Origin of the sequence: Brevibacterium samyangense, assembly GCF_039529845.1 — a bacterium.
GTDB classification, from domain to species: Bacteria; Actinomycetota; Actinomycetes; order Actinomycetales; family Brevibacteriaceae; genus Brevibacterium; species Brevibacterium samyangense.
The window spans coordinates 1-47,924 of record NZ_BAAANO010000029.1; the positions used below are offsets into that span (position 1 = coordinate 1).

Sequence of the window (47,924 nt, forward strand, 5' to 3'; positions counted from 1 at the left end):
GGGGTGCCATGAGAGTGGTGGTGCTGCCTTTCTGGAAGGTTGGATCACTCTCTATGAAACACGGGACGATTCACAGATCGGGAGCGCGTTCAGCTCGCGCGCTGGGTCAGCTGCCGGTACCGGGTGGGTGTGAGCCCGATGTACTTGCGGAACTGCTTGGCGGCGTGTCCGCGGCTGCGCCAGCCGACCTGTCGCATCGCGGTCTCGATCGGCAGATCGGTCTCCCTCAGAGACCTGGCAAGGTGCTCGGCGCGCAGCATCGTCAGATACGCCAAGGGCGTCTTGCCGTAGGCATCGGTGAACACCCGGCTGAGCTGCGAGGACGACAGATGCACCCGAGCGGCCAGAGCATCGAGGGTCCACTGCTCCGCGGGCGCCTGACGCAGCAGCTCGGCCGCCTGGCGGGCCTCGGCACGCAACGGCGCGAACCGGCGATGCCGCGGGATCGTAGGCCGAACACGAACACGCACACGCTGCGACGCCGATATCCGCACCGGCGAGACCTTCACGAACGGGGCGATCACGTGCGCGATGCTGAACCACACCGCTTGCATCCGGTAGAAATTCCGGGCGAAGCCACCCTCGATGCTCCGCTCAACCACCTCATCCAGCCACGGCATCAACATAGCCGCGCGCTCCTCCCCCAGGCGGAGTATCTGCGCCGGCTCGGAGTAGATCGTCTCGGCGAACCCCTGCGCTTCCAGCCGATCCCGCAACAACCCAGCGTGCTGCCAGAACACCTGATCGATCACATAGTCCGTATCCAGATAGATCGTGGTGACGGTGACATGCCCCTCGGGCTCAGAGCCACACAGCACGTTCGCCCCAAGAATCACCGCGTCACCGATACGGACCGGCTTCTGCCCGAACTCGCTGAACAGAATCGCCGAACCCGACCTGACAACAATCACTTTCACGCAGTCGTAGGCGAACGGGCCCACCGGCCGTTCGACAACCCGCATGCGAGCGAGAATCGGTGCAAACGGCCGGCGACCGCAGAACACCTCGGCGAGTTGCGGTGAGATGTGCTCAGACTCAGCGTTCACACAGGTTCCACCACAGAACCCGCCAAGTCTTTCCGTCATGGCAAGGTTCCTGTGATCGCTAACGCGATCCATCCACCCCCTCACGGCTCCACGGGTTCGAGCCCCACGAACTTCATCCGGTCCTCGCCGTAGAAGCATGTCTGTAGCGCAAGCGATCCACCGAGCCCGAGGAGGTCATCGGTTGTCGCCCACGTCTTTGGCGTGTGCCGGATATCCGTGACCTCGTACACCTGATCGCTGCCCTCGATCTGCACGCGTTGACCCACCTCCCACGCAAGCAGCACGTCGCCGTGGCAGTTGTTGTGCGCCGCCCACACTGGCGGAACCCCGTCGCGCTCGTACGAACTCATCTCGGTGAAGGTGCCATCGCACCCGTCCAGCTCGCGCACGCCACCGGTCGCGCCCAGGTTCACCGTGGGGAGATCGCCGAACAGGTCCTCCCGCGCCACATCAACGCTCCCTGACAGCGCGGTCTTGACCGTCCCGTAGGCGTACTCCGCCGTCTGTGGTGCCGCGAGAAGAGCCACCAACGTCACCCCACCGGCCGCAAGAAGACCAACTCCGAGCACCGCGCCGACCATGCCGCGTCTGCGTCGTGACCGACCACCCCTCCGCCTACGCGAATCCGACATGCCCTCTCCGTCCCTGCCCGCGATCGACCCTTTTGCTCGACTATCAGCCATAGTTACTATGTAACATAGTCGAGCTCTAACGCGCCAGCGTCGTAGTCGGGCGACTCCGGCCAGCGAGCCCAGGCCCTGGAGCGACTCTCGTCACTGCCAGACGGTTCGCGAACCCCGGGAAAATACCCCCTGGGGTATAGTGTCGATGTGGTGGCACATAGAGATCGCAAAGGACCAGGAAGCGCAGTCCCGCACCCGGGTGATCGTGCCCGCCGTCGAGGCGGCGCCAGCGACCGCGCCTGGACGCGGCGTTTGGCAAGGGCGACACGAAGGGCGAAGTCAGAACCCACCCGCCGAGTTTGATGTCACCGCGATCCCGCGTTGGACGCGTTCCGTCCCCGATGGCATAGGCATCACAGCTGACATCACCCACCAAGCGAGTCCGAGAACCCAACCCCCAATTTTGTCTGAAACCTTCGAGGAGGAGCCCTAATGTGCCGACCTGTGACCTGCAAGACCTGCGGCAAGACGACCTGGGCCGGATGCGGCCAGCACATCGCCGACGTCAAGGCCACCGTGCCCGCCGGGCAATGGTGCCCCGGCCACCAGAAGGAGCAGAGAGGGTCCTCCACGGGAGGGTTCTTCTCCCGCCTCTTGGGCCACTAACGCACCCCACCCGACACAACGCGACAGCACCAGCCCTGGGCGACTGCGGGGGAACACGACGCCGAGCCGCCGGACACAACCGTCCGAGCCATCCTCACGCCACGCTCGTCGACGCGGTGCACCAGTTCGCGGCCCCGGGCAGGACGCTCAATGTCGGCTGCCAAGAGGACTGCCGCCACCTGGTTCTCGGACGGCACCGATCACTGCCGACCGCACAGCTCGCCGTCCCGACAGCGCAGCTGATGCGGCTGTCGAGGGCGGCCGCCAGCCGTCCTTGAAATACGGGTGGGGGTATGGCAACCTAGAAATACCCCCTGGGGTATCTGCCGAGCGAATGGAAGGACGCGCATGCTTCTCGAACGGATCTACGACGAGGATCTGGCCCAGGCCGGGTACTTCATCGGCTGCCAGGCCAAGGGCGAGGCGGTGGTGATCGACGCCCGCCGCGACATCGCGGACTATCTGGCGCTTGCTGCCAGGCACGGCATGCGGATCGTCGCGGTCACCGAGACCCACATCCACGCCGACTACCTATCCGGGACGCGCGAGCTGGCCGCGGCCACCGGCGCGGAGGTCTACGTCTCTGGTGAGGGCGGCGCGGACTGGCAGTACGGTTTCGACGCGCACCGGCTGCATGACACCGACACGATCACGATCGGCAACATCACGATCCAGGCGCGACACACCCCCGGTCACACCCCCGAGCACCTGGTGTTCCTGGTCACCGACGGCGCCTTCGCCGACGAGCCCGGCTACCTGATCTCCGGCGACTTCGTGTTCGCCGGCGACCTGGGCCGCCCCGATCTGCTGGATGAGGCCGCCGGGGGCGTGGATACCCGTTTCGAGGGCGCCCGGCAGTTGTTCAGCAGTCTGCAGCGCGTGTTCTTGACGCTGCCCGATCACGTCCAGGTCTATCCCGGCCACGGCGCCGGCAGCGCCTGCGGCAAGGCGCTCGGTGCGCTGCCGTCGACCACTGTCGGGTACGAGCGGACCAACGCTTGGTGGAGCCGGCACCTCGCGGCCGATGACGAGCAGGGGTTCACCGACGAGCTACTGGACGGTCAGCCGGACGCACACGCCTACTTCGCCCGGATGAAGAAGCAGAACCGCGAGGGTCCCACCGTCCTCGGAGACCGCACCCCCGTTGCGGAGCTGACGATCGAGGACGTGGCCGCACGGCTGGAGCGTGACGAGATCACCTTCGTCGACACCCGCCCACCCGCTCGCGCCCATGAGGGCACGGTCGCGGGCGCGCTGAACATCCCCGACGGCCCCAAGACCGCCACCTACGCCGCCTGGGCCTACGACCCCGAGACCGACTCCCGCCCGCTCGTGGTCCTGGCCGACGACCACGACGCGGCGCAGTGGCTCGCGGACCGGCTGCTGCGGGTGGGAATCGACCAGACCGCCGGATACGTCACCACGATCGAGGGACTGCCCCACTTCGCGCCGCCGCTCCTGGACCCTGCCGACCTGGACGGCTTCGATGCCGCGCTACTGCTGGACGTGCGCCAGCGCGGCGAGTATGCCTCAGGCCACATTCCCGGCGCGACACAGCTCAGCGCCGCCCGGGTGTTGTGGCATCAGGACGAGCTTCCCGGCTCGGGGACGATCGTGACCTACTGCCAGTCGGGGATGCGCAACACCGTCGCCGCCAGCGCCCTGCGGCGCGCCGGTCACGAGGTCGTGGAGCTGGACGGCAGCTACAACGCCTGGAACACCTGGAACCAGACCCAGGCCGAGCCCGCCCAGTCCTGACCGACACCCCACCCGATCTCCGCGCGCCGTCCCCTTGTGGGAACGCGCGCGCACCAGCCGTCCTGACCGGCGCCGCCGGTGTGCCGGGCTGCCTGTTCGCGGGCATCTGGCACCGTCTCCGATCCGAAAGGAAACCCCTGCTCATGGACGATCACTCCGCTGCCCTGAAGACGATCTCTGCTGAAGAGCTCGCCCGGTGGTACGAGCTGCACGACGACCTGACCATCATCGATGTCCGCTCGCCTGCCGAGTTCGAGACCATGCACATCCACGGCTCCTACAACGTGCCGCTGCCGTTGCTGACCGAACACACCGCCGACCTGGCCGACCGCCTCGGGCACCGCGCGGTGCTGGTGTGCCAGACCGGCAACCGCGCTATCCAGGCCCAGCAGCGACTCGCCGGGATAGGCGTGCAGACCGCGACTGTGCTCACCGGCGGCGTGCCCGCATTCGAAGCAGCGGGAGGACAGGTCGTACACGGCACGGCCCGATGGAGCATCGAACGGCAAGTGCGGTTCACCGCAGGGCTGATCGTGCTGGCCAGTCTGCTGCTCGCCGAGCTTCTGTGGCCAGGTGCACGGTTCGTCGCGTACGCAATCAGCGCCGGACTCGTCGTCGCCGCACTGACGGACTCGTGCCTAATGGGCCAAGTCCTGTCCAAGATGCCGTGGAACAAGGTCAAGGCCAGTCCCACCGCCCATAGCGTGATCAGCTCCATCCCGGTCGCGCCCCAGCAGCTGTGAACCGGGTGCGCGTTCACGCATCGACCTGCCGACAGGTCACTTCGCTCGGGGCCGCGGGTGCGGCCCCGAGCACCGGGCGGGGTGAGCGACGGTGAGCGGGGCACTGATCCTCACGCTCGTGCTCGCCGCGCTGGTAGGGCTTGCCCTGGGAACGCTCGGAGGCGGCGGGTCGATCCTCACCGTCCCGCTGCTCACCTACGTCGCCGGCATGCCGCCCAAGGAGGCGATCGCTGCCTCGCTGCTGGTTGTCGGCGTCACCTCCGTCGCCAGCCTCGTCGTCCACGCCCGCGGACGCCGGGTCCGCTGGCGCACCGGGCTGATCTTCGGTGCCGCGGGCATGGTCGGCGCCTTCGTCGGAGGACTCCTCGGCGGCCAGCTCCCGGGCACGGTGCTGATGATCGCGTTCGCGCTCATGATGATCGCCACCGCGACCGCGATGGTCCTCAAACGACCCGGACGCGGCGACACCCCGTCCGCCACCGAAGACGCCGCACCTGACGGGGGTCACCGTCTGCCGCTGGTGCGGACCGTGGTCGATGGCATCGTGGTGGGACTGATCACCGGTGTCGTCGGGGCCGGCGGTGGCTTCTTGATCGTCCCGGCCCTGGTGCTGCTGGGCGGGCTCAGTATGCCGGTGGCCGTCGGGACCTCGCTGCTGGTGATCGCGATGAAGTCGTTCGCCGGGCTCGCCGGCTACCTCACCACGGTCACCCTGGACTGGCCTGTCGTCTCCGCGGTCACCACGATCGCAGTCATCGGAGCCCTCGTGGGTGCGAAGCTGTCCGGGCGCATCCCGGCCGAGTCTTTGCAGAAGGGCTTCGGTGTCTTCGTGCTGCTCGCCGGTGCCCTGGTGCTCGGGATCGAGCTGCCACCCGTCGGGACCGCCGTGGTCGCCGCCCTAGCCGTGCTGGTCACGACCGCGGTCCTGATCTGCTGGTCCACCACGATCAACTGCCCCTTCCGGCGCGGGAGACCCAGCCCGAGCTGACCTCCCAACGCCGAACACAGAACACAGACCGGAGCCTGTACCCATGAGCACCATCGATCTCACCGAAGACGCATTCTCGGCCGCCATCAGCAATCACCCCATCGTCCTGATCGACTTCTGGGCGGCCTGGTGCGGCCCGTGCCGCAGCTTCGCCCCCATCTTCGAGGCCGCCTCGGCCGAGCACACCGACATTCTGTTCGCCAAGGTCGACACCGAAGCCCAACGCTCCCTGGCCGCCGCCGCCGAGATCACCTCGATCCCCACCCTGATGGGATTCCGCGACGGCGTGCTCATCTACTCCCAGCCCGGAGCGCTTCCCGCCGCGCGGCTTCACGACCTGATTGGTAAGATCCGCGAACTCGACATGGACCACGTGCGCGAGCAGCTGCGCAGCTCAGAGTCGCGCTAGCGGGAGCCCGGCACACCAGGCAGGCCCCCGGGAGTCGGCATCTGCTCCATGCCTTCTGTGCAAGTGGGGTGGGAGAGTGTCGGCGAGACGCGTGCTGAGAGCCGACTGAGATCTCCACGCGCACACCGCTGAAGGCCCAGCCGGGGCGAGGTGATCCACATGGGCGAGCGGGAATACCCAGCCGCCCGCTTTCGTGTTCGTCACCGCCGCCCACGGCGAAGGCCGGGTCCTGGCACGCCACCTCGACATCCAAGCGGCGACTGGCATCGTGTCTGCGCTCCCTACGACACCACCGAGCTTCCCGCCCTCACGGTACATGCGTCGAGGGCATCCAGGACGATGGAGACAGCGGCTGCGTATGATGCCGCGATGACGACGGCCGCGACGGATGGATACTGCGTCGCGTGTCCGGGACCATCGCAGACGGCCTCTCATCTCCACGCCTTCCACACCCGACGTCAGGAGAGGACGGAGGCGGCCGAGCCCGCCGTCCGCGGGTAACCGCGCCGCTACCGGGCCGCGACGTGGCCGCATACATGGCAGCTTCGCTTGGTTCGAATCCGCGAGTTCACGATCGCATGGGCAGCAGGCGATACCCCCAAGGGTATATTGGGTATCGGGCAGGGAACCTGGAACTCCTGGCTTGCTCCATGCCTGCCGCCACCCATCGTGTGACCGTTCCGATCAATAGGAGTTCTCATGGCCACCAGTGATCTCGACGCCCAGCGCCGCATCCTCAACCGTCTGCGGCGCGCCCGCGGGCAACTCGACGCGGTCATCACTGCGGCTGAGCGTGGCGGCTCCTGCCGGGGCGTCGTCACCCAGCTGGCCGCGGTGTCCTCGGCTCTTGATCGTGCCGGGTTCGCGATCATCTCGACCGCGATGAAGGACTGCATCGCCGATCCCGCAGGAACCAACCGCAAGGACGACATCACCGCCGAGGAACTCGAGAAGCTGTTCCTGACCCTCGCCTGAGCGCCGCGCAGACCAGGTGACGGTCCACGCGCAGCGAGACCCGGGCGATCTCCCGTGGCCCGCTCGTTGGTCTCGTCGAGTCAGATCCGGATGTAGGCGGCGCCGTCGAGCTGGGCTTGGACGATCGTGGTCACGGCGGAGGGGACGGTCTGGACTTCGGGTCGCAGTTCGTCGGGGTCGATGCCGCGCCGTTCGAGCCCGATGTTGCAGGCGGCGACCTGGGTGTGTTCGGGCATCTCGATGGCGTCGGTCCCGGTCAGGCCCGCCAAGGCGGGGCCGTTGACGATTACCCGCACGCGCACGCCGAGGTCGGTGGCCTGGAGTCCGGCCGCGGCGTCGAGCGCGCGCTGGAGGTCGTCGGGGTCGTCGGAGACGTGCAGGATGACTTCGCGGCGGCTCTGGTCCATGTTCGTGCTTCCTCTGGCGCTGTGCTTCTGGCGTTGTTCAGCAGCCGGTCAGGGCTGCCGAGGCGTAGGGCAGGTGGACGGCCGCGCTGAGGGCGGCCAAGGCAAGCAGGTAGGTGCCGATCGCTACCGCGGGGAGGGCGCCGGCCAGGCCGGCGCTGGGGCGGACGAGCTGGCTGATGCGTTCGGGGCCCGCGGCGTGGAGTGCGACCGGGCAGGGGTGGTGCGGTAGGGCGGGTTGGGTGCGTTCGCCGAGTTTGACCAGTGCGCTCACCAGCGCGGGTGTCCCGGCTTCGCGGCGGGCCTGGTTGTCGGCGGCGATCTCCAGGTAATGCGGCATGGCGTCCGCGGCGGCGCGCACCAGGGGCACCCATCGCAGGTATGCGGCGATGGCCTCGATGACTGCGGAGATCAGGTGGTGGCGCTGACGCAGGTGCGCGTGCTCGTGGGCGAGGACGGCAGCAAGCTCGTCGTCCTCCAGCGCATGCGCGGCGCCGGTGGACAGGACGATCCCGCCGTGGCGGGCGGGGAAGTTCAGTGCGAACGGATGCTCGGTGTCGACCAGCGACAAGTGGTGTCCGTGCAGACGCGCCGGGCACGCGCCGGAGAGCAGTGCCCGTGCTGCACGCCGGGAATGGAAGCTGCGGCGGATCAGCTGACGGGTCATCCCGATCCCGAGAGCCAGGGCCAGCACGGTAGGCAGGGCCAGCAGGAGGATGGCGGGGATCATGGTCACCGACGCGTCGGCCGAGAACGGGTTAGCAGCGGTCAGACACCGCTGACAGAACTCCGCCGCACGCTCCGGCAGCAGTGCGGGGCCGGACCCGGCCCAGGCCAGTACCGGCCCGATCGCCAGCAGCGTGCCCAGCCAGACCGCGATGCCGCCGGTCACGATGAGGATCGCGACCCGGGGGACGCGCACCAGCATCGGTGCCGCGTGACGCAGCAGCCACGGGCCGAAGACCGCCAAGGCCACCAGCCCGGCGATCAACGCGACGGTGAGCATGGTCACGGTCATGAGCGACCGTCCCGGTCGCGGCGTTGCAGGTAGTCGCGCAGCAGGTCTAGGTCGTTCTCGGGCATCGAGTCCACGAACTGCAGGATCGAGGCGGCGCGGTCGCGGCTGGCGTCGAGGATCTGCTCCATCAGACCGGCGTCCCACTCACCTCGGCTGATCTTGGCGCCGTACCGGGTGGACCGGTTCTGCCGAGTGATGGTCACCAGGTGCTTGCGGTCCAGGTTGGCCAGCACCGTCGCGATGGTGGTATAGGCGGGGTCGGAGGGCAGGTGGTCGATCACTTCGCGGACGGTGGCCGGGCCATGGTCCCACAGCACGTCCATCACCCGCGCCTCCAGCGCCCCCAGGCGCAGCAGCTCACCCGAGCGGCCGTCGGCGGCGCTCATGAGGCTGCCGTGACCGGCTCGGGCCGTACCGGGCAGGCGACCTGGCCGCGCAGCCGCCACACCAGGGCAACTCCGGTCAGGATCAGGGCACCGAGCGCGAGGAACGGCTGGACCGGGGTGAACCAGGTGATCGCCCCGGAGTACCCCAACGCGAGCAGGGCGAGCTTGTTGCACACCGGGCACCCCACCGCGAACCAGGCCAGGATGCCGCCGGCCAACCCCAACCGGTTGCTGCGCCGAGCCTGCACCTCATCGCCGGAATCTGCGCTCACAGCTGCGTCTGCGGCGGTGGCCCCGTCATCGCCTGATGTCATCGCCGGCGCGCCGGCGGTAGCGCGCAGCGGGCGGACATAGGTGGCGACCAGCATGCCCGAGAGCGCCGAGGTGACCAGCCACACCGGGTAGTTCCACCACACGGGTGGGATCTCCCGACCGAAGATTGGGTTGGGGATCAGCACTGTGGCCACCCCGATCACCACCGCGACGACCACGGCGGCGATGACCGCAGCCAGCACCTGCCTGCCCGTCCACAGTCTGAGCGCCTGCCCGGCCAACTGGAAGCTCTCGCCGATGCCCTGGCGCGATCGAGTGGGAGGAGTGGTCATGCATCCCATTCTGCCACGACTCGACTACCACGCATAGTCGACTATCTGAGATAGTAGAGGCCAGTGACCGCCACACGTACAGGAGACCACTCATGCCCGCCGAGACTACGAACCGCCCGAAATCCTCGAATCGCTCTAGGTCGTCGAATCGCTCGAGGTCGTCTTGGGTCGTGCCGGCCGCGGTGCTGACGGTGGCCGCGGTGTTGATCGCGGTGATCGTATGGGTGAACTGGAGCGGCACCTCACCCGAGGACGGTGCCTCGCCGTCCGGTGAGGGGGCGCCGACCGAGGTGCAGAACCCCGAGCAGCCGGACCTGACCGAGATCGAGGCCCGCGACGAGGAGGACCTGCTGGCGGCCGGCCCGGTCGACGCACCGGTGGTGCTAGTGGTGTTCTCCGACTACCAGTGCCCGTTCTGCGCCCAATGGAGCGAGCTGACGCTGCCGTCGATGATGGAGCACGTCGAGGCCGGGGACCTGCGCATCGAGTGGCGTGACGTGAACGTGTTCGGACCCGCCTCCGAGCTGGCGGCACAGGCGTCGTATGCCGCCGCGTTGCAGGGGGCGTTCTGGGAGTACCACGACGAGCTGTTCCCCGGCGGGGAGCACCGCTCCGCGGACGAGCTGAGCGAGGACGCGCTGATCGACCTCGCTGGTGAGCTGGGTCTGGACACCGAGCAGTTCGCCACTGACCTGACCTCTGAGGAGACAGTCGAGGTGATCGCGACCAACCAGCAGTTCGGTCTCGACCTCGGGGCGAGCTCCACTCCGGCGTTCGTCCTGGGTGGGCAACCGATCATGGGGGCGCAGCCGACCGAGGTGTTCGAGGACGCCTTCCAGACCGCGCTCGATACGGCGGAGTGAGCCGGGATGGATATCGGGCTGCTAGCCGCGTTCGCCGGTGGCACGTTGGCGCTGTTGAGCCCGTGCGCAGCGCTGTTGATGCCGGCGTTCTTCGCCTCCACGATCGGTGCCGGGCCCCGGCTGCTGCTGCACGGGGCGGTGTTCTATCTCGGGCTGCTGATCGTGCTGGTCCCTGTCGGGGTCGGCGCTGGAGCGCTGGGGACGCTTTTCGCCACGCACCGGCAGGCAATCGTGCTGATCGCCTCGATCGTGCTGGTCGTCCTCGGCACGGCTCAGGCTCTCGGGTTCGGGTTCGACCCCGCCCGGCTGCTGCCCGCCGGTGCTGACCTGCACTCCCGGGCCGCGTCCAAGACTGGGATCGTCAAGACGCTGCTGCTCGGGGCGGCCAGCGGGATAGCCGGATTCTGCGCCGGCCCGATCCTGGGCGCCGTCCTCACCCTGGCCGCCGCCCGCGGCGACACCCTCGCCGCCGCTGTCCTGCTTGCGGTCTACGGCGCCGGGATGGTGCTGCCGCTGCTGCTGATCGCCGCGCTCTGGCAGCGCCTCGGTGCCCGCGGGCGTCGGATGCTACGCGGCCGCGCCTTCACCGTCCTGGGCCGGCAGCTGCACACCACCTCGGTGATCACCGGCCTGCTGATCATCGGTGTGGGCGTGCTGTTCTGGACCACCAACGGCCTGGTCGGAGCCCCCGCACTCCTCCCGCTGGACGCCCAGGCCTGGCTCCAGGAGAACACCGCAATCTTGGCCAATCCGATCCTGGACATCCTCGCCGTCCTCGGGATTACCGGGATCGTGCTGCTGGTGTGGGCCAGGCGCCGCCGTACCCGCGTCGACGCCCACGACACCCAGGCAGCCGAGCCACACCCCGAGCAGCACGTGGAGCGGGGATGAGCCCCCGCCTCCGTGCGCGCTCGCGCCTGTCCCTGCCCGGTCTGGCGATCCTGGCGATCGCCACCCTGCTCGTCGCCGGGTGCGCGGCGTCCGAACCGGAGCCCGTCCGCGAGCCGTCCGGGGTCGACGACCCCCTCCCGGTGGTCGACATCACCGGCATGCAGCTGCCGTACCCGTACGAAGAGCTGGAGATCGTGGATCCGGGCTGGGAGATTGCGCCGCAGCACGCGGACGGCGTCTACCTCTCCGCGGGCGAGCGCGACGGTGTGCTGGAGTTCACGGCCGTGGACGTGCACGGTGACGTGCTATGGGCAGCGCAACGCCCCGCGAGCTGCACCGGGTTCGCCGTCACCACCGACCAGCAGGGACGAGCCCTGGCGATCTTGAGCGATGTGCAGACCACTGCTGATGCCCTGTCCGCGACCACCGCGACTGCGTACGACCTGAACACCGGAGAGCAGGTGTGGGGGCCGGTCGAGGTGCCCGGCCCCTACCAGGGTCCCGGCCTGGTCTTCGCCGCACCCCCGGAGGGATACATGGGTGAGACCGGACCACGGGTCGCGCTCGACCCGGGCACCGGCGCTGTAGCGGCCTCCGAAGCAGACGCTGAAGGAATCCGCATCATCGGCGAGTACCACGGCACCGTCCTACTCACCCAACAGGACACTCTCATCGCCCGCGACACCACTACGGCACAAGAGCTGTGGCACATCGGACTGGCCGAGCACGGCTGGACCGCATCGTCAGTCAGCGCCGCCCTGCACGCGACGCCGGCCGACGGGCTCGCCCTCCTCTCGACCTCTGATACCACCGGTGCGCTCATCGATCTCGGAGCGGGCGTCGTGGTTAGCGAGACCGCGCAGGATGCGGCGGTGGACTCCAGCACTGAGACGCTGGTGATCCTCGACGAGGCCGGGCTGCACGCCTACGACCCCGACGACCAGCCGTTGTGGTCGCTGTCGGTCGAGGATCAGACCAGCATCGAGGCGCTCGGCGGTGTCTTGCTCTACCTCAGAGTGGACGGGTCGATCCGGGTTCACAACGTCATCACCGGTGATGTCGCCCAAGCCTACGAACCCGACGGGAATGGCCCGATCCTGGTGCCCTCGCACATCACCATCAATGGAGCCGCTCTTCTGCTCGACGGCAACCGTCCGCTCCTGGCCACCGTGTCCGAGCAACCCGTCTCCGACGAGTCGGGACCATGACGCCCGTACCCCGCGGCAGCCGATGACATCCCAGGCCCTCGCCCGCACAGCCGATCACACGGGCGACCCCACTGGTGATCCTGCACAGGCCGAACCCTCGCGCGGCGCGACGCCTCCACCAGGGCAGGCGTTGCTGCCACTGTGGGCGGCGGTGCCGGCCGCCACAGCGGCCGGGCTCGCGATGGACGCCGCGTTCCCCGCGCTCGGGTGGTGGCCGCTGGTGTTCGTCTCAGTAGCGCTGTTCCTAGCCGCTCTCATCGGTCGCAGCACGTGGGGCGCGGTCCTGGTCGGGGCAATCTTTGGCGCAGCGTTCTGGTTTCCACATGCGTCCTGGGCGACGCAGTTCCTGGGCGCACACCCGCTGAGCTGGGTTCCTTGGGTGGCGCTGGCCAGCGCGCTGACTATCTACTCGGCCGTGCTGACGGTGCCGATCGCGTGGGCCTACCGGTGGCTGCCGCGTCGGTACGAGGCCCCCGCGGTGCGGCTGCTCGCACTGCCGGCCCTGGTATCGGGAATCTGGACGGTCCGGGAGCTGATCATGGGCTCCTGGCCCTACGGTGGATTCCCCTGGGGACGCGTGGGCATGAGTCAATCAGAGAGCCCGATCGCGCCGGTGGCGTCATGGGTCGGCGTCTCCGGACTGGGATTCCTCATGGTCGCCCTGTGCGTCGCCACCATCGAAGCGCTCCGTTGGGCAGCGCACACCCGCCAGCCCAGGGACTACAACCCCAGCGCCGACGGTGCCGAGGAGTCGATAAGGTTGCCAGCGCGGTGGTCGGCACCGATCCCTGCGCTCGGGCTCGCGGCGGTGATGCTCCTGGTGCCGCAGTTCCGGACTAGTCATGCCGGCAGCATCCGGGTGGGCGCCGTGCAAGGCGATGGGCCTGCAGCCTATGTCGATGAGCACGAAGCGGGCGCGGTCCTGGACTCTCAGCTCGCCGCCTCCGCGCCCGTGGAGGAGGAGCAGGTCGATATCGTGCTCTGGCCCGAAGGAGGCGTAGACGCCGACCCGCTCGACGACGAGCCGACAGCGCAGGTGCTCAACGACGCCGCGGATCGATACGGTGCGCCGATCCTGCTCAACGCCGCCTCAGCAGAGGGTGACCTTGTCTACAACACGTCCTTCCTCTGGACCTCGACAGGGCCCGTGGCGACGCACGCCAAGCGTCATCCGGTCCCCTTCGGGGAGTATGTGCCCGACCGATGGTTCTACGGCGCTCTTGTGCCCAGCCTGGTGGGCCTCCTGCAACGCGAGTACACCGCCGGCGTCGACACGCCCGCCATCGACGTCGATGGGGTGGCCGTGGGGCTGGCGATCTGCTTCGACGTGGCATTCGACGACGTCATCCGCGAAAAGGTGCGCCGCCGCTGTGCGGCGATGAATGTTGAACCGCTCACCGAGTTCCACAAGCGTCGCACCCGCCTCGTACAGGGCGACCAGCTCGTCGACCTGCGCCGGGCTCAGAAAGGTTTGAGTCATCCCAACTGCACGCACCATCCGCCCCCGCGAGTCCAGCACAGACGGCTCCAACGGCCTCCGCTCCCGCCGATAGACCCCCCCGCGACCTGCGAGAAGCCGCGGTTTTCAAGGCCGGGCAGGGGTTCTCGAACTCTCTACGGAGGCCCACCCACGTCGCGCCCCGCCTTCCCGGTTCGAATGCCGGGAAGGCGGGGCGTTCGGTTTCCTCCCGCGAGTCCCCGCGCCCGCCTGCGATTTCCCGACACTCGTCCGAGTTGTCGACGTGGAGCGCTGTACGTGTCGGTAAGTCGGCACCGCGTCGGGAACTCGACGCAATCCACAGGGGTACTCCCGGGACCTTGTTCGTCGGCGGCGGGCGGGGATAGCGTGAATCGGCCGCACCCCGCACCCGACCATCGGAGGTCCTTCCATGCGCACCGTTCCCCTCGGTTCCACCGACATCCAGGTCCCGAACATCGTCGCCGGCATGATGCGGATCCCCGGGAAGTCGGATGAGCACATCCGTGCCCTCTACGCCGCCGCCCGCGAGAACGGCGTCACGTACTTCGACCACGCCGACCTCTACGGGTTCAACCACCCCGGCGGAGGACCCCACCTGTGCGAGGAACGCTTCGCCGGTGCGCTCCGGCTGAGCAGCGCGGAACGCGAGGAGATCGTCCTCCAGACGAAGACGAGTATCGTCGACGGGGACACGTGGCACTACGACCAGTCCTACGAGCACATCGTCGAATCCGTCGACCGCTCGCTCCGTGCCCTCGGCACCGACTACATCGACGTGCTGCTCCTGCACCGCCCCGACGCCCTCGTCGAGCCCGAGGAGGTCGCCCGTGCCTTCGACGACCTCGAGGCCGCGGGCAAGGTCCGCCACTTCGGCGTCTCCAACCACACGCCCGGCCAGATCGAGCTCCTCAGGACCGCCGTCCGCCAGAACCTCGTGGCGAACCAGCTGCAGCTCTCCCTCACCCATGCGAACCTCGTCGCCCAGGGGCTCGTCGCGAACATGAACGACGAACCCGGCGCTGTCTCCCGCGACAACGGGCTCCTCGACTACTCCCGCATCCACCGCATGACGATCCAGGCGTGGTCACCGTTCCAGCGCGGATTCGGCGGCGGCGTCCTCCTCGGAAACCCCGAGCTTCCCGAACTCAATACCGAACTCGAACGCCTCGCGGCGAAGTACGACGTCACCCCGACCGGCATCGCCACCGCCTGGATCACCCGGCACCCGGCCCACATGCAGGTCGTCCTCGGGACGACGACTCCCTCGCGCATCGCCGAGGCGGTCGCCGGCTCCGACCTCCCCCTCACCCGGCCCGAGTGGTACGGCCTCCTGCAGAAGGCCGGCCACCGCGTGCCCTGAGCCGCCGAACGTCAGCGCGGGCGGACGGTGAGACTCTGCCCCATCGTGCCGAGCGGCCCGTGCGCGTCGTGGAGGACGGAGCTCGTGAGGCCCACTCCCCCGGGACCGAAACTCACCGAGGTGTCGAAACCGAACCACGGACTCGGGCCCTCGGCCACACCGTCGCCGTCACCGTCGGCCGCACCGACGCCGTCACCATCGCCGTCGAAGCCGGCGTCCCGAGCGCCCCCACCACCGTCCCCACCGGCCTCCCCCGGCTGCCGGAACAGGTGCACCGTGAGGTCGACGTTGGGGAACATGACCTCCTCGGGCGACCGGCGGACCACCATCCCGTTGGCGATGTCGACGAGTCCCATCATGCGCGCGAGAGTGCTCACCCGCACCCCGTCGAGCAGCGCGTACGGGGTGCGGACCCAGTAGGCTCCCCGGCCCGGTGCCTCCTGGACCCGCCGCGTCTCCACCGACTCGATGAACCCGCCGGGCCACACCATCCGGGGATCGAACTCCGGGAACTCCTCGGGCACACCGAGCGGAGCGACCGGGGTCCCTTCCCATGCACGTGTGTCCCGGCTCGCCATGTGCCAGACCCGCAGGACGACCGCGTCACGGCCGTTCTGCGTCGCCACCGCCTCGGCGAGTTCGACGGTGCGACCCGGCCGCACGACCCGCACCCGCGTCGTGAACGGCTCCATCGTGAGCACCCCGAGGATGTCGACGGACAGCCGCGTCGGAACCACTGCGGCGCCTCGGCCGTGGCGGGTCTCCCGGTCCTCGTCGACGAGGTGCGTGAGCAGACCGAGGATCGGCCCGATGTGCTGTTCGTCGAGGGTCCAGGCCCCGCCGACGTGGCGGGTCGGTCGGAACTCCCGGGAATCGGTGGCGGCACCGACAGCACCGACCTCGGGACCGACGGCACCGACCCCATCGGAATCGGTGGCGCAGAAGTAGGCGTCGGGGGTCACAGGGGTCATCGTCGACCTTTCGTGCGGCGGGCAACTCCTTCTCGGAGACTACCCTGGGCTCCATGACGAACCTCTCCCTCAAGAACGCCTCCGACGTCTCCACCGCACCCGTCGTCGCCCTCGGCCTCCTCGGCGGGTACCTCACCGCCCGCGAGACCGGCATCCGCCCGCTCGGCGGGGTCGTCCTCGCCGCCGCCGGCGTCTACGCGGGCCGCACCTGGCTGAAGAAGAGCGGCCCATGGGCGACCGCCGCGCTCGGCGCCACCTACGTCCTCGGCTTCGGGCTCTCCCATCCGCTCGCGAAGAAGATCGGCGCCTGGCCGTCCGTCCTCGCGGTCACCGCGGCCGCCTCGGGCGCCTCCTATGCGCTCGTCGACCGAGCCTCGGCGGACTGACGCCCCTCCTTCGACGGATCCCCGGCGGGCTCCGCCTGCCGATCACCCGTCATCTCCCGAGGCGCCACGCCGGGCCCCTCGCCCGTCCGCACCCGCTGCCGGGCCTCACCTCAACGGAGCCCTCATCCGAGCCCGAGCACCGTCGTCGCGATCGTGAAGTAGAGGATGAGCCCCGTCACGTCGCAGAACGTCGAGATGAACGGGTTGGAAAACACCGCGGGGTCCGCACCGACGCGTTTCGCGATGATCGGCATGAGGCCGCCGACGCTCGCGGCCATCACGCACACCGACAGCAGTGTGAGGGCGGTCCTTCCCGGTGGGAGCGAGCATGCGGGGAGAGAACTGCACTCACCGCGGCAGAGCGTACCGGTGTTCGGGCCGTCCCGACCTCCCGTAGTTGAGTCTCACCTCGACGATCCCCCGGGACGCGAGCGCGACGAGGTGCCGTTGGGCCGTCGCGCGCGAGACTCCCGCGCGTTCTCCCACCTCGGCGGCGGACGCACCCCCACTGCCGAGTGCGTCGAGCATCACCTGTTCGGTCACGGACCGACTCGGTGAGGTCGGGGCGTCGGAGCCGTGCATGATCGCGAGCGCCCGGTCGATCTCCGCCTGCCGGGGTGTGTCCGTCCCGCCGAGGATGTTCCGGAACCGGCGGTACCGGTCGAGGCGGACCTCGAGCATCTGCCGGTCGAAGGGCTTCACGAGGTGGGCGAGGGCCCCGGCCCGCAGGGACCGTCGCACCGATGCGGCGTCTCCGGCCGCCGTGAGCACGAACGCGTCGACCCCGCAGGCCCGCACGAACTCGATGCCGTCGCCGTCCGGCAGGTACACGTCGACGAGGACGAGGTCCGGTGACCGGTCACGGACGGCGGCCGACGCCTCGGCGAGGGTGTGGACGGGGTCGAGCGCCGCGAAACCGGGCGCGGCGGCGACGATGTCGCGGTGGATCCCCGCGACCCGGAAGTCGTCGTCGACGACGAGCGTCCTGATCGGTGCGGTCATGCGTCCTCGCTCTCCTGTACTGCTGTGCCGGACTGTGCTGCTGTGCCGGACTGTGCTGCTGTGTGTGGCGGTGTTGCTGTGTGTGGCGGTGTGTCGTCGCCGGACTCGAGCGCCTCCGGGATCCGGGCGGCGACGACGGCACCACCGAGGTCGTCCGTGGACCTGCCGTCCGCACCGCCCGTCACCGCGGCGCCACCGGGTCCCCCGAGCTCCTCACCGCCCGGCGGCCAGCCGCGGTCGACGATCCACAGCCGACCGCCTCGGCGTTCCACGAGGGCGCGGCTGAGCCGCCACCCGATCCCGTGTCCGTGCACGGCCCCCGGTCCCGCCGCTGCTGCCACCGGTGCCGCCGCCCCGGGTCCCCGTGCGACGCCGGGTCCGTGCACGGTCGCGGCGTACCGGGCGACCTCGCTGCGCACCTCCGGATCCTCCGCAACGGACCGCGCGATCGCGAGCGAGGAGGACTCGGCCTCCGCGGACACCCGGCTCACGACCACCGCGGCGATGACGCCGGCGCACAGCACGATGACGAGGCCGACCGTCGTGAGGTGGACGAGGAGGATGCGCGTGGCGAAACGCGGACCGCGAACAGGAGGCACCGCCACACCGTACGCCACCCGCCGACCACCGAATGAGCACAATGCGCAGAACGCGCTCGGTGCGCAGATACCGGGTCAATGCGCACAACCGGTCGCCCACGTGACCGGCGCCTCTAAGGTGATCGCCGTTGCTCCCCGCACGCAGTGCCGTCCACACCGACGGCGCGTGCACCCCCGCGAACGACGACAAAGGAGTCGGACCGTGCCTCTGTCCTACACCCCCGCCGACGGGATCCTCGTCCTGCTCGGTTTCGCCATGGTCCTCACCTTCATGGCGCTCATCATGCTCCGCAGGCTCACCCCGCTCGTCGCCCTCGTCCTCGTCCCCGTCGTGTTCGGCCTCATCGCCGGCGCGGGCATGGGGATCGGCGACATGGTGATCGACGCGATCGGCTCGATGGCCCCGACCGCCGCGCTCCTCATGTTCGGGATCATGTACTTCGGCCTCATGATCGACGTCGGTCTCTTCGACCCTCTCGTCCGGTTCATCACCCGGATGCTCGGCGACGACCCGGCGAAGATCGTCCTCGGCACCGCGGTGCTCGCGGGTGTCGTCTCGCTCGACGGCGACGGGTCGACGACCTTCATCATCACGACCTCGGCGATGCTGCCGCTCTACCTGCGCATGGGCATGAGCCCGGTCGTCCTCACGTGCGTCGCCGGTCTCATGAACGGCACGATGAACATCGTGCCGCGGGGGGCGGCCCGACGGTCCGTGCCGCCACCGCGCTGGGCCTCCAGCCGACCGACGTCTTCGTCCCGATGGTGCCCTCACTCGTCGTGGGTCTCGCCGTCGCCCTCACCTTCGCGGGGTTCCTCGGCCTGGCCGAACGCAAGCGGCTCGGGAGGATCGACCGCACCCGCTTCGGCGGGGCGGCGTTCACCGACGGCGCAGTGGCGCCGGCCGGGCTCGGCTCCGACGGTGCCTCCGGGGGCCGCCGAGGCGCCTCGACCTCGGGCGAGGACGCACCTTCCGGCGGTGCCGGGCCGCGCGCGGGTGGCGGCGCCTCGGCGTCCGACTCCCCTGCCTCTGCCGGTGCGGGAACCTCCGGGGTCTCCGTGCTCGAGCGCGCGGGTGATGAGCACGAGCACCGGACCGAGGCGGACCTCGTCGATCTCACCGACACGACGATGGCCGACACGATGCTCGATCCGATGCGTCCGACCCTGCGGCCGAAGCTCCTGTGGTTCAACCTCGCACTCACGGTCGTCCTCATGGTCGTCCTCGTGCTCGACGTCATCCCGCTCGCGTTCGTCTTCATGATCGGGACCGCGCTCGCGCTCGTCGTGAACTTCCCGAAGGTGAAGGACCAGCAGGCGGCGATGGCGGCACACGCCCCGAGCACCGGTCGTCTCCCTCGTCATGCTCACGGTCGGTGTGCTCGTGGGTGTGGTGCCGTTCCTCTGAGCTGTAGCGTTCTCCTCTGAAGAAGCACAGCAATGAGGCCCTGTCCGGATTCCGGGCAGGGCCTCACTGCTGCAACGGGGGCTCGCCCCGCCGCCTCACATCCAGACGATCGGGGTGACGCCCTTCGTCCCGACATGGACGCGGGGGTCGCACGAGCGCACGGTCGCATCGACGCGGTACTTGATCTTCTGCATGCCGTAGAGGTTGACCTCGGTGCCGTCGATCTCGTGCCACTGGGTGAACCCGAAGACGACACGGTGATTGCCGTTCACCGGCAGGAGGACGACGGCCTCCCAGTCGAAGGGGGTCGAACGGCCGAGGAGACGCAGCCAGGCCCGGCGGACCGGTCCCACTCCGTGGGAAGCCATGCCGTAGCGGATGAGGCGGTCGTTCTCCTCGATGACCGTGAGGCCCTCGAAGTCCTCGTCCGGACCGACGACGAACCGGTGGAGGACACTGCGGAGGAGCTCCTCGGAGGCCTCGGTCTCGTAGTGCCACGACTTCCCGGTGAGGCACTCGGCCTTCCGCGCCGGAGCGGCGGGGTTGGAACGGATCGGGCGCACGGCGCGGTCGGTCCGCACCTCTCGGTCGGCCCGGGCACCTGTGGAGCCGGAGGAGGCCGGGGTGCGCGGCGCCTCGGCGGTGGATCCGACTGTCGCACTCGCGTCCCGGCGCTCCTGCAGGTGCTCGCGGATGTAGCGGTCGAAGAGGAAGAACAGACCGGCGAATGCGATGAACGTGATGACTGCGACGACCGATCCCATGGTGTTCTGCTCTCCCCTCCCGCGTGCCGGTCGCACCCCCTGCGGCCGGCGGTCACGGGCGCAGCATCCCCGTGCGCGCCCCACATGACCGGAGAACACGGTAGGTCGAAAGGGTCGTTCAATGCTGAATCATCCGGATGGGGACCGGACCCGTTTCAGGATGCGTACGATCCTACGGATCCGAAGGGTTTCGCGTGGAGCGGTTCACAGTCGCCGCATTCACCGTGGGGCCGGTCGCAGTTCACCGGGAGTTCAGCTCAGCTGCGCCTCGAAGTCGAGGTCCTTGGTCTCCTTCGTCATGGCGATGAAGAGCGCGGTGACCGCGGCCGCCACGACGATGTATCCGCCGACCGACCAGATCGATCCACCCTCCGCCTGCCAGAGCGCCACGAGAACGAACGGGGCGGGGCCGGCACCGATGACCGAACCCATGTTGTACGCGATCGCGGAACCGGTGTACCGCACATTCACGGGGAAGAGCTCCGGCAGGAACGCGGCCATCGGCCCGAAGGTCTGACCGACGATCGTGAAGCCGAGGATCAGGCCGAGGATCACACCCCACGTACCGGCGGTGAACAGCGGCTGCACGAGGAGACCGTAGACCGCGGTCGCGGCGGTGCCGAGGAGCAGCAGGCGCTTGCGGCCGAGCTTCTCCGAGAGGATGCCGGAGAGGAAGATCGAGATCGCGAAGAAGACCTCGCCGATGATGAGGTATACGAGGAACTCGGTCTTCGGATAGCCGAGCCCGGGGACGAACGTCGAGGCATCGAAGGAGTTGCCCGCGGCCGCGGCAGCAGCGGCTGCCTGCTCGGCGGTCGCGGCCGTCGCACCCCACGTGAGGGTGAACGAGGTCATGAAGTAGAAGATGACGTAGGTGCCGACCATCGCCATGGTGCCGAGGACGAGCGCCTTCCAGCTCGACCTGAACACCTGGCCGAGCGGCGCCTTGGCGATCTCCTGCTTCTCGGAGGCCTTCTGGAAGGCCGGGGTCTCCATGAGCTTGAAGCGGACGTACAGACCGACCGCGACGAGCAGCGCGGACATGAGGAACGGGACACGCCAGCCCCACGTGAGGAAGGCCTCCTCGGAGAGCACGGCCACGATGACGACGAAGAAGATGTTCGCGATGATGAAGCCGGCCGGTGCGCCGAGCTGCGGGAACGTCCCGTAGATCGCGCGTTTGCCCTTCGGCGCGTTCTCGGTGGCGAGCAGGGCCGCGCCCGACCACTCACCGCCGAGGCCGATGCCCTGCGAGAACCGCAGGATCACGAGCAGGGTCGGGGCGAGGATGAGCCATCCGGGTGTCGCCGCGGTCGGCAGGAGGCCGATGAAGAACGTCCCGATCCCCATGATGAGGAGCGAGGCGACAAGCGTCTTCTTGCGGCCGACACGGTCGCCGAAGTGCCCGAAGAGCACCGAACCGAGGGGGCGCGCGATGAATGCGACACCGAAGATCGCGAAGGAGGACAGCAGCTGCGTCGTGCTCGTCTGGTTCGGGAAGAAGAGCGCCGGGAAGACGAGGGAGGACGCGGTCGCGTAGGCGTAGAAGTCGAAGAACTCGATCGTCGTCCCGACCATCGAGGCGGAGATGACACGGGCCGGCGTATTGGCCTTGCGGGCGGCGGTGACCGCCTCGCTCTCGGCCGCCGGAGCGGGGCCCGCGCCCTCGGCTCCCTCGGTCACCTCGGCTGAGGCGGAATCTCGCGTCACGGACATAATTCCTCGGTTCTCACGTGGGGTGATGCCGGTTCGACCGACCGGCGACTGCAACGGCGAGAGAATACCCGGGGCGTCTCATAGTCCGAATCCGTAGTCCATCATGTGAAACGGAGCGAAAATCACTTCACCCGGAATCGCGCAAGGGGTTGGCACAGGGCCCAGAAGGGCCCAGACTGGTGCCACACCCGGGACGCCGGGCCTCTCTGATGAAAGGACGTGTCATGGTTGTCATCGGTTGGATCATCGTCGGCGCACTCGCAGGTGCCCTCGCCCGCCTCATCATTCCGGGCAAGCAGGGCGGCGGGTTCTTCAGCGCCATCATCCTCGGACTCATCGGCGCCTTCGTCGGCGGGTTGCTCTTCGGCCTGTTCGGCGGCAAGGGCATCGGAGCCGTGTTCTCCGACCCGTGGTCATGGGGTTCGTTCTTCATCGCGGTGATCGGCGCACTCGTGTTCTCGTTCGTCTGGTCGCTCCTCACGAAGAACCGCGACCGCAACCCGGTCTGAGCGCGAACGCCCGTACTCACGGCCGTTCACGACTCGGGGCGCCTCGGGATCCGTTCCCGAGGCGCCCCGCGCTGTGTCCGAGCACCTCACCGCTCGCCGGCCTCACCATTCGTCGGTGTCGTCGGAGAGGACCCTCGCCGCGAGCCTCCGCCCGTGCGTGAGGCGACCGATGTCGGTACCGGAGTCGAAGTTCGAGCCGAGCCCGCCGGCGAAGGTCCCGAGCGAGGCGCTCAGCCAGGCGATGCGGAAGTACGCGCCGGAACCGGCCTCCTCACCGATCGTCTGCGAGAGGAACTCGATCTCGATGACGGCGAACGACGCGAGGAGGATGCCGAGGTAGAGCGTGAGGTACAGGGTCACGACCCCGAGCAGCAGGGTGACGACCGTCGAGGCGTTGTACATCGCCGCCTCGACACGGCCCCCGAGGAGCCCGCCGCGGTCCCAGAATCCGTTGCGGACGACGAGCCAGAGCACCATCGCGAAGACGACGACGAGACTCACGAGGCCAAGACGCCACGGCGAGAGCGCCTGCGCCATCTGCCAGACGGACGAGTAGAAGACACCGAATCCGGCGGTCGCGGTCGCCGCCGCGAGGCATCCGGACAGGCGGGCGAAGGAGTGGAACGGGCGGTTGCTGCGGACCATTCCGGCGACGAGGAGGAGCCGGGCGGGACGGCGTCGGGAGAACGCGACGAGCGCCCCTTCCGCGGGCGATTCGTCCGCCACGGAGCGTGCAGAACCGTGTTCGAGGTCCTCCCCGCGGCGCGCCACCCGGTCGGGCGAGTCCTCTTCGAGAGCCGCGAGCGCCTCGAGCACGGTGTCGCGCAGCCGGCGCACGAGGCGGATCGCCCCGAGGGCGGGCAGCGAGACGACGATCACCCGATCCTCGGGGAACACCTCCCACACCTTGGGTCGGCGCCCCCGCCGGCGCGGCACCTCCGTGATGACGACGAGAACGTCACCGCCGATGTTCTCCCGGGCCCACGACCGCACCCGGGAGAGCATGAGCGCTCCGTTCTCGCGGAGCGGTACGGTCCGGCGGCTGAGCCGGAAGTCGTAGTCGGCGAGCGCCGGGTCCGCCGAGCGGACTCCGGGTACACGCCGTTCCCCACCGTCCGCGACGGCCTCGGCGTCCCTGCCGAGGTGCAGCGCGCGTTCGGTCACCGTGGTGGTGAAACCCGGGTCGGCGACGATCGAAACGGAGAGCGGTTCGGCCATGCCCCCAGCCTGCCGCTGGGCCCATGAAGGAACAAGAGCGGGCGGTGGACTCCCACCGCCCGCTCAGGCGTATGTCGCGGAGGCCGCGCTTCAGGGCCTCCGGGCCGTGCTCAGGGCCTCCGTCCGAGGCGACTCAGGCGGCCGCGTGCCGACTCAGGCGGCCTCGGGCCATTCGAGCCAGAGGCCGGGGACGCGCTCGCAGACCCGGGCGGCGAGGTTGCGCCACCAGTCGACGGGCATCCCGGGGTCGTGATGCCACTGATGGCCCTGGTCGAGGGTGCGCGGGATCGTCATCGGCCAGCGGTCCTCGCGCTCGCGGAAGTGCTCGGCGTAACGCTCGACGACGCGGGCGGTGCGGTCGGCGAGGACGGTGAGCTCCTCGGCCACGGAGACGGGGACCGGGGACTCTCCCGTACCCCACTTGCGCACCGTGCGCGGGGAGACGCCGAGGTGGTCGGCGAGCCAGCTGTCCGACAGGCCCAGGAATTCACGGGTCGCGCGGAAGGTTGCGGAGTTCATCATGATGGGTGCTTCGGTCTGCATATGTTTCACCTATGGAATTCGGGAGGGTGGCCGGCCTCCTCGAGGGGAGCTAGGAAAATACTTGCCCAAGGCAATATAATGACTCTTTCGTAATTATCTGCCTCGCTGATGCTACAACCGCAGGCCCTGTTCCGTCTCTGTGAACGTGCCCACAGTGTGTTGTATGCTTCGCCCTGCATTCCCGGGCGGGACCCCTCGGTCGCGCCACGCGCTCGGGCGCGCTCTGCGGCGCGGTCTCCGGCGCGCTTTTCCGGCGCGCTTTCCGGCCCGGAGGGGTGGTGGCGGGCACCCGAGCGCGGGAGACTCGGAGGCATGAGTACGCAGAAGCCTGTCGCCACGTTCGATTGCTACGGAACACTCATCGATTTCGGCCTCGGTAACGCCGTCCTCCCGATCATCGCCGACCGCCTCGACGAGGTCGGGACCGATCACGAGGTCTTCCTCGAACACTGGCGGGTCATCCGTTTCCATGCGGTCGCCGCCGGCCCCTACACCCGTTACCAGGACCTCATCGCGCTCACCCTCGAGACGACGATGCTCCTCCACGGCGCCGCCTACCACCCCTCGTACGCAGAGGAACTCCTCGAGCGGGTGCGTGGGTTCACCGCCTTCCCCGAGGTCCCCGCGGCGCTGGCGGAGATCGCCGACCTCGGCGTCGAGATCGCGATCATCACGAACTCGGACCGGGACCTCGTCCCGCCGCACATCCGAGCACTCGAGGTCGACGTCGATCACGTCGTCACGGCGGAGGACTCCGGCTGGTACAAGCCACGGCCCGGCGCGTTCGAGTACCTCTTCCGCGTGCTCGACCGCGATCTCTCGCTCGTGACGCACTGCGCCCAGGGCTGGGACTACGACATCATGCCGACGAAGAAGTACGGGATCGACCGCGTGTGGATCAATCGTGCGGGACTGCCCGGCAGCGACTTCTACGCCCCGTACACGGAGATGCCCGACCTCACCGCCCTCCCCGGTTATTTCCGGGCGAAGCTCGCGGAATAGGAAGGACGCCGGAACGCACCGAGGCGCCCCGGAACGCAGAAGGGCAACAACTCCACTGCGTCCCATGACTTTCATCGACCGCGGACCTTCGGTCGATGAAAGTCATGGAAGTGATCGGAGTTGTTGCCCTTGGAGGGCCGGGCCTCGGGAACGGGTCAGAGGTGCGGCCGGAAGTGCGTCACCACGAGATCGCGGTCCGCCGGAATCGAGGCCGTCTCCGCGCCGAACTTCTCGATCACGAGGCGCTGGAGCGGTGTCCCTGCGACCTCGGCCATCTCGATCCGCGCCTGGAGGTCCCCGGTGTTTCCGGGGATCCGCCACACGAGGTCAGCGGCACTCACACACCAGAGGGCTCGATCACTCAGCGGCGGTACATCCCGTGCGATCCCACCGACGTCGTCGAGGAGCCCGCGGAACTTCTCGTCCCGGATCTCCGGCGGCACATCGCTGAACAGATTCGCCGAGGCGATCCCGGCGAGGTCGGCGAACGAACCTCCCGAAGTGGCAATCCTGTCGATCGACTCGGCGGCCCGTACCGTCTCGGGCCACAGGTCGACCTCACGAGCCGGCAGGTCGAGCGCGTCGAGAACGTCGGCGAGGAGCCCGGCGGCCCATTCGGCGGCAGGCATTCCGTTCGAGTTCACGAACACGACCGTGCCGATGCCGGATTCGCAGTGCCACCGCATGTTCGTCGAGAAGCCCGGGAGGCCTCCCGAATGCTGGGCGATCGCGCCGTACCGGGTATTCATCTCCACGACGAGACCGAGCCCGTACCCGACCGCGTCGTAGTCCCCGCCCCGGACCATCCGCCCGGACATGCTGTGGATCGGCGTCTGGAGTCGCTGCATGAGCCGGCGGGACGCCGCGGACAGCAGAGGTGGACCGGCCTCGTCCGCAGGGCGAGCGAATGCAGCGCTCAACCACGACACCCACCGGGCAATGTCCGTTGCAGTGCTGTAGAGCGAGCCGGCGGAACCGAGGATCCCCGTTTCCACGAAAGGTCGATGGATCCACGAGGTGCCGTCGTCGAAGGACGTGAAACCGAGCATCATGTCGGTCCCGCTCGGGTACTCGGACCAGTCGTACTTCGTCATCGTGAGCCCGAGCGGTTCGATGAGTTCACGCGTGATGAACGATTCGAATCGCTCGCCGGCCACTGCCTCGAGGACGATACCGACGAGTCCGAACCCGACGTTCGAGTACTGGTACCGGGCACCGGGGATGTCGGAGAACCGCAGCCCCTGCGCGATGAGCGCTCGGACATCCTCCCGCGACATCCCGAGGTGGTGGTCCGCCCACGCATTGTCCTCAGGCAGACCCGAGCTGTTCGTGCACAGCATCCGCACGGTGACCGGGACGACCTCGCCGAGCACCACCGGATCACGGAACTCCGGGACGTACCGGCTGACCGGTGCGTCGAGATCGACGAGTCCCCGTTCGACGAGGACGAGGAGTCCTGCGATGAGGAAACTCTTCGACATCGAGCAGATACGCGACAGGGTGTCGGGCCCGGGCGGCAGAGAAGCCCGGGCCGACACCTCGATCCCCTCGACCACGGCACCGGGTGCCGTGGCCGAAGTTCCGAGGCCCCGATGGAACAGGACGCCGGTGCGGTCGTACACCGCGTACCCGACTGCGGGGGCTTTGACCTCGACGTCGTCGAACCAGTGGTCGAGCCGATCGACGAGGGGCGCGGGAAGACTCACGTCGTTCATTCGCTGATCGTCGCGGTCCGGAGTCCGTAGGTACCGAGGACGCCGGGCGCGAATTCGACGTCGTCGGAGAACGCGTAGAGGGAGGGCTGGAACACGATCGGGATGATCGGCGCCTCTTCCTCGACGATGTGCTGGATCTCCGAGTAGAGCTTCGTCCGCACCGCGTCGTCGGTCTCGGTGACCGCCTCGGCGGCCTTCTCGTACACCTCCGGGTTGGTGTAGCCGGAACGGATACCGGCGTCGTCGGTGAGGGCGAGGAAGCTCACCATCTGCGAGGTGTCGACGACGTCGGAGGTCGCGTAACCGATCTGGATCTGGAAGTTCCCTGCTGCACGATTGGAGGAGAACGTCGCGGCATCGACGGGAGTCACGGTGACGTCGAAGCCGAGTTCGGACCACGCGGCCTGGGCGATCTGCGAGATCTGCTCACGGTCCTGGATACCCGAGGCCACCTGGATCTCGAGCGGGATGCCGTCCGGGTGACCGGACTCCGCGAGGGTCTGCTGCGCGAGAGCCATGTCGAAGACGTCGCCCTCGACGGCGTCGTCGTGGTGTGGCAGGCCCGGTGAGATGAAGGAGTTCGCCGGTTCCGCGTATCCGGCGAGGACCGTGTCGACGATGGACTGTCGGTCGACTGCGTACGAGAGCGCGCGGCGGACCTTCGGATCGTCGAGACCTTCAACGGTGTTGTTGATGTTGAAGTAGAGGAGTTTGGTCGATTCGAAGGATTCGGCAACCACGCCCTCTGCGGTGGAGAGGGATTCCATCGTGGTGGCGGACGGCTCCTCGATGACATCGACCTGACCGCCCTGCAACTGCAGCATGCGCGTATTGTCGTCGGGTACCACCTGGAACGTCACGGAATCGATCTTCGGCTGTTCGGAGTTCCAGTACTCGGGATTCTTCACGAGCTTGAGCGACTGCCCCTTCGTCCAGGAGTCGAAGGTGAAGGGGCCGGTACCGTTCGCGTTCTCCGCCATCCACGCCTCGTCGTGCCCGCCGAAATCGCTCGGGTAGATCGACGCCGCGAACAGTGCGAGGAACGACGGCAGCGGGGTCCAGCGCTCCGCCAGCTCGATATCGATCGTGTGATCGTCGATCACGACGACGTCGGTGATGGGGGCGAACTCACCGGCCCACGCGTTCGCCTCGTTCGAAGTGTCCCGCGCATAGTCGAGGGAGAACTTCACGTCTTCGGCGTCGAGGGCGGAGCCGTCGTGGAACTTCACACCCTCGCGGATCTTGAAGGTCCAGGTGAGCCCGTCCTCGGACTCGGTCCATTCCGTGGCGAGACCCGGCTCCACACCGGTGCCGTCCGACTTGTTGAGGGTGAGCGTCTCGTACACCTGCTGGAGCATCCAGATATCGGTGTTCTGTGTCGTGGTCGGCGGCAGGAGGGTCGTCGAGTCGGCCGACCGCGCGAGCACGAGGTCTCCGTCGCTGCCGCCCGCGGCAGCGACGTCGGCCTCGCTGGAGGCACAACCTGTCGCGAGCAGGACGACGGTCGCCAGACCGGCGATGGCGCTGCCCAAGCGTCGAATTTTCATGGGTACTCCTTGGGATGGGGGGTGAAGGGTGGAGGTGCTGCGGAGGGGGAGAGGCTCCTCGGAACGAGATCAGTCGTCGGCGAGGGAGTCGAGGAAGGCGCTGGAGAATCGTGGAACCGACCGGAGCAGTGCCTTCGTGTAGTCGTCCTGCGGATCGTGGAACAGGCTCGCGGTGTCGTTCGCCTCGACGATGACGCCGTGGTGGATGACCGCGGTCCGATCGCACAGGTTCCGTACGACGGCCAGATCGTGGGAGATGAAGAGGATGCTGAGACCGAGCTCGTCCCGGAGCGCCGCGAAGAGGCGGATGATCTCTGCCTGCACGGACACGTCGAGCGCCGAGACCGCCTCGTCGGCGACGAGAACCGACGGTTCGAGGGCGAGCGCACGGGCAATCGCAATACGCTGCCGCTGTCCACCCGACATACGGGCCGGGGTCCGGTCGAGAAAACCGTGCGGGAGCTGCACCATGTCCATGAGCGTCTCGCACCGGGACGCGTACCGGTCGCGTGGCACGATCCGGTGGTGGCCGAGGACCTCGACGAGCATCTGCCGGACGGTGTATCGCGGGTCCAGGGACGCGTACGGGTCCTGGAAGACCATCTGCACGGTCCGCCACTCCGGCGTCGACCGGCACGGCTTCAGTTCTGCGCCGTTGTAGGTGACGGTCCCGGAGTACTCGCGCTGGAGGCCGCAGATGACCCGGGAGACCGTGGACTTGCCCGAACCCGACTCGCCGACGAGGCCGACGATCTCCCCGGGTGCGACCGCCAGCGTCACGCCGTCGACGGCGGTGACAGTCCTCCCCCGGCTCCGGAAGGTGACGGTGATGTTCTCCGCGAGAAGTCCGGAGCCCGTCATGGTGGTCGCCGGCGGGGCAACGGAAGTGGTCGTCATGCGCGGGTCTCCGTTCCGAGAGCGGTGAGTGTGTCCTCGGGCAGCCGCGGGGTCGCGGTCAGGAGCGCCCGGGTGTAGTCGTGCGCGGGTGCGTCGAAGATGCTCTGGAGAGCACCGTGTTCGAGGATGTTGCCGTGGCGCATGACGGTGAGGGATGTGCACATCTGGGACACCACCGCGAGGTCGTGGGTGACGTAGAGGAGCCCGAGGCCGCTTTCGTGCTGGGTCGTCCGGAACAGGTCCACGACCTGCGCCTGGATGGTGACGTCGAGGGCCGTCGTGGGTTCGTCGCACAAGAGGAGTTTCGGCTGCTGCGCGATCGCGGCGGCGATCATGACGCGCTGGCGCATCCCGCCGGAGAGCTCGAACGGGTACGAGTCGACACGGTGTTCGGCGTCGACGATCCCCACCTGGTCCATGAGTTCGATCGCGCGCTTTCTGGCCGCCTTCTTCGTCATCCCCTGGCGGAGCGCAACGGCGTCGGTGATCTGTCGGCCGACCTTCATCACCGGGTTGAGTGCAATGGCCGGTTCCTGGAAGACCATCGAGATCCCCGCACCGCGCACGCGGGTGTCGTAGCCGCCGCGCGGGCCGGACGTGAGGATGTCACGCCCTTCGAAGCAGATGCGTCCACCGGTCACTCTGATGGACGGGGGCAGGAGGCCGAGGACCGCCCGGAGGGTCATCGACTTGCCGGACCCCGATTCCCCGACGAGCCCCATCGGTTCTCCGGGATGTACCTCAAGATCGATGTCGTCGAGGATCCGGGTGCGCGAGCCGTCGGGGGCGAAGGCCTCGACCCGGAGCGATTCGATCTGCAGGAGCGGGAGCCGGGTGTCCGTCATTTCGCTCACCCCTTCTTCTTGAGAACTGCCGACAGGCCGTCGCCGATGAACGCGAGCCCGAGGCTCACGAGGACCACACAGAGCCCCGGAACAACGATGAGCGCGTAGTGGCCCGCAGCCATGTACTGCTGGCCGTCGCCCATCATCTGACCCCAATCGGGCGTCGGTGGGACGATGCCCATCCCGAGGAAGCTGAGCGTGACGATGAGCCCGATGTTGAGGACGATGTCGCTCATCGCGTAGATGATCGACTGGCCCACGGAGTTGGGGACGACGTGGCGACCGAGGATCTTCCACGTCGACAGACCGCTCGTCCGGCACGCGGCGATGAATTCCTTCTCCCGGAGCACGAGAACCTCACCTCGAACAATGCGGGCGTAGGACACCCAGGAAACGGCGCTGATCGCGACGAAGATCGAGAAGAGTCCGTTGCCGAGTGAAAACACGAGCGCGATGACGAGGACGTAGAACGGGAAGGCGGCGACGAGGTCGGCGATCCGCATGACTACGGTGTCGATCCAGCCGCCGAAGTACCCGGCCATCGCTCCCAGCGCCGAGCCGACGACGAACGGCACGATGACGGCGACGACTGCGACGAACAGGTCGACCCGGCCTCCGTGGAGCAGTCGTGCGAGGAAGTCCCGACCGAGCTGGTCGGTGCCGAAAGGATGCGCAGCCGAGGGGGCGGCGAACGCGGCACCGAGGTCCTGGGCGTTCGGATCGATCCGGAGGATCCACGGGCCCACGAGGCACGCGAGTGCGATGACGCCGACGATCCCGCAGCCGAGCCAGAGCTGGAGGTGATGCGCACGCATCCACGCCGGGAGTGGGAGGGTGAAGCGGGCCCGGGGCGCCTCGGGGGTTCCGGGGCTGCCGGCGATTCCCGGCGTGCCGGTCGGGTTCGTGACCGGGGCACCGGTGGGCAGAACGTTCGTGGAGGTCATGGTTGTCACTTTTTCCCGAGGCGGACACGGGGGTCGACCAGTCCGTAGACGAGGTCGGTCACGAGGTACGTCGCGACGACGAGGATTCCGAAGACGACGGTGAGTGCCTGCACCGTCGGGTAGTCCCGGCCGAGGACCGCCTGCAGCAGCAGACTGCCGAGGCCCGGGATCGCGAAGACGTTCTCGATGACGAGTGCACCCCCGACGAGGTTTCCGACCTGGATGCCGAGGATGGAGATCCCCGAGATGCCGGCGTTGCGGAACGCGTACGACGCGATGCTCGCCCGGCGGCTCAAACCCTTCGACAGCGCGAAGTTCATGTACTCCGCGTCAAGCGCCTCCCCGAGAGCCGCGGTGAGCGAACGGATGAGCACGGGGCAGATGTTGAGCGCGACCGCGAGCCCCGGCAGGAGCAGCGAGTGGAGGTGTTCCCCGAACGTCTCGCCGTACCCGCCGACGGGGAACCACCCGGTCCTGAGCGCGACGAAAGCGATGAGGAGCGCTCCGATGAAGAACGCCGGCATTCCCTGGAACGTCGCGGAGAACATCCGGGACACGGCCGAGGCGGCGGGGCTCTTCGAAATCGTCACCCACAGCGCGATGGGCACGGAGATGGTGACCGCGAGCACGATGCTCACAACCATGAGCATGAGCGTGGCCGGGATCCGGAGGGCGAGCAGTTGCGCGACCGGGACCTGGAAGAGGAACGAATTCCCGAGGTCTCCAACGAACAGGCCACCGATGAAGGTGAGGTACTGCTGCCACACGGGCGCGTCGAGGCCCCAGGCCCGGCGCAGCTGTTCGACCGACTCCGGCGTCGCCTTGTCACCGAGGTACGACGCAGCGGGGTCGCCCGGTGACGCCTGCATGAGCAGGAACGAGATCGTCGCGACGCCGAGCACGATCGGGATCATGATCGCCAGGCGAGAGAGCATGTATCGGCCCACGGTGATGCCACCGGCTTTCGGTCTGAGGGGTATTGTCCGGCACACCGCCGCTTCATTGCCGCGATGTGGCGCCCCTCACTCTGAAGGGGGCAGGGTCGAGATTAGTACCGATCGTGTTTCACCCGGGTTTCCCGTGCGGCGGGCCTCACAAACCGCCTTCCCGAAAAGGCCGAGGCACCCGCCCGGGCGACAGCATGTGTCACCTGGGCGAGCGCCTCGGGGGCCGAATCCGACCTTAGGTGCCGGAATGTTCCGGAAACCGGTCGGGCCGGAGGGCAATCAGTTCATCGCTCAGACCGTCGTGTACCCACCGTCGATGAGGTAGTACGCACCGGTCACGAACGAGGCGTCGTCGGAGAGCAGGAAGCGCACGACCTTCGCGACCTCCTCCGCCTTGCCGAGGCGACCGAGCGGGTGCTTCGCGGCGAGCGCGTCGTACGCCTCCTTCGGCAGGTTCTGCAGGAGCGGGGTGTCGATGTAGCCGGGGCCGACCGCGTTGATGCGCAGGCCCTGGGCACCGTACTCGGCTGCCGAGTTCTTCGTGACGCCGACGACGCCGTGCTTGGCGGCGGTGTAGGCGGCGTTGCCGAGTGCGGCGACGGTGCCGTGGATCGAGGCCATGTTCACGATCGCGGACTCGGCGGCTCCGGCTTCGAGCATCGCGGGGATCTGGCACCGCATGCCGTAGAGGACACCGTTGAGGTTGATGTCGATGACGCGGTCCCAGTCCTCGAGGTCGATCTCACCGGTCGAGGCCTGGGCGCCGCCGATGCCCGCGTTGTTCACCGCGTAGTTGAGCTTGCCTAAGGTCTCGATCGCGAAGTCGACGGCCTTCCTGCTGTCCTCGGCCACGGCGGTGTTCGCCTCGAACGCGGCGCCGTCCCCGCCGCCGGCCGTGATCTCGTCGACCACGCGCTGCGCGGCCTCGAGGTTGATGTCGGACACCACGACCTTGACGCCCTGGGCCGCGAGTTCCTTGGAGATCGCTTCACCGAGTCCGGATCCACCACCGGTGACGAGAGCGACTTTGCCGTCGAATGCCATGTTCGTCTCCTTCTCAGAGATCTGTGGATGTTTTCCACGCACTCTCCACGCGAATCCGCGGTGCCGCGGGCGCAAGGGCACCCTCGTGTCTGGTTTCACACACGAGAGAATGGGAATATCGGAGCGTGACGACCGACACTCCCCCACCCCATGCCGCCCCCGGCCACATCACGCCTGCACACACCGCGCATGCACCCGCCGCGGCACGCACGCACGTCTACCTCGACATCGACGGGGTCCTCGTCATGGAGCCCACTCCCCCGATGCCCCGGGGCTACACCGGCCGCGATGTCCGGGTGCGCGACGGTCGCTTCGTGCCGGTCGCCTCGGCGCCGGCGATCATCGACCGGGTGCGCGCACTCCTCACCACCCCGGGCGTCACGTGTACGACCGTGAGCACGTGGGAGGGCGACGCCCCGATCCTCTTCGCCGCCCTCGACCTGCCCGAGCAGCCGTGGCTCACACTGCCGGAGGTGCCGATCACCTTCACGAACTCCCCGCAGATCATGGAGCGCAAGCACGCGGCCGTTCTCGCCCACCTCGAATCCGAGGCCGCCACCGGCAGCCCCGTCGACCGGGTGCTGTGGATCGACGACCACCACCCGAAGGACGCCGAGGCGCGGGCCGCCGTCGCCGCGTCCCTCCCCGTGGCATCGGCGCACCTCCTGGCCCCTTGGGCCCGCGAGTGTCTCACCGAGCAGCTCCTCGACGAGGCGGTCGCCTTCGTCCGCGCGGAGGACGCGGTCGCATGAGCATCCGTCGTCGGACCGGGCCCGGTGCCGCCGCGCCCGTTGCCCTCACCCCGGTCGCCCTCACATCCCTCGTCCTCCTCGCCGCGTGCTCGGGCGCGCCCGCCGTCTCCGTCGAGCAGGCCGCCCTCGAGTTCGCCGCCGGGTACTCCTCCGGGGGCAGCGAGGTGCAGTGCCGTTCACTCACGCTCGGGCAGGGGAACTCCTCGACGATGGACGACGTCCGCGAGTGCCTCGAGAAGATCGGTGCGACCGCACGCCCGACCGAGGGTTTCGAGGTCGTGGAGTCCCGCGACCTCGAGGAGGGACGCGGCATCGCGATCTCCGGAGGGCAGTGGCAGGTCGCGGCGATCTACCTCGTCGACGAGGTCGAGGGCTGGACACCCCGGGCCTTCACCGCGGCCGGCCACGACGCGGGCACCGTGCTCACCGAACTCGAGGACCTCGTCGGCTCCTGGTAGCCGCAGCCCGTGTTCAGGCACGCCGAGTACGCTCGTGCAGTCGTAGTTCGCCCCACCTTCCGCGAGGAGGACCCCCGTGGCCGTCCGTCGTACCCGTTCCACCCGGCAGCGCACCCTCGTGTCCGAGGCCCTCGCGGCCCACGAGGAGTTCCTCAGCGCCCAGGCGCTCCACCGCGAACTCATGCTCCGCGACGAACGGATCGGCCTCGCGACCGTCTACCGCAACCTGCAGTCGCTCGCCGAGGAGGGCCTCGCGGACAGCGTCCTCACGGACTCCGGCGAGGCCCTCTACCGCCGGTGCACGCCCGTCCACCATCACCACCTGCGGTGCCGCGAATGCCGCCGCGCGGTCGAGATCGAGGGACCCACGATCGAACAGTGGGTGGCCGACACCGCTGCCGGCGCCGGCTACACCGATGTCACCCACACGCTCGAACTCGTCGGCCTGTGCGCGGACTGCGCAGATTCGACCCGAGCCACCATTTCGACCCGAGCCACCGATTCGACCTCAGCCACTGGTTCCGCGCAGCGCGAAGCGCCCCGGGAAACCCCCGAGGCGCCACGCGGCTGAGAGCGATCACCCGATCGCGACCACCATCTCGTTCGGTGCGGCGGAGAGCTCAACCGTTGCGGTGACGTCGCCGGTCGTGAGGTCGACCGCGTGGACGGAGTTCTTCGCGGGGTCCGCGACGTACGCGGTGTCACCGGAGACGGTGAGGGCCGGATGCGGATCCTGCCACTCCTGCGGTCCCTCCCACGGGTCGACGACGGGCCAGGCGTCGGTGAACTCGCCGGTGGCCGGGTCGAGCACGTGGATCGCTCCGTCCGTCCCGAGGACGTACGCGAGGTCGTCGGGTCCGCGCACGACGTCACGGTACGTGTACTGCACACCCTCCGGTGTCGGGATGACCTCGTAGGTCTCCGCCGCCGTGTCGATGAGGGTCATCGCCTCGAGCAGGTAGCCCTCGGCGTCGGGGTCGTTCTTGTAGTCACCGACGACGATCGGGTTCGTCCCGGACACGTACGCGTTGCCCATGCGGCCACGAGGCCCCGCACGAGCCACCCAGAGAACGCGGAGAGGACGGCGATGCCGATGACGGTGCAGACGATCGAGGCGCCGGCGGCGGTCCCCGCGTACCAGGACGCCCAGAGACCACCGGTGACGCCGAGGATCCCGAGGACCGCGGCGAGTGCCATCGTCGTCGGGATCCGGTGGGTCCACCGGGAGGCGGCGACGGCCGGCGCGAGCAGCAGTCCGACGACGAGCAGCGATCCGACGGCCTGGTAGCCGGCGACGACGGCGATCGTGACGAGCCCGGTGAGGACGACGTGGAAGACGCCCGGCCGGTAACCGAGGGCGAGCGCGATCCGCGGGTCGAACGCGATCGCGACGAAACCGTGGTGGCACAGCGCGGCGACGACGAGGACGGCGACGAGGGATCCGCCGAGGAGTGCGCGCTGCATGAAGTCGACGGAGAAGGGAAGGAGGAGGTCGGGCATGGCAGCGAGGCTAGGACATAATGATAACGGTTACCAACCGCATCAGAAGGAGCTTATGTATCCGTCAGCACCCGACGCCGCTCCCCGGTCGCCCGTCGTCGGCACGTCGTCACCCCTTGTCCGCGCGTCACCTCTCGTCTCCGCACGGGACCTCCACGTGCACTACCCGGAGACACACGTGCTCCACGACATCTCCGTCGACCTCGCGCCCGGGACCTTCGCCGCCGTGACCGGCCCCAACGGCTCCGGGAAGTCGACCCTCGTCGAGACCCTCGCCGGCGTCCGCACCCCGACCTCCGGGCGGGTGGACCGCACCGGCACCGTCGCCTTCGTGGCCCAGAATCCCGAGGCGCCCGCTGGGCTGCCGCTCACCGCACTCGATGCCGTGCGCATCGGCACGCGGCGCGGGCCGTTCGGACTCCGTGCTTCTGCACGCGGGGAGTCCGCACGCCGGGGCTCCGCACGCCGGGGCTCCGGCACCGCCGCCGCACTCGAGGCACTCGCCCGCGTCGGCATGGATGCCCTCGCCCGCCGCCCGATCACTGCGCTCTCCGGCGGGCAGCGGCAGCGGGTCTTCCTCGCCCAGGGGCTCGTCCAGGAGGCGGATCTCCTCGTCCTCGACGAGGCCGGCACGGGACTCGACGCCGACAGCCGCGCCACCGTGCGGTCCCTCCTCGGCGAGGAGGCCCATGCGCGCGGCGCAGCCGTCCTCCTCGTGACCCACGACGAGGAGGACGTGCGGGCCGCGGATGCAGTGTGGCGCCTCGACGGACGACTGGTCGCCTGACGCCCGGCGCCCCGGCGTCCCGGCGCCCCGGCGTCCCGGTGGTCGATCACACGACGATCCGACTGTCCGCCGCCGCGGCTTCGGACGTAGCCTGGGACGGCGCGGCGCCCGAGTGACCGCACACACCCCTCGACGACGATCCCCAGGGAGACCCGTGCCCGAAATGCGTGACGCCACACCCGCCGGCGGCACCTCCGCCACACCCGCCGACGCCGCAGCACCCGCACCCAGCACCGCCGGGACCGCCGTCGTCCCCCGCCGTACCGCCGCGCTCGCGATCCTTGCGCTCGCGGTCGGGTCGTTCGGCATCGGTGTCACGGAGTTCGCCTCGATGGGCATCCTGCCGCTCATCGCCGAGGGCATGGACGTGTCGATCCCGGAGGCCGGTCACGCGGTGTCCGCGTACGCGATCGGCGTCGTCGTCGGTGCCCCGCTCATTGCGATGTTCACCTCGCGCATGGGCCGGAAGAAGCTCATGATCCTCCTCATGCTCGTGTTCGTCGTCGGCAACATCGCCTCGATGGTCGCCCAGACGATGCCACTCCTGCTCGCCGCCCGGTTCCTCGCGGGCCTGCCGCACGGCGGCTACCTCGGCCTCGGTGCGGTCGTCGCCGCGACGCTCGTCGCCCCGAACCGCCGCGGCACCGCGATGGCACGCGTCATGCTCGGCCTCACGGTCGCGAACATCTTCGGCGTGCCGCTCGCGACTGCGCTCGGCAATGCCGTGGGGTGGCGGACGGTGTACGGACTCGTCGGCGTCCTCGGACTCCTCGCGATGCTCGCGCTCCTCGTCTGCCTGCCGAAGGCGATCCCCCACACCCCGTCGAGCGTGATCGGCGAGTTCAGGACCCTCGGCCGGACCCAGGTGTGGCTTCCGCTGCTCGCCGGTTCGGTCGGATTCGGCGGCATGTTCGCCCTGTACACGTACATCACGCCGACCCTCACCGGCATCACCGGGATCGCCGACGGCACGATGCCGTGGATCCTCGCGCTCTACGGGGTCGGCATCACCGTCGGTTCCCTCGTCGCCGGTCCCGCGGTCGACCGGTCGATCGACAGGTCGGCGTTCGCCGGCGTCGGGCTCATGGGCGTCATCCTGCTCGTCTTCGGGCTGTTCACCCACATCCCGTTCATCGCGATCCTGTGCGTCGCGACGATCGGCCTCGGCTCCTCGATGTTCACGACCGCACTCCAGGCCCGCCTCCTCCGCGAGACCCGGGACGCCCCCTCGATGAGCGCGTCCATGAACCACGCGGCCTTCAACCTCGCGAATGCGTTCGGCGCGTTCCTCGGAGGTGTCGTCGTGAGCGCCGGGCTCGGCTACCGTGCACCGGCCCTCGCAGGCATGGGACTCACGATCCTCGGACTCCTCGTCCTCACGATCACCCAGGTGCTCTACCGCCGGTCCGGAGGTGCCGCGTCTACCCGCGAGGTCGTCACCGTCTGAGGAGAACCATCCCCGTCCCGAGGCGCCGCGCAGGTGAGGAGATCTCCTCACCTGCGCGGCGCCTCGGCCGTCGAGCCACCGTCATTCAGCCCGCCTCCGTGATCCTCCCCACGAAAGTGGATAATTATTCATCGCCCGGAGTACCCTTGCATATGTATGCAACCAGAGGTGTCGGTCGTGGGCACCTCTCCACGGAAGAGGAATCCACATGAAGAAGAAGGCACTCTCCTTCGCGGCGGTCGCGGCCGCCGGTCTGCTCACCCTGTCCGCCTGCGGCAGCGGTTCCGCCGAGCCCGAGGGCCCGACCGTCGAGGCCGGCAAGCTCATCCACTGCATGAACGCGCCCTACCCGCCGTTCGAGGTCGCCGAGGGCGACGGATTCGCGGGCTTCGACATCGATCTCGGCGAGAAGCTCGCCGAGCAGATGGGCCTCGAGTACGAGGCGCTCAACATCTCGTTCGAGTCCCTCGAGTCCGGCATCGCCCTCGACTCGAACCAGTGCGACATCATCATCGCCGGCATGGCGATCACGGAGGAGCGCGCCTCGAAGATGGACTTCACGGAGAAGTACCTCAACGACAGCCTCGCGATCCTCACGAAGGCCGGCGCCGGTATCACCTCCGAGGCGGACCTCGCCGGCCACGCCGTCGGCGCCCAGCAGGGCACCACCGGCGAGGACCTCGCCACGGACAACGGCGCGACCGTCACCCAGTTCGAGGACGCCGGACTCATGATCCAGGCCGTCTCCACCGGGCAGGTCGAGGCCGCGATCGCGAACGTCTCGATCGTCGCCGACGCCGTCACCTCGAACGAGGGCCTCGAACTCGCGGCCTCGCTCGACACCGGTGAGGTCGTCGGTGCCGCCGTGAGGAAGGGCAACACCGAGCTGCTCACCGAGTGGGACACCATGATGACCGCGCTCCGCGAGTCCGGCGAGTACGACGCACTCGTCGACGAGTGGTTCGGTGAGGTCGCGGACGCCGCCCGGGTGACGCCGGAGGCCTGAGCGCCGCACTCCTCTTCGCGGGCGCCGGGCGTAACCCCCACGTGACACACGCGCGCTACGTTCCGTGATGTGTGTCACACGATGGGATCCGCCCGTCGCGCCCGTGAAGAGGATCTGCAATGAAGCGTTCAGCACTGAAAGCCCTGAGCCCAACGGCCCTGTCCCCGACAGCACTGGTCCCAACAGCCCTGGCCCTCGTCGGACTGCTCGCCCTCACCGGTTGCGGTGGGGCGGCATCCGCCTCCGGCACGGAGGGGGCAGGCGGATCCGAGGCCTCGGGCTTCACCCCCGTCCAGGAGGGGAAGCTCACCGTCTGCTCGGAGATGCCCTACGAGCCGTTCGAGTTCGTGAATGACGCCGGGGAGACCGTCGGATTCGACGTCGACATCGCGACCGCACTCGCGGACGACCTCGGACTCGAGCTCGAGGTCATCTCGACCTCCTTCGAGGGAATCCAGTCCGGTGTCGCCCTCGATGCCGGGCAGTGCGACCTCGCGATGGCCGGGATGGCGATCACGGAGGAACGCGCGACGAAGATGGACTTCTCGAAGCCGATCCTCAACGACAACCTCGCGCTCATGGCCCACAAGGACTCCGGGTTCACGAGCATCGAAGACGTGACGGAGCTGAAGGTCGGCGTCCAGCAGGCGACGACCTCGGAGACGGTGGCGGAGGAACGCGGCGTGGTCTCCCCCGTGCAGTTCGAGGAACTCGGCCTGCTCACCCAGTCGGTCGCCGCGAAGCAGATCGACGCGGGGATCGCGAACGTCTCCGCGATCAACACCGCGACGCAGCAGGATCCGAACCTCGTCCTCGTCGAGGACCTCGAGACCGGTGAGGTCCTCGGGGCCGCGGTGAAGAAGGGGAACACGGAACTGCTCGAGGCATTCGAGTCGAACATGACGGACCTCCGGGAGTCCGGCGAGTACGACGCGATCGTCGAGGAGTGGTTCGGGGCGGTGGCGGATGAGGCCCGCGTGACCGACGAGGACCTCGCCGCATTCGGGACGGGCAACTGAATGGCTGCACCTCGTCGAGCGCCCGGGCCGTGCTCCGCACCACCGACAGTGGCCCGGGTCACGGTTGGATCACGTCACACGAGCGCAGGTAGCCTTGTGTCTCGTGTCACAGGGGCAGGACCCGCCTGCCTCGCACCATTCACGAAGGACTACGCATGAAGCGTTCACTCCCCCTCGCGGCTCTTCTCGCAGCCGGCGCGCTCGTTCTCTCGGCCTGCGGTGGCGGTTCCACGTCCACCGAGTCCGAAGCGTCCGGTTATGTGAACGAGGGCCAGCTGACCCTGTGCTCGGACATCCCCTACCCGCCGTTCGAGTACGTCGAGAACGGCGAGAACATCGGATTCGACATCGACATCGCCACCCAGGTGGCGGAGGACCTCGGACTCGAGCTCAACGTCATCACGACCGCGTTCGAGGCGATCCAGTCCGGTGTCGCCCTCGACTCGAACCAGTGCGATCTCGTGCTCTCCGGCATGGCGATCACCGCCGAGCGCGCCACGAAGATGGACTTCTCGAAGCCCTACCTCAAGGACAACCTCGCCCTCATGGCGAACAGCGCCGGCGGCGTCACCGACATCGAGTCCGCGAAGGACAAGAAGGTCGGCGTCCAGCAGGCGACGACAGGTGAGGCCCTCGCCGAGGAGCACGGCATCAGCCCCGTCCAGTTCGAGGACGTCGGACTGCTCGACCAGGCGATCAGCTCCGGTCAGATCGACGCGGCGATCGCGAACATCTCCACCATCTACTCGTCCACGCAGGCGAACCCGGACCTCAAACTGGTCCAGGACTTCGAGACCGGTGAGGTCATCGGCGCGGCCGTGAAGATGGGCAACACCGAACTCCTCGAGTCGTTCGAGTCCACCATGACGGAACTGCGCACCTCGGGTCGTTACGACGAGCTCGTCGACCAGTGGTTCGGCACCGTCGCGGACAACGCCCGCATCTCCGACGAGGAGATCGCGGCGTTCGATCCCTCGCAGGCCTGACCCCCGTCGGGCTTCCGGGCCCGAGGCGTCGGCGGGGTTCTCATGAGAGCCCGGCCGGCGCCTCGGGTGCGGAGGTCCCGGCACCCATGACAACCCATCCATCCAGGAGCATCACGTGGCCATGACCATGCGCCAGAGAGCGAAGCTCTCGCGCGGCATCCAGTACGGCATTCTCGGGGCGGCGGTTCTCGTCGTCCTCGTCGTCGCCGACTGGAACACGATCTTTACGAAGTTCTTCAACCCCGAGGTCATCGCGGCGCAGTTCCCCGGTGTCATCGTCACCGCGCTGAAGAACACCCTCATCTACACCGCACTCGGTTTCGTGCTGGGCCTCGCGCTCGGTGTCGTGCTCGCGCTCATGAAGATCTCCTCGGTGGCACCGTACCGGTGGATCGCGACGGTCTACATCGAGTTCTTCCGCGGTGTGCCCGCGCTGCTCGTCTTCATCGCCCTCGGCTACGGCATCCCGCTCGCCTTCGGCTTCTCGATGGATCTCCTCGTCACCGTGTGCCTCGCGCTCGGCATCGTCGAATCCGCGTACATCGCCGAGACCCTGCGCGCCGGCCTTCAGGCGGTGCCGAAGGGTCAGTACGAAGCGGCCCGTTCGCTCGGTATGACGCACACCCGCGCGATGGTGACGATCATCATCCCGCAGGCGTTCCGCATCATCCTCCCGCCGCTCACGAACGAGATCATCCTCCTCACGAAGGACTCCTCGCTCGTGTACCTGCTCGGCCTCACCGCGGCGCAGTACGAACTCTCGAAGTTCGGCCGCGAGGCGATCACCCAGCCCGAGGCGGGACTCACCCCCCTCGTCGTCGCGGGTGCGTGCTACCTCGTCATCACCCTCCCGCTCGGCTGGCTCGCCCGCCGGTTCGAGAAGCGCAACAACGCGAAGACCAGGAAGTGAGGTTGTCGTCATGAACGCCACCGCCACGCACGTCGACTCCTCCGGCGTCACCATCACCGATCTCCACAAGTCCTACGGGAAGGTCGAGGTCCTCAAGGGCATCGACATGCGCGTGGAACCGGGTGAGGTCGTCTGCCTCATCGGCCCCTCGGGCTCGGGCAAGTCCACCCTCCTGCGCTGCATCAACGTGCTCGAGACCGCGAACTCCGGCACCATCGAGGTCGCCGGTTTCGAGGCCACGGATCCCGACGTCGACCTCGACGTCATGCGCCGCCACGTCGGCATGGTGTTCCAGCAGTTCAACCTGTTCCCGCAGATGTCGGTGCTCGAGAACTGCACGATCGCGCAGACGAAGGTGCTGAAGACCCCGCTCGCGAAGGCACAGGAGATCGCCCGCGACGCCCTCGCGAAGGTGGGTCTGGCCGACTTCGCCGACCGCTACCCGGATCAGCTCTCCGGCGGTCAGCAGCAGCGCGTCGCGATCGCCCGCGCGCTCTCGATGCAGCCCTCGCTCATGCTCTTCGACGAGCCCACCTCGGCACTCGACCCCGAGACCGTCGGTGACGTGCTCGGTGTCATGCGCCAGCTCGCCGACGAGGGTATGACGATGATCGTCGTCACCCACGAGATGGCGTTCGCCCGCGAGGTCGCCGACAAGGTCGTCTTCATGGACGGCGGGGTCGTCGTCGAACAGGGTGACCCGGCCGATGTCATCGGCGACCCGCAGCACGAACGCACGCAGAACTTCCTCTCCCGGGTGCTGCACCCGGGCGGGATCGACTGAGCTGAGTTCATTGGCCGAGCCGGCGCGGGATCGACCGAGCCGGGTTGGGCTGCACCCGGGCGGGATCGGCCGAGCTGAGCCGACCGGGCCGGGTTCCGATGAGCTGGGCCTGCCGGGCCGGGTCCCGATGAGCCGGCACACCACACGACAGGCGCCCGAGGCGGACGGTGAGTTCCGCCTCGGGCGCCTGTGTGCGTGTGCTGTGCGGCGGGTTCGTGCAGGTGGCCTCGAGGACCCTTGTGCCCGGCCCGGTGGGGTGACGGCCCGGTGGGCTGACGTCAGCAGGCCCAGTCGAACGCGCCGGACTCGAGGTCGATCTGGGCGTTGCCGCCACCGAGGTTCACGTGTTCGAGTTCCTCGAGCTCGAGAACGTAGCCGGTGAGGCCGTCCGGCAGCGCCTGGACGGGGAAGACGGTGCCGCCGAGGTGGCAGGTGCCGGAGATCGGCTCCGCCCAGTCGCGCAACCCGTAGTTCTCGTCGAACGGATCGACGTAATCGGACTCGTCGTCGTCCTCGGTGGGCGCGGTACCGACATTGGGGTCGCCGTTGGCGACGAGCCACACCTTCTCCTCGGCCGGCTGGGAGTCCCAGGCGTTCACGCCCTCGCTCGTGTCGACGTGTTCACCGGTGCGACGGACGTCCTCCGGCGGTTCCGTCAGCCCCGACAGTTCGTCCTCGGTGAGCCACATGAGGCCCCACTCACCGTCGATGATGTCCGTGAGAAGCGTGAAACGGGGATGCACGCGGGAGGCGTCGAGCTGTGCGAGGAACGGGTCCCCCTCGGTGCGTTCGAATCCTTCAGCGAACTGGCCCTGGCCGGCGAAGAAGGCGATGCCGGGGAGGTCGGCACCCTTCCGCCGGAAGTGCTCCGGCAGCCGGAGCGTGAGCACGTGCATCATCGGCAGGCCGGTCTTCGAGCTCCGCGGCCACTCCTCGGAAGCGATGCCGGGTGCCGCGACTCCCACCCGTCCGGCTTCGAACGCGTCGACGGGTCCGGTCGGGGCGCCGCGCTTGCGCGCGGGGTTCGGGTTCGGTCGCAGGGAGTTCTCGTCCGGACCGAAGTACAGGGTGAAACCCTTCATGGGTGCTTGCCTTTCATCCGTCGGCGCCGTCCCGGTGACGCGGCGCCAGCTCTCGAGGAGACTATTCGGACTGCCGCCGGCGCACGTCGGACCGAGTGTGACAGGGCAGGTACATCGTGCGCAGATCTGTTCCGTGGCGGCTCTGCTCCGCGGGGCACTGCTCCTCGGGGCACCGATACCGTGGGGTTCATGGGTTCCGATTCTTCGCGCGACGACGACCGTCCGACCCTCGTGGCGTGGGCTCACGAACGCACGAGAGCCGATCCCGGGTTCGAACTTGGCGACGTCCAACGACGCGTCGACCGTGAGGCGCGCATCCGCATCCATCGGAATCGGTACGGCCGTCGGACGCCGGGCGAGCGTGTCCGGTCGATCGGGTCCTCGGTCCTCGTGTTGCTGGCGTGGACGCTCCCCGTGGTGGGCTTCGCCGGGCTCGCCCATGTCGACGGGTACTACCAACACGGTAGGTGGCACGAAACCGGCATCGACCCGTCGGTCCTCATCGGCGCTGCGGTCCTCGCGCTCGTGTCCTCGATCCTGTCCGCGGTGTACGTGAGCGCTGTCTGGGTCCGGGCGGGCTTGCGGTGGTACCCGCCGCATGCGGCGATGACCGTGTACCTCGTGATCGCGGACGTCCTCATGCTCGTCTTCCTCGACGGTCCGCTCACCGAGGCCTTGGAGATCAGCACCGGACCGGCTCCGGTGGTCCTCGCATGGACCGCTCTCGTCACGGCTGCTGTCGCATTCCTCTGCCAGATCGTCACCGCCGGACGGCGACGCGTGCCGGGCGCCGGGGTCGACTGGCACCGCCTGCACCCGCGTGATGCCGAGGAACTCACGGCCGAACGCAACGAGGCCCTCGGGATCCTCTTCGACAAGCGAATGCTGCGGGAGTACGACCGGGACGACCTCGCGAGCCGACCGATCGACGGACTCGTGTAGGGCGGCGTGCGCTGCAAGGCCGGGGCGCGGGCGTGTGGTGCGGGCGTGGAGTGGGGGCCGCGGGTGCAGGAGCAGGGAACCACTTCTGGCGCCGACGGGCCCCTCCGGAAGGGCTCGTCTCAGTACACTGCGAAATATGACCTCCCTCACATACCCCGCCCTCTCCTCTCCCTCAACCACACCTCTCTCCCCCGCGCCCCTCCCACCCACAGCCGCAGCCGCCGCCGACGAAGACGTCCACGCGAGTTCCGTGCAGGAGTCCCCCGAACCGTGTTCCGCCGGCCACCTCGTCGTCCGCGAGCTCGAGGCGCACGGCGTCGAACGCGTGTACTGCGTGCCCGGCGAGTCGTACCTCGATGTCCTCGACGGGCTCCACGACTCGTCCATCCGCACCGTCGTGTGTCGTCAGGAGGGCGGCGCCGGGTACATGGCGGCCGCCGAGGGGCGCATGACCGGGCGGCCGGGCGTCGTCATGGTGACACGTGGTCCGGGCGCCTCGAACGTGTTCGTCGCGGTCCACAACGCGTACCAGGACGCCACGCCCCTCGTCGTGTTCGTCGGCCTCGTCCCCACCGAGGTCCGGGGTCGTCACGCGTTCCAGGAATTCGACCTCACCGGGTGGTTCGGGTCGACGGCGAAGAAGGTCCTCGTCCTCGACGATCCGGCGTCGGCCGCGCACATCGTTGCCGATGCGATGCACACGGCGGTCTCCGGCCGCCCCGGCCCTGTCGTCGTCGGGCTGCCGGAGAATCCTCAGCACGTCGAGACGGACGGCCGCACCGTCCCGCCGCGGCCCGTGGCCGCTCCGGTACCCGGCCCCGGGGACATCGCCACGGTCGAGGCGGCCGTGGCTGCTGCCGAACGTCCCGTTCTCGTCGTCGGGGGCGAGTTCTGGAGTCCGGCCGCGTCGGAGGCGATCGGTTCCTGGGCGTCCCGCACCGGCATGGGGATCGTCGCGGACTTCCGGGCCTATGACGGGATCGATCATGCGCACCCGCACTACCTCGGTGCGCTCGGGTTCGGCAGTTGGGAGGGCACGCGTACGGCGCTGGACGCGGCGGACCTCCAGGTGTGGCTCGGCTCTGTGCGGGCGGACGTCCCGACGAACTCGTACACGCTCGGATGTGACCCGGCCACGACGATCGTCGTGAATCGCGACCCCGACCTGCTCGGACACTTCGGTCCGGTGGACGTGTTCGTGAATGCGACGACCGAGGCATTCGCCGAGGCCGTGGCTGCGGCGCGCCCCGGCGCGGGAACAGCGAGCTCCGGCGCGGGGACGTCGGGAGGACAGGGCGCCTCGGCCGTGGTGGAGGAGAAGCCGGGGACGGAGGCCCCGGCGTGGATCGCGGAGATCCGTGCCCGTTTCCTCGACTGGCGGGAGCCGGGACCGCGGGAGGGCGCGAACCCGGAGTACGTCGACATGGATGTCGCGTTCGGTCACATCCGGGAGTTGCTGCCGGACGACGCGATCATCACGTACGGCGCCGGGAACCACTCGGGGTGGGCGGCCCGGTACCTTCCGGTGCACGGTTTCCCGTCGGCGCTCGGCCCGCGGAACGGGTCGATGGGGTACGGCGTGCCGGCAGCTGTGGCCGCGTCGCTCGTGCACCCCGAACGGACGGTGTTCTCGATCGCCGGGGACGGCTGTTTCATGATGAACGGCCAGGAGTTCTCAACGGCGGTGGCGAACGGGTCGAACCTCGTGATCGTCGTGAACGACAACGGGGTGTACGGCACGATCAAGGGCCACCAGGAGAAGTTCTACCCCGGGCGTCCTTCCGGCACTGCACTGCAGAATCCCGACTTCGCTGCGTTCGCGCAGGCCTACGGCGGGTTTGGCGTGCGGGTCGAACGGACCGAGGACTTCCGCGCGGCCTTCGAACAGGCCCTCGCGTACGAAGGACCGGCCATCGTCCACTGCCTCACCGATCCCGAGGTGCGATTCACCCGGTAGCGGTGCCGGGCTCAGAGGAGTGCGCCCGTGTGAGTGGCGTGGTCGGGGCCCCGGCGAGTCCCGGCAGGGATGCGCTCGCCGGGTCCGAGAACGAACCTCGGCCGACCGGGCCGACCGGCCTGACTGGGCAAACCGCCCCGACCGGGCCTACTGCTGAACGTGTCCGGGCCGCTCCCCCGAGCAACGGACCGATGCTCACAGTGCGCCAGGTGCCGGGTGGTGGGCGCCGGGGGTCAGGTGCCGGGTGCTGGGCGACGGATGCTGGGCGCCGTTCCGAGGCATGCGACTGGCATGCGACTCCGAGTGCATCGCCCGACCCGATCCCCACGTACCGACCCGCGCCCCGCATACCGACCCGGCGACGCTCAGAACGGTGGCGGGTCGTCGTCGAGGCCGCCGGAATGCCAGATCGCGTCCGGACCCGAGGCACGATCGCCCGCGGCGGCGGGACCATTACTGCTGCCCGCACCGGGACGGTCGCTCCCACCGGGGCGGGGGCCCGGTCGTTCACCGCCGGGTCCGCTGCCGGGGCCTCTACCGCAAGCACGGTCGCCGCCACCGGTCATGACGCCACCACCATCGCCGAGGCCGGAGCCGTCGCTGTTGCCGGGGCCGGGGCCGGGGCCGGGGCCGGGGCCACCATCGCCGTCATATCCGGCACCGCCGTCGCTGTCGCCGTCGTCGTCCCGCGAACCGTCGTCGGTTCCACCATCGGAGTCGTCACCGCGGGCAATGCGCCGGAAATCCTCGGCATGCGTCACTTCCACCGGGTCTCCCGGCGGGAACACCTCCACCTCATTCCCGTACGGCAGCA

Annotated in this window: 49 protein-coding genes and 3 pseudogenes; 28 read left to right on the plus strand and 24 right to left on the minus strand. The window is 68.7% G+C overall.

The features are described from left to right. Positions 1 to 89: 89 nt before the first annotated feature. Together ABD172_RS13175 and ABD172_RS13180 are read right to left on the minus strand one after the other, a co-directional pair. Positions 90 to 962: a helix-turn-helix domain-containing protein gene (locus ABD172_RS13175; RefSeq protein ID WP_344310418.1), complete on the minus strand. Its 873-nt coding sequence runs from the start codon at positions 960 to 962 to the stop codon at positions 90 to 92. 164 nt (positions 963 to 1,126) lie between these two features. Further along, on the minus strand, positions 1,127 to 1,627 hold the full coding sequence (locus tag ABD172_RS13180; RefSeq protein ID WP_344310339.1) for a hypothetical protein: 501 nt from the start codon (positions 1,625 to 1,627) through the stop codon (positions 1,127 to 1,129). Positions 1,628 to 2,173: 546 nt separating this feature from the next. On the opposite strand from ABD172_RS13180, the gene ABD172_RS13185 reads away from it, so the two are divergent. The 6 genes from ABD172_RS13185 (at position 2,174) to ABD172_RS13210 (ending at position 7,208) form a co-directional block, all read left to right on the plus strand. Continuing rightward, positions 2,174 to 2,335, plus strand: a complete 162-nt coding sequence (locus ABD172_RS13185; RefSeq protein WP_344310425.1) for a hypothetical protein — start codon at positions 2,174 to 2,176, stop codon at positions 2,333 to 2,335. Positions 2,336 to 2,683: 348 nt separating this feature from the next. Continuing rightward, on the plus strand, positions 2,684 to 4,093 hold the full coding sequence (locus ABD172_RS13190; protein ID WP_344310341.1) for an MBL fold metallo-hydrolase: 1,410 nt from the start codon (positions 2,684 to 2,686) through the stop codon (positions 4,091 to 4,093). 143 nt (positions 4,094 to 4,236) lie between these two features. Beyond that, entirely contained in the window at positions 4,237 to 4,836 is a 600-nt protein-coding gene (locus tag ABD172_RS13195; protein ID WP_344310342.1) for a rhodanese-like domain-containing protein, read from the plus strand. Positions 4,837 to 4,927: 91 nt separating this feature from the next. Continuing rightward, on the plus strand, positions 4,928 to 5,824 hold the full coding sequence (locus ABD172_RS13200) for a sulfite exporter TauE/SafE family protein (RefSeq protein WP_344310344.1): 897 nt from the start codon (positions 4,928 to 4,930) through the stop codon (positions 5,822 to 5,824). 43 nt (positions 5,825 to 5,867) lie between these two features. Next, a complete protein-coding gene (locus ABD172_RS13205; protein WP_344310345.1) occupies positions 5,868 to 6,233 on the plus strand; it encodes a thioredoxin family protein in 366 nt (121 codons plus the stop codon). A gap of 699 nt (positions 6,234 to 6,932) precedes the next feature. Then, positions 6,933 to 7,208: a metal-sensitive transcriptional regulator gene (locus ABD172_RS13210; RefSeq protein ID WP_344310347.1), complete on the plus strand. Its 276-nt coding sequence runs from the start codon at positions 6,933 to 6,935 to the stop codon at positions 7,206 to 7,208. Positions 7,209 to 7,288: 80 nt separating this feature from the next. Here the strand turns inward: ABD172_RS13210 and ABD172_RS13215 are convergent, their stop codons facing one another. From ABD172_RS13215 to ABD172_RS13230, 4 genes are read right to left on the minus strand one after another with little or no spacing between them, the layout of a single operon-like run. Next, a complete protein-coding gene (locus ABD172_RS13215; protein WP_344310349.1) occupies positions 7,289 to 7,615 on the minus strand; it encodes a DsrE family protein in 327 nt (108 codons plus the stop codon). Positions 7,616 to 7,652: 37 nt separating this feature from the next. Continuing rightward, complete coding sequence (locus ABD172_RS13220; RefSeq protein WP_344310352.1) at positions 7,653 to 8,630, minus strand: M56 family metallopeptidase; 978 nt, start codon at positions 8,628 to 8,630, stop codon at positions 7,653 to 7,655. After that, a complete protein-coding gene (locus tag ABD172_RS13225) occupies positions 8,627 to 9,016 on the minus strand; it encodes a BlaI/MecI/CopY family transcriptional regulator (RefSeq protein ID WP_344310354.1) in 390 nt (129 codons plus the stop codon). The genes ABD172_RS13220 and ABD172_RS13225 overlap by 4 nt, the downstream gene beginning before the upstream one ends. Beyond that, positions 9,013 to 9,621 carry a hypothetical protein gene (locus ABD172_RS13230; RefSeq protein ID WP_344310355.1) on the minus strand — a complete coding sequence of 203 codons (609 nt, stop codon included), beginning with the start codon at positions 9,619 to 9,621 and terminating at the stop codon, positions 9,013 to 9,015. The genes ABD172_RS13225 and ABD172_RS13230 overlap by 4 nt, the downstream gene beginning before the upstream one ends. Positions 9,622 to 9,791: 170 nt before the next feature. Here ABD172_RS13230 and ABD172_RS13235 point away from each other — a divergent pair, with 170 nt between their 5' ends. From ABD172_RS13235 to ABD172_RS13255, 5 genes are read left to right on the plus strand one after another with little or no spacing between them, the layout of a single operon-like run. Beyond that, positions 9,792 to 10,484 carry a DsbA family protein gene (locus tag ABD172_RS13235; protein ID WP_344310357.1) on the plus strand — a complete coding sequence of 231 codons (693 nt, stop codon included), beginning with the start codon at positions 9,792 to 9,794 and terminating at the stop codon, positions 10,482 to 10,484. 6 nt (positions 10,485 to 10,490) lie between these two features. Continuing rightward, positions 10,491 to 11,375: a cytochrome c biogenesis CcdA family protein gene (locus ABD172_RS13240; RefSeq protein WP_344310359.1), complete on the plus strand. Its 885-nt coding sequence runs from the start codon at positions 10,491 to 10,493 to the stop codon at positions 11,373 to 11,375. Next, a complete protein-coding gene (locus ABD172_RS13245; protein ID WP_344310361.1) occupies positions 11,372 to 12,583 on the plus strand; it encodes a PQQ-binding-like beta-propeller repeat protein in 1,212 nt (403 codons plus the stop codon). Before ABD172_RS13240 ends, ABD172_RS13245 begins: the two co-directional genes overlap by 4 nt. 22 nt (positions 12,584 to 12,605) lie before the next feature. Beyond that, on the plus strand, positions 12,606 to 14,558 hold the full coding sequence (lnt, locus tag ABD172_RS13250; RefSeq protein WP_344310362.1) for an apolipoprotein N-acyltransferase: 1,953 nt from the start codon (positions 12,606 to 12,608) through the stop codon (positions 14,556 to 14,558). Next, positions 14,473 to 15,423 carry an aldo/keto reductase gene (locus tag ABD172_RS13255; RefSeq protein ID WP_344310364.1) on the plus strand — a complete coding sequence of 317 codons (951 nt, stop codon included), beginning with the start codon at positions 14,473 to 14,475 and terminating at the stop codon, positions 15,421 to 15,423. Before lnt ends, ABD172_RS13255 begins: the two co-directional genes overlap by 86 nt. 11 nt (positions 15,424 to 15,434) lie before the next feature. Here the strand turns inward: ABD172_RS13255 and ABD172_RS13260 are convergent, their stop codons facing one another. Next, on the minus strand, positions 15,435 to 16,394 hold the full coding sequence (locus ABD172_RS13260; RefSeq protein ID WP_344310365.1) for a thioesterase family protein: 960 nt from the start codon (positions 16,392 to 16,394) through the stop codon (positions 15,435 to 15,437). 53 nt (positions 16,395 to 16,447) lie between these two features. On the opposite strand from ABD172_RS13260, the gene ABD172_RS13265 reads away from it, so the two are divergent. Continuing rightward, positions 16,448 to 16,780 carry a hypothetical protein gene (locus tag ABD172_RS13265; RefSeq protein WP_344310366.1) on the plus strand — a complete coding sequence of 111 codons (333 nt, stop codon included), beginning with the start codon at positions 16,448 to 16,450 and terminating at the stop codon, positions 16,778 to 16,780. Between the two features lie 122 nt (positions 16,781 to 16,902). On the opposite strand, the pseudogene ABD172_RS13270 reads toward ABD172_RS13265, so the two are convergent. From ABD172_RS13270 to ABD172_RS13280, 3 genes and pseudogenes are all read right to left on the minus strand, one after another. After that, a pseudogene (locus ABD172_RS13270) lies at positions 16,903 to 17,082 on the minus strand (magnesium transporter); the annotation flags it as partial. Positions 17,083 to 17,128: 46 nt separating this feature from the next. Next, positions 17,129 to 17,782, minus strand: coding sequence for a response regulator (locus tag ABD172_RS13275; protein ID WP_344310367.1), 654 nt, complete (start codon positions 17,780 to 17,782; stop codon positions 17,129 to 17,131). Then, the gene (locus tag ABD172_RS13280) at positions 17,779 to 18,381 is read right to left on the minus strand and encodes a hypothetical protein (RefSeq protein ID WP_344310369.1); all 603 of its coding nucleotides are present in this window, start codon (positions 18,379 to 18,381) and stop codon (positions 17,779 to 17,781) included. Before ABD172_RS13280 ends, ABD172_RS13275 begins: the two co-directional genes overlap by 4 nt. A 256-nt stretch (positions 18,382 to 18,637) precedes the next feature. On the opposite strand from ABD172_RS13280, the pseudogene ABD172_RS13285 reads away from it, so the two are divergent. Continuing rightward, positions 18,638 to 19,656: pseudogene (locus tag ABD172_RS13285) on the plus strand (SLC13 family permease); the annotation flags it as partial. 228 nt (positions 19,657 to 19,884) lie between these two features. On the opposite strand, the gene ABD172_RS13290 reads toward ABD172_RS13285, so the two are convergent. Next, entirely contained in the window at positions 19,885 to 20,553 is a 669-nt protein-coding gene (locus tag ABD172_RS13290; protein WP_344310371.1) for a hypothetical protein, read from the minus strand. 252 nt (positions 20,554 to 20,805) lie between these two features. Next, positions 20,806 to 22,236, minus strand: a complete 1,431-nt coding sequence (locus ABD172_RS13295) for an MFS transporter (RefSeq protein ID WP_425546692.1) — start codon at positions 22,234 to 22,236, stop codon at positions 20,806 to 20,808. Positions 22,237 to 22,493: 257 nt separating this feature from the next. Here ABD172_RS13295 and ABD172_RS13300 point away from each other — a divergent pair, with 257 nt between their 5' ends. Further along, complete coding sequence (locus ABD172_RS13300; protein WP_344310372.1) at positions 22,494 to 22,778, plus strand: GlsB/YeaQ/YmgE family stress response membrane protein; 285 nt, start codon at positions 22,494 to 22,496, stop codon at positions 22,776 to 22,778. Between the two features lie 102 nt (positions 22,779 to 22,880). Here the strand turns inward: ABD172_RS13300 and ABD172_RS13305 are convergent, their stop codons facing one another. After that, entirely contained in the window at positions 22,881 to 23,996 is a 1,116-nt protein-coding gene (locus ABD172_RS13305; RefSeq protein ID WP_344310374.1) for a hypothetical protein, read from the minus strand. Between the two features lie 153 nt (positions 23,997 to 24,149). Further along, positions 24,150 to 24,539 (minus strand): helix-turn-helix domain-containing protein, encoded by a 390-nt coding sequence (locus ABD172_RS13310; protein ID WP_344310376.1) that lies wholly within the window; start codon positions 24,537 to 24,539, stop codon positions 24,150 to 24,152. 312 nt (positions 24,540 to 24,851) lie between these two features. Here ABD172_RS13310 and ABD172_RS13315 point away from each other — a divergent pair, with 312 nt between their 5' ends. Continuing rightward, the gene (locus ABD172_RS13315; RefSeq protein WP_344310378.1) at positions 24,852 to 25,541 is read left to right on the plus strand and encodes an HAD family hydrolase; all 690 of its coding nucleotides are present in this window, start codon (positions 24,852 to 24,854) and stop codon (positions 25,539 to 25,541) included. Between the two features lie 155 nt (positions 25,542 to 25,696). On the opposite strand, the gene ABD172_RS13320 is transcribed toward ABD172_RS13315, so the two are convergent. The 7 genes from ABD172_RS13320 to ABD172_RS13350 form a co-directional block, all read right to left on the minus strand. Further along, entirely contained in the window at positions 25,697 to 27,256 is a 1,560-nt protein-coding gene (locus tag ABD172_RS13320; protein WP_344310379.1) for a serine hydrolase domain-containing protein, read from the minus strand. Further along, positions 27,253 to 28,803 (minus strand): ABC transporter substrate-binding protein, encoded by a 1,551-nt coding sequence (locus tag ABD172_RS13325; RefSeq protein WP_344310381.1) that lies wholly within the window; start codon positions 28,801 to 28,803, stop codon positions 27,253 to 27,255. Before ABD172_RS13325 ends, ABD172_RS13320 begins: the two co-directional genes overlap by 4 nt. A 69-nt stretch (positions 28,804 to 28,872) precedes the next feature. Next, the gene (locus ABD172_RS13330) at positions 28,873 to 29,700 is read right to left on the minus strand and encodes an ABC transporter ATP-binding protein (protein ID WP_344310383.1); all 828 of its coding nucleotides are present in this window, start codon (positions 29,698 to 29,700) and stop codon (positions 28,873 to 28,875) included. Further along, a complete protein-coding gene (locus tag ABD172_RS13335; protein ID WP_344310422.1) occupies positions 29,697 to 30,545 on the minus strand; it encodes an ATP-binding cassette domain-containing protein in 849 nt (282 codons plus the stop codon). The genes ABD172_RS13330 and ABD172_RS13335 overlap by 4 nt, the downstream gene beginning before the upstream one ends. Positions 30,546 to 30,550: 5 nt before the next feature. Further along, on the minus strand, positions 30,551 to 31,489 hold the full coding sequence (locus tag ABD172_RS13340) for an ABC transporter permease (protein WP_344310385.1): 939 nt from the start codon (positions 31,487 to 31,489) through the stop codon (positions 30,551 to 30,553). Positions 31,490 to 31,494: 5 nt separating this feature from the next. Beyond that, positions 31,495 to 32,424, minus strand: a complete 930-nt coding sequence (locus tag ABD172_RS13345; protein WP_344310387.1) for an ABC transporter permease — start codon at positions 32,422 to 32,424, stop codon at positions 31,495 to 31,497. Positions 32,425 to 32,727: 303 nt separating this feature from the next. Next, positions 32,728 to 33,480, minus strand: coding sequence for an SDR family NAD(P)-dependent oxidoreductase (locus ABD172_RS13350; protein ID WP_344310389.1), 753 nt, complete (start codon positions 33,478 to 33,480; stop codon positions 32,728 to 32,730). Positions 33,481 to 33,605: 125 nt separating this feature from the next. On the opposite strand from ABD172_RS13350, the gene ABD172_RS13355 reads away from it, so the two are divergent. The 3 genes from ABD172_RS13355 to ABD172_RS13365 all read left to right on the plus strand — a co-directional run bounded on the left by ABD172_RS13355 (position 33,606) and on the right by ABD172_RS13365 (position 35,261). After that, positions 33,606 to 34,232 carry an HAD domain-containing protein gene (locus tag ABD172_RS13355; protein ID WP_344310391.1) on the plus strand — a complete coding sequence of 209 codons (627 nt, stop codon included), beginning with the start codon at positions 33,606 to 33,608 and terminating at the stop codon, positions 34,230 to 34,232. Further along, positions 34,229 to 34,690 (plus strand): hypothetical protein, encoded by a 462-nt coding sequence (locus ABD172_RS13360; RefSeq protein WP_344310393.1) that lies wholly within the window; start codon positions 34,229 to 34,231, stop codon positions 34,688 to 34,690. The genes ABD172_RS13355 and ABD172_RS13360 overlap by 4 nt, the downstream gene beginning before the upstream one ends. A gap of 76 nt (positions 34,691 to 34,766) precedes the next feature. Continuing rightward, positions 34,767 to 35,261, plus strand: a complete 495-nt coding sequence (locus tag ABD172_RS13365; RefSeq protein ID WP_344310395.1) for a Fur family transcriptional regulator — start codon at positions 34,767 to 34,769, stop codon at positions 35,259 to 35,261. Between the two features lie 6 nt (positions 35,262 to 35,267). On the opposite strand, the gene ABD172_RS13370 is transcribed toward ABD172_RS13365, so the two are convergent. Continuing rightward, the gene (locus tag ABD172_RS13370) at positions 35,268 to 35,726 is read right to left on the minus strand and encodes a hypothetical protein (protein ID WP_344310396.1); all 459 of its coding nucleotides are present in this window, start codon (positions 35,724 to 35,726) and stop codon (positions 35,268 to 35,270) included. Beyond that, entirely contained in the window at positions 35,633 to 36,190 is a 558-nt protein-coding gene (locus tag ABD172_RS13375) for a metal ABC transporter permease (protein WP_344310398.1), read from the minus strand. Before ABD172_RS13375 ends, ABD172_RS13370 begins: the two co-directional genes overlap by 94 nt. Positions 36,191 to 36,245: 55 nt before the next feature. Here ABD172_RS13375 and ABD172_RS13380 point away from each other — a divergent pair, with 55 nt between their 5' ends. From ABD172_RS13380 to ABD172_RS13410, 7 genes are all read left to right on the plus strand, one after another. Continuing rightward, entirely contained in the window at positions 36,246 to 36,977 is a 732-nt protein-coding gene (locus ABD172_RS13380) for a metal ABC transporter ATP-binding protein (protein WP_344310400.1), read from the plus strand. A 163-nt stretch (positions 36,978 to 37,140) separates the two neighbouring features. Next, the gene (locus ABD172_RS13385) at positions 37,141 to 38,424 is read left to right on the plus strand and encodes an MFS transporter (RefSeq protein ID WP_344310424.1); all 1,284 of its coding nucleotides are present in this window, start codon (positions 37,141 to 37,143) and stop codon (positions 38,422 to 38,424) included. A 208-nt stretch (positions 38,425 to 38,632) separates the two neighbouring features. After that, on the plus strand, positions 38,633 to 39,430 hold the full coding sequence (locus ABD172_RS13390; RefSeq protein WP_344310402.1) for an ABC transporter substrate-binding protein: 798 nt from the start codon (positions 38,633 to 38,635) through the stop codon (positions 39,428 to 39,430). A 119-nt stretch (positions 39,431 to 39,549) separates the two neighbouring features. After that, a complete protein-coding gene (locus ABD172_RS13395; protein ID WP_344310404.1) occupies positions 39,550 to 40,449 on the plus strand; it encodes an ABC transporter substrate-binding protein in 900 nt (299 codons plus the stop codon). A gap of 155 nt (positions 40,450 to 40,604) precedes the next feature. Then, positions 40,605 to 41,435 (plus strand): ABC transporter substrate-binding protein, encoded by an 831-nt coding sequence (locus tag ABD172_RS13400; protein WP_344310406.1) that lies wholly within the window; start codon positions 40,605 to 40,607, stop codon positions 41,433 to 41,435. A 115-nt stretch (positions 41,436 to 41,550) separates the two neighbouring features. Then, the gene (locus ABD172_RS13405; protein WP_344310407.1) at positions 41,551 to 42,345 is read left to right on the plus strand and encodes an amino acid ABC transporter permease; all 795 of its coding nucleotides are present in this window, start codon (positions 41,551 to 41,553) and stop codon (positions 42,343 to 42,345) included. 10 nt (positions 42,346 to 42,355) lie between these two features. Continuing rightward, positions 42,356 to 43,129: an amino acid ABC transporter ATP-binding protein gene (locus ABD172_RS13410; protein ID WP_344310409.1), complete on the plus strand. Its 774-nt coding sequence runs from the start codon at positions 42,356 to 42,358 to the stop codon at positions 43,127 to 43,129. A 278-nt stretch (positions 43,130 to 43,407) separates the two neighbouring features. Here the strand turns inward: ABD172_RS13410 and ABD172_RS13415 are convergent, their stop codons facing one another. Then, entirely contained in the window at positions 43,408 to 44,211 is an 804-nt protein-coding gene (locus tag ABD172_RS13415; RefSeq protein WP_344310411.1) for a hypothetical protein, read from the minus strand. 189 nt (positions 44,212 to 44,400) lie between these two features. Between ABD172_RS13415 and ABD172_RS13420 the strand changes: the two genes are divergently transcribed. The 3 genes and pseudogenes from ABD172_RS13420 to ABD172_RS13430 form a co-directional block, all read left to right on the plus strand. Beyond that, a complete protein-coding gene (locus ABD172_RS13420; RefSeq protein WP_344310413.1) occupies positions 44,401 to 45,153 on the plus strand; it encodes a hypothetical protein in 753 nt (250 codons plus the stop codon). Positions 45,154 to 45,289: 136 nt separating this feature from the next. Continuing rightward, positions 45,290 to 47,110: a thiamine pyrophosphate-dependent enzyme gene (locus tag ABD172_RS13425; RefSeq protein ID WP_344310415.1), complete on the plus strand. Its 1,821-nt coding sequence runs from the start codon at positions 45,290 to 45,292 to the stop codon at positions 47,108 to 47,110. A gap of 401 nt (positions 47,111 to 47,511) precedes the next feature. Further along, positions 47,512 to 47,924 (plus strand): annotated as a pseudogene (locus tag ABD172_RS13430) (hypothetical protein); the annotation flags it as partial.

Excerpts from the sequence above, each read along its gene's own strand:
- ABD172_RS13175 (WP_344310418.1), bottom strand. The coding sequence starts at position 962 with ATGCGGGTTGTCGAACGGCCGGTGGGCCCGTTCGCCTACGACTGCGTG.
- ABD172_RS13180 (WP_344310339.1), bottom strand. The coding sequence starts at position 1,627 with ATGGTCGGCGCGGTGCTCGGAGTTGGTCTTCTTGCGGCCGGTGGGGTG.
- ABD172_RS13190 (WP_344310341.1), top strand. The coding sequence starts at position 2,684 with ATGCTTCTCGAACGGATCTACGACGAGGATCTGGCCCAGGCCGGGTAC.
- ABD172_RS13195 (WP_344310342.1), top strand. The coding sequence starts at position 4,237 with ATGGACGATCACTCCGCTGCCCTGAAGACGATCTCTGCTGAAGAGCTC.
- ABD172_RS13205 (WP_344310345.1), top strand. The coding sequence starts at position 5,868 with ATGAGCACCATCGATCTCACCGAAGACGCATTCTCGGCCGCCATCAGC.
- ABD172_RS13210 (WP_344310347.1), top strand. The coding sequence starts at position 6,933 with ATGGCCACCAGTGATCTCGACGCCCAGCGCCGCATCCTCAACCGTCTG.
- ABD172_RS13215 (WP_344310349.1), bottom strand. The coding sequence starts at position 7,615 with ATGGACCAGAGCCGCCGCGAAGTCATCCTGCACGTCTCCGACGACCCC.
- ABD172_RS13220 (WP_344310352.1), bottom strand. The coding sequence starts at position 8,630 with ATGACCGTGACCATGCTCACCGTCGCGTTGATCGCCGGGCTGGTGGCC.
- ABD172_RS13225 (WP_344310354.1), bottom strand. The coding sequence starts at position 9,016 with ATGAGCGCCGCCGACGGCCGCTCGGGTGAGCTGCTGCGCCTGGGGGCG.
- ABD172_RS13230 (WP_344310355.1), bottom strand. The coding sequence starts at position 9,621 with ATGACCACTCCTCCCACTCGATCGCGCCAGGGCATCGGCGAGAGCTTC.
- ABD172_RS13240 (WP_344310359.1), top strand. The coding sequence starts at position 10,491 with ATGGATATCGGGCTGCTAGCCGCGTTCGCCGGTGGCACGTTGGCGCTG.
- ABD172_RS13245 (WP_344310361.1), top strand. The coding sequence starts at position 11,372 with ATGAGCCCCCGCCTCCGTGCGCGCTCGCGCCTGTCCCTGCCCGGTCTG.
- lnt (WP_344310362.1), top strand. The coding sequence starts at position 12,606 with ATGACATCCCAGGCCCTCGCCCGCACAGCCGATCACACGGGCGACCCC.
- ABD172_RS13255 (WP_344310364.1), top strand. The coding sequence starts at position 14,473 with ATGCGCACCGTTCCCCTCGGTTCCACCGACATCCAGGTCCCGAACATC.
- ABD172_RS13260 (WP_344310365.1), bottom strand. The coding sequence starts at position 16,394 with ATGACCCCTGTGACCCCCGACGCCTACTTCTGCGCCACCGATTCCGAT.
- ABD172_RS13265 (WP_344310366.1), top strand. The coding sequence starts at position 16,448 with ATGACGAACCTCTCCCTCAAGAACGCCTCCGACGTCTCCACCGCACCC.
- ABD172_RS13275 (WP_344310367.1), bottom strand. The coding sequence starts at position 17,782 with ATGACCGCACCGATCAGGACGCTCGTCGTCGACGACGACTTCCGGGTC.
- ABD172_RS13290 (WP_344310371.1), bottom strand. The coding sequence starts at position 20,553 with ATGGGATCGGTCGTCGCAGTCATCACGTTCATCGCATTCGCCGGTCTG.
- ABD172_RS13300 (WP_344310372.1), top strand. The coding sequence starts at position 22,494 with ATGGTTGTCATCGGTTGGATCATCGTCGGCGCACTCGCAGGTGCCCTC.
- ABD172_RS13305 (WP_344310374.1), bottom strand. The coding sequence starts at position 23,996 with ATGGCCGAACCGCTCTCCGTTTCGATCGTCGCCGACCCGGGTTTCACC.
- ABD172_RS13310 (WP_344310376.1), bottom strand. The coding sequence starts at position 24,539 with ATGCAGACCGAAGCACCCATCATGATGAACTCCGCAACCTTCCGCGCG.
- ABD172_RS13315 (WP_344310378.1), top strand. The coding sequence starts at position 24,852 with ATGAGTACGCAGAAGCCTGTCGCCACGTTCGATTGCTACGGAACACTC.
- ABD172_RS13320 (WP_344310379.1), bottom strand. The coding sequence starts at position 27,256 with ATGAACGACGTGAGTCTTCCCGCGCCCCTCGTCGATCGGCTCGACCAC.
- ABD172_RS13325 (WP_344310381.1), bottom strand. The coding sequence starts at position 28,803 with ATGAAAATTCGACGCTTGGGCAGCGCCATCGCCGGTCTGGCGACCGTC.
- ABD172_RS13330 (WP_344310383.1), bottom strand. The coding sequence starts at position 29,700 with ATGACGACCACTTCCGTTGCCCCGCCGGCGACCACCATGACGGGCTCC.
- ABD172_RS13335 (WP_344310422.1), bottom strand. The coding sequence starts at position 30,545 with ATGACGGACACCCGGCTCCCGCTCCTGCAGATCGAATCGCTCCGGGTC.
- ABD172_RS13340 (WP_344310385.1), bottom strand. The coding sequence starts at position 31,489 with ATGACCTCCACGAACGTTCTGCCCACCGGTGCCCCGGTCACGAACCCG.
- ABD172_RS13345 (WP_344310387.1), bottom strand. The coding sequence starts at position 32,424 with ATGCTCTCTCGCCTGGCGATCATGATCCCGATCGTGCTCGGCGTCGCG.
- ABD172_RS13350 (WP_344310389.1), bottom strand. The coding sequence starts at position 33,480 with ATGGCATTCGACGGCAAAGTCGCTCTCGTCACCGGTGGTGGATCCGGA.
- ABD172_RS13360 (WP_344310393.1), top strand. The coding sequence starts at position 34,229 with ATGAGCATCCGTCGTCGGACCGGGCCCGGTGCCGCCGCGCCCGTTGCC.
- ABD172_RS13370 (WP_344310396.1), bottom strand. The coding sequence starts at position 35,726 with ATGGGCAACGCGTACGTGTCCGGGACGAACCCGATCGTCGTCGGTGAC.
- ABD172_RS13375 (WP_344310398.1), bottom strand. The coding sequence starts at position 36,190 with ATGCCCGACCTCCTCCTTCCCTTCTCCGTCGACTTCATGCAGCGCGCA.
- ABD172_RS13380 (WP_344310400.1), top strand. The coding sequence starts at position 36,246 with ATGTATCCGTCAGCACCCGACGCCGCTCCCCGGTCGCCCGTCGTCGGC.
- ABD172_RS13385 (WP_344310424.1), top strand. The coding sequence starts at position 37,141 with ATGCGTGACGCCACACCCGCCGGCGGCACCTCCGCCACACCCGCCGAC.
- ABD172_RS13390 (WP_344310402.1), top strand. The coding sequence starts at position 38,633 with ATGAAGAAGAAGGCACTCTCCTTCGCGGCGGTCGCGGCCGCCGGTCTG.
- ABD172_RS13395 (WP_344310404.1), top strand. The coding sequence starts at position 39,550 with ATGAAGCGTTCAGCACTGAAAGCCCTGAGCCCAACGGCCCTGTCCCCG.
- ABD172_RS13400 (WP_344310406.1), top strand. The coding sequence starts at position 40,605 with ATGAAGCGTTCACTCCCCCTCGCGGCTCTTCTCGCAGCCGGCGCGCTC.
- ABD172_RS13410 (WP_344310409.1), top strand. The coding sequence starts at position 42,356 with ATGAACGCCACCGCCACGCACGTCGACTCCTCCGGCGTCACCATCACC.
- ABD172_RS13415 (WP_344310411.1), bottom strand. The coding sequence starts at position 44,211 with ATGAAGGGTTTCACCCTGTACTTCGGTCCGGACGAGAACTCCCTGCGA.
- ABD172_RS13420 (WP_344310413.1), top strand. The coding sequence starts at position 44,401 with ATGGGTTCCGATTCTTCGCGCGACGACGACCGTCCGACCCTCGTGGCG.
- ABD172_RS13425 (WP_344310415.1), top strand. The coding sequence starts at position 45,290 with ATGACCTCCCTCACATACCCCGCCCTCTCCTCTCCCTCAACCACACCT.